Raw genomic sequence first — 57,671 nt, 5'->3', positions numbered from 1 at the left:
CTGGGTACCGCCCAGTCCGTGAAGGTGGACAAGGAAAACACCACCATCATCAACGGTGCCGGCAAGCCCCAGGACATCAAGGACCGGACGGCCCAGATCAAGGCCCAGATCGAGGACACCACCAGCGATTACGACCGCGAGAAACTCCAGGAGCGTCTGGCCAAGCTCGCAGGAGGCGTGGCGGTGATCAACGTTGGTGCAGCAACCGAGGTGGAGCTGAAAGAGAAGAAGCATCGCGTAGAAGATGCGCTCTCGGCTACCCGGGCCGCTGTGGAGGAAGGAATCGTTCCCGGTGGTGGTACCGCGCTGGTACAGATCATCGAGGTTCTGGAGAAGGCCGACCTCTCCAAGGAGGACGAGGANGCCAAGGTGGGCTTCAAGATCGTTCGCCGNGCCCTGGAAGAGCCCATGCGCCAGATCGCTGTCAACGCCGGTGTGGACGGATCGATCATCGTGGACCAGGCCAAGAAAGANAAGAAGGGCGTGGGATACGATGCCGCTACGGGCGAATGGGTGAACATGATGCAGGCCGGTATCATCGACCCCGCAAAGGTGACCCGCTCGGCTCTGCAGAACGCAGCCTCCATCGCCAGCCTGCTCCTCACCACGGAGTGCGCNGTGACGGACCTTCCCGAGAAAGAGGGCGCTGCTCCCGCTGGTGGCGGTATGGACATGGGCGGCATGGGTGGTATGGGAGGCATGGGCGGCATGATGTAAGCCGCGCTCTCCCGATACCGTACAATTACAGAGAGTNTGGGGGGCGGGGCTTTTCCTGCCCCCTTTTTTGTGGATATCATTGCGGGANCGGGNCCGGGCACACAGTTGCGGGCACGATNTTTCTCCGGGGGNNNCNCCCCGGAAGGGCGANCACAGGGGAGGTTTCATGAAGCGTGACGATTTTATCTGGACGATCGGATATCAGGATGGAACAGCCCTCGTGGACGGCCCCTCGCGGAAAAGGCACCGCAACCGTTCTGCCGGGGAACTTCTCGANGCNGGACAGTACCGGGCTGCNTTTTGCGCNGCTCTGTACGACGGGGAACTTGAAGAGTTTCTCCCCCGGTTTCAGACTGCCACGGGNATTGCCGTGGATTCCGGGGAAGCCCTGCAGCGTCTCTTCGGGGTCTTTGAACCTCCCCGGAAGGGGCAGGCCGTATCGGTGATCGGCTAGCCCGGCTCGCTCAAGCTTGACCGTACCCCCCCTCCATGATACCGTAACCGGAAATTTCTCNAACACGAAGGACGTGATTACATGAATATGCTGTATTCCCTGCCCCTCTTGGTAGGCGTTGCCGAGGGTGGAGGCGCCTCAGGCGGAGCCGCTTCCATGGCCCCGACCATGATTACCTTTGGTCTTGTCTTCGCCATNTTTTACTTTCTCATTATNCGGCCCCAGAGCAAGCGTCAGAAAAAAACCCAGGACATGCTGAAATCCCTGAAGAAGGGCGACCGGGTTCAGACGATCGGCGGAATTCGCGGCACGATNTTCTCCATGAAAGAGGAGACGGTGGTGCTGAAAGTTGACGACCATTGCAAGATCCAGTTTGCCCGCTCCGCCGTGGCCCAGGTTCTTGACAAGAGTAACGAGTCGAGNAGCAACGAAGTTGCGCTCAANGAGAAATAACACCAATCTCTCCCCTTCGGAGTTGCACGAATGAGTAAACGACTGAGACTGTCAATCATTCTGGCGCTTGTCGCTTTTGGAGCCGCCGCGTTTTACCCGACGGTGCGCTGGTACTTCTTTGTACCGGAAAGCCAGAAGCAGCTTGCCCAGAGTTCCCGGATCGAGATTCGGGATTGGGCCCAGGGTCGGGCCCGGGAGGCCCTGGAGGATCTGCGCGGTGCTGCCGCAGCAGGCGCAACGCTCCCCGGGGAATATTCTTTCCTGATTCCCCAGGCGCGGAGCGCCTTCCGGGCCATGGAGATACCCCTCCCCGATGAATGGGGAGCCGCCGAGGTTCTGCGGGCCTTCCGNGACGAGGCCGAGGCCTTCGAGGTTCTGGAGCAGAAATATCGCCAGGAGATTCTGGAGCTCAAGGACCTGAAAGACCGGATCATCCTGCTGGGGCTGGACCTCTCGGGTGGNATCAGCGTTACCCTGGAAGCGGACCAGCAAAATCTGACCGAGCGTCTGGGNCGTCAGCCGTCNCANGNCGAGATGTCCGAGGCTGTAGAGCTGGCCATGGAAATCATCCGGAACCGGATCGACCGGTTCGGCGTGACGGAGCCGCAGATTCGCGAGGCAGAAAACAACCGGATCGTGATCGAGATTCCCGGAGACGATGACCGCGAGCGGGTGAGTGCCTTTCTTCTGGGCCGGGGGAGCCTGAACTTTCATATCGTCCACGGCGATGCCACGGACCGGCTTATCCNGCTCCAGAACGAGCAGCCCGGATGGTCGCCCGATATCGACGGGGTCCCCGAGTTTGTTCCGGCGGGAACGGTGGTGCGGGAATACGTCACGCGCGACGCCTACGGTATCGATGAGCGGGTTCGCTGGATCGTGATCTACGAGGACATCGTCGAGCACGGTCTCGACGGGCAGTATATTACCGATGCCCAGGTGGCTCGGGATCCTCTCACCAACCGCCCCACGGTNAACTTCGTGCTCGATGCGCGGGGCGCCGAGGAGTTTTCNCTCCTGACCAGGGATAACGTGGGGAACTCCATGGCGATCGTCATGGACGAGAAGGTTCGCGCCTACGCCCGGATCCAGGAAGAGATTCCCACGGGTCAGGTGCGGATCACCGGTTTTGACCAGGAGCAGGCAGCGAANATCGCGCTGGTGTTGCGCACGGCGGCGCTCCCCGTCAATCTGGAGATCGTGAACCAGCAGGTGGTGGGAGCTACCCTCGGCGCGCGGGCGATCCGTGTGGGACTGCAGTCGATCGCCCTGGGATTCGCCCTGATCATCGTTTTCATGGCTATCTATTACAAGAGGGCGGGGCTCATCGCCGACGTGGCGCTGGTGCTGAACCTCTTTTTTATCCTGGCGGTGCTCTCGGCCTTTAACCTGACCCTGACCCTCACCAGNGTTGCCGGTATTATCCTCACCGTGGGTATGGCCGTGGACGCCAANGTGATCATCTTTGAGCGGATCAAGGAAGAGTACCGCCTGGGCAAGGGTGCCCGCTCGGCGGTTCGCGGCGGGTTTGACAAGGCCTTCTGGACGGTCATGGACGCCAACATCACCACCTTTATCGCTGCGCTCTTTCTCTCGCAGCTCGGTTCCGGTCCCATTCAGGGGTTTGCCATCACGCTGGCTGTGGGGATCGTCTCGTCCATGTTTACCGCTCTGGTGGTGACCCGGCTCTTTTTTGACTTTGCCACGGACACCCTGCGCCGAAGCAAACTGAGTATCGCCTGGAGGCTTTCATGACACGTGTGTTTGATTTTATGAAATCCCGGCTGATCATGCTGCTTCTCTCGGCGGTGGTGATCGTCGGGGGAATCGCCGGCACGGTGATGCAGGGCGGGTTCAACCTGGGGATCGATTTCCGGGCTGGCCTGAGCATGACCGTGGGGATCTCCGGCGACGTTTCCGAGGACGATCTCCGGGCTGCCCTGGGGGCCTTCGAGGGCGCCCAGGTTCAGCGCCTGGGGGCTGNGGCGGAGCAGCGCTTTGTCATCCGCGTTCGCGATGAGGGTTCCCACGACGACGGNCAGGAAGGTTTTGCCGAACGGACCAGCCGGGAGCTTCTGGAGACTCTTTCGACGGCCTTCGCCGGTTCCCGGATCGAGGAGCTGGAAACNGTCTATGTGGGGCCCCGCTTTTCCCGGGATCTGACCAGGCAGGCCCTCTTTCTGACGGTCTTTGCCCTGCTCCTGATTCTGGGCTATCTCTGGTTCCGCTTCCGCCTGGAGTACGCCGCATCGTCGATCGCGGCGCTGGTTCACGACGTGGCGGTGATTCTCGGTCTGATCGGGACGCTCCAGCTGGAGGTGACCACGGCTACGATCGCTGCGGTTCTCACCATCATCGGGTACTCCCTGAACGATACGATCGTNATCTTTGACCGGATTCGCGAGAACGAGGGTCTCCTGCGGGAGAAGTCGTTCCCCACGATCATCAATACCAGTATCACCCAGAGTCTGAGCAGAACGGTCATTACCTCCGTGACGACCCTTCTCGCTGTGGGGGCGATCTATGTTTTCAGCACCGGGGAAATTCAGCTCTTTGCCCTGACCCTGATCATGGGTGTTCTGGTGGGGACGTACTCGTCGATCTTCGTGGCTTCGCCGGTTCTCTGGTTCTGGCACGCCAAGGCGGGGGCCTATCGNCGCCGGAAAGACGCCGAACGCTATCACCGTGGCGCCGTGTCCCGTTCTTCCGAGGGTGAGGGATCGAANCAGAGCGGAGCCAAGGNTTCCCAGGCCGCAGCGGACCGCCAGGCCGCCGAGGCTGAAGCTGCCAAGCGGGAGATTCTTCAGAAGCGCCGCAGCCAGAAGAAAAAGGGCAGCCACTAGGCGCTCTCTTTTCTGCGCTCCCTGCGCTCCCTGCGCTTTTTTATGCCGCCCGGATCGTTGCTGGTCCGTGGCGGTTTTTTTTGTTTTCGTCTATTCTGGTCCGGGGTCGGGTGCCTTCCGGGGCCGATGCAAAATCTGCGGATAAAAGGAAAGAAACCATGAGTACAGACAAAACTTCCCTGGGCGAGCGCCTCGCCTCGGTGCGGGGAATTATTTCCGATATGGACGGAGTGATCTATCACGGGAACCGGCTGCTCCCGGGGGTCCCCGATTTTGTCCGGTGGCTCCAGGAATCGGGCAGGCAGTACCTCTTTCTCACCAACTCCAGCGAACGCAGCCCCCGGGAACTGCAGGAAAAACTGCGCCGTCTCGGTCTGGATGTGCCGGTAGAGAACTTTCTCACCAGCGCCCTGGCCACGGCGGGGTTCCTCAGGAACCAGGTGCCGGGAGGGAGCGTCTACGCCGTGGGTGAGGCCGGGCTGATCAGCGCCCTCTACGATGCGGGGTTCTCCATGAACGACGTCGACCCCGATTACGTGGTGATCGGTGAGACCCGAAGCTACAGTTTCGAAAAGATCGAGAAGGCGATCAATCTGGTGAATCGGGGCGCACGACTTATCGGAACCAACCCCGATTTGACCGGGCCCGTGGAATCGGGAATCGCCCCCGCCTGCGGTGCCCTGATCAAGCCCGTGGAACTGGCCACCGGAAAAACACCCTACTTTGTGGGAAAACCCAACCCGCTCATGATGCGCCAGGCCCTGAAACGGATCGAGTGCCGGCGTGAGGAGAGTCTCATCGTGGGAGACCGCATGGATACCGACGTGATCGCCGGGGTAGAGGCCGAGATCGAGACGGTGCTGGTTCTCTCGGGGGTCACCTCGCGGGAGGAGGTCTCGCGCTTTGCCTACCAGCCCCGGTACGTGCTCTCCGGGGTGGATGAGCTGGTTTCGGTGGCCCGCGAGGCCGGTGTGTAGGGCGTCTTCGCCCGAACCGGAGGGGGCAGGACAGGTCCGGAAAGTCCGCTTTCTTCTGGTTTGCCCGTGCAATATGTAGTATACTAGCGCTCTGTGCAATATTCTGAAATTACTACCCAGCCCGGAAAACCCTACCCCCTCGGTGCGACCCCCCTGCCGGGGCGCGTCCATTTCGGGCTTGTAAGCCGCCACGCTACGCGGGTATGGCTTCAGCTTTACAGCGACCCCCAGGCACGATTTCCCGAGCGGGAGTTTGAACTGCTCCCCGAGCTTCACCGGACGGGCGATGTCTGGCATATCGAGGTCCAGGGGATCGGGCCCGGCGCGATGTATCTCTTTCGGGTAGATGGCCCCTTTTCCCCCGAGGAGGGGCTCCGTTTTAATCCCTACCGACCCCTGCTGGACCCCTACGCAAAGGCCCTGACGGGGAACTTCACCTGGAACCTGCGCGAGGCCCTCGCCTACGATCACGAGTCGCCCCGAAAGGACCTCTCCCTTCGCACCACGGGCGACGCCGGAGCGTTCCCCAAGTGTATCGTAGTGGATGACCTCTTCGACTGGCAGGGGGACAGGCCCCTGAACTATCCGCTCCAGGATTGTATCATCTACGAGGCCCACCTGCGGGGTCTCTCGTGTCACCCCTCGGCAGAGGTGGCGCATCCCGGAACCTACCGGGGGGTGATCGAGATGATCCCCTACCTGAAGGAACTGGGTATCACCAGCCTGGAACTGCTGCCGGTTCACGAGTTCGACGAGCACGAGTTCGAGCGCTATAACCCCGAGACGGGGGAGCGACTCATCAATTACTGGGGCTACAACACCGTGGCCTTCTTCGCCCCCAAAGGTGCGTACGCTGCCGACGGGGCCCTGGGGGAACAGGTCGCCGAGTTCAAGGAGATGGTGCGGGAACTCCACAAGGCGGGGATCGAGGTCATCCTGGACGTTGTCTTTAACCACAGCGGCGAGGGGAGCGAGCTGGGGCCCACCTTCAGCTTCCGGGGAATCGACAACCCCACCTATTACATGCTGGAAGATGATCGGCGCTACTACCGGAACTTTTCCGGTACCGGCAACACCATGAACTGCAACAACCCCGTCATGCGAACCCTGATCATGGAGTGCCTGCACTACTGGGTAGTGGACATGCACGTGGACGGCTTCCGCTTCGATCTGGGAAGCATCCTGGGGCGTGACGAGCGGGGCCACCTTCTGGAAAACGCCCCCATCCTGGACAGGATCGCCAACGATCCCGTCTTGCGGGACACCAAGATCATCGCCGAGGCCTGGGACGCGGGGGGCGCCTACCAGGTGGGAGCCTTCCGGGGGCGCTGGGCCGAGTGGAACGACCGGTTCCGGGACGACCTGCGCCGCTACTGGCGGGGCGACAGGAACACCGTGGCTGCCCTGGCCACCCGCTTTGCCGGGAGCGCCGACCTCTACCACGCCGGGGGCCGGAAACCCTTCCACAGCATCAACTTCATCACCTCCCACGACGGTTTCACCCTGCGCGACCTGGTGAGTTACAACAGAAAGCACAACGAAGAGAACGGTGAAGAGAACCGCGACGGCCATAACGGGAACTTCAGCTATAACTACGGCCACGAGGGAGAGACGGAGGACCCCGAGATCCGCGCCCTGCGGCTGCGCCAGATGAAAAACCTCATGGGATCGCTGCTCCTCTCCCTGGGAACGCCCATGATTCTCTCGGGTGACGAGTTCGGCCGAACCCAGGGGGGCAACAACAACGCCTACTGCCAGAACAATGCCATCAGCTGGAACGACTATCGCCTGGGCGTGGACTACGGGGAACTCTTCCGGTTCACCCGGATGCTCATCGCCCTGCGGAAACGGCACCCCGTCTTCACCAGACCCGAGTTCTACACGGGTCTCGATAACAGCCGGAGTACCAGGAACGACATCGACTGGTTCGACAGCGGTGGAGGCCGCATGGACTGGGCCAAAAACGCCAGCTGCCTGGCCATCTATATCGACGGTACCGAGATAGAGCGCCACGCCAATCGCGAGGACGATGATTTCTACATCATGTTCAACGCATCCCGCGAGGAAGAGCCCTTTTCCGTCCCCGACCCCCCCGAGGGGTTGCGCTGGGTCCGGGTGATCGACACCAGCAAGGAACCGCCGGGAGACTTCTGTGAGCCCGGTCTGGAGGAGGGGCTGCCCCCGGAGCTGGAGATATCTCTCCAGGGGCGCTCTCTGGTGGTATTGAGAACCGCTCCGGATATTGACGAGGAGTGAGGTGAAATGGTACCCCTTTGAGCTGGAGGTACCCCACCCATGGCGGATGCGCTCACGCGTGAAGAAAAACTGTACCGGATTCGGCACACCACGGCCCACGTAATGGCCGAAGCCGTTCTCAAGATATTTCCCGAGGCCTCGATCGCGATCGGCCCTCCCGTGGAGAACGGCTTTTACTACGATTTCAAGCTACCCCGCTCCCTCAAACCGGAAGACCTGGAGGTGATCGAGGAAGAAATGAGAGGAATTCTCGGGGGCAAGCATCCTCTCACCAGAGAAGTGGTGGGCAAGGAGCGGGCCCGGGAGATATTCCGCGATCAGCCCTTCAAGCTGGAGCTCATCGAGGACCTTCCCGAGGATGTGGAAGTCTCGACCTACACGGTCGATACCTTTGTGGACCTCTGCAAGGGGCCCCACGTGGAGTCCACCGCCGAGATTCATCCCAAGGCTTTCAAGCTCCTCTCCATCGCCGGCGCCTACTGGCGGGGCGACGAGAAGCGCCCCATGCTGCAGCGCATCTACGGAACCGCCTGGGAGACCCCCAAGGAGTTGAGGGAACACCTGAACTGGCTCGCCGAGGTGGAGAAAAGGGACCACCGCAAGGTGGGGCGGGAACTCGATCTCTTCAGCACCCACGAGGAGGCCGGCTCCGGTCTGGTCTACTGGCACCCCAAGGGCGCGCGCATCCGGGGGGCGATCGAGGACTTCTGGCGGGAAGAGCACCGCAAGGGCGGGTACGACATGCTCTATACCCCCCACGTGGGAAAGAGCTGGCTCTGGGAGACCTCGGGACACCTCGATTTCTACAAGGAAAACATGTATTCCCCCATGGAGCTGGACAACGCCGAGTACTTTGCCAAGCCCATGAACTGTCCCTTTCACATCATGGTCTATCAGACGGGAAAGCGCAGCTATCGCGACCTTCCCCTCCGGTGGGGCGAGCTGGGAACGGTCTATCGCTACGAACGCAGCGGTGTGCTTCACGGGCTCCTGCGGGTTCGGGGATTCACCCAGGACGACGCCCACATTTTCTGTACCCCCGATCAGGTGGAGGAGGAGATCCTGGAGGTCCTGCAGTTCAGCATGAACATCTGGGAGGCCTTCGGGTTTCACAAAATCAAGGCCTACCTCTCGACGCGCCCCGAAAAATCCGTGGGTGATCCCGCTGACTGGGACCGGGCCACGGAGAGCCTGCGGAAAGCCCTGGAAGCGGAGGGGATGGACTACGAGCTGGACCAGGGGGGCGGTGCCTTCTACGGCCCGAAGATCGACCTCAAGGTGCAGGACGCCCTGGGTCGCGAATGGCAGATGACCACCATCCAGTTCGACTTTAACCTGCCCGAGCGGTTCAACATGACCTTTGTGGATCGCGATGGCCAGGAAAAACGCCCCTACATGGTGCACCGGGCGCTTCTGGGATCGCTGGAGCGGTTTTTTGGGGTTCTGATCGAGCACTACGGAGGAGCCTTCCCCGTCTGGCTGGCGCCCCAGCAGGCCCTGGTGGTGCCCGTTGCCCCGGCCTTTAACGAGTACGCCAGGACCGTTGCCAAAACCCTCTTTGCTGCGGGCTATCGGGTCGAGGCCGACCTCTCGGACAACCGGATGAACGCAAAAATCCGCTCGGCCCAGCAACAGAAGATTCCCTACATGCTGGTGGTGGGCGAGGCCGAGGAAGAGGCCCGGGCCGTGAGCCCCAGAACGCGTACGGGGGAACGGCCCGGGACGATGTCCCTGGAAGATTTCGAGTCCTTCCTGGCCGAAAAGGTCCGGAAGAAGGAGCTCCTGTGAGCGATCAGGAGCGGGGTTCCCTCGGAGAGCGGGGGCTTTCGGGCGATCCCCTGGAGGAGCTCAAGGCGCTGGACCGGGAGGCCCGGCTTCTTGAGCATTCCGGGGCCGTTCTGAGCTGGGATCAAGAGGTCTATATGCCTCCCGCTGCCCTGGACGAGCGGGCCGACCAGTTGGCCCTGCTCCAGAGCCTGGCCCACCAGCGCGACCGTTCGCCCCGGGTGGGGGAACTGCTGGAGCAGCTCCGGGCAGAAGAGGCCGCCCCGGAGGGGCTGGAGGGGATCTTCCTCCGCGAGAAACACCGTTCCTACCAGCGGAGCTGTCGCGTGCCGGACCGCCTTGTCCGGGATCTGGCCCGAACGGCGAGCCAGGGCCAGAACGCCTGGGTGGCGGCGCGGGCAGAAAACGACTACGAACGGTTCAGGCCCTGGCTCGAGCGCCTGATCGGGCTGAACCGGGAACTGGCGGAACACCTGGGGTACCGGGATTGTCCCTACGACGCCCTTCTGGATCAGTACGAACCCTACACCTCCACGGCAGAGGTGGCCGGGGTCTTCCGGGACCTCCGGGAGGGGCTGGTTCCCCTGGTCCGGCGGATCGCCTCCAGGCCCGTGCCCGATCAGTCCTTCCTGAGGAAATCCTTTCCCCTGGAGGGCCAGAAACAGCTGAGTCGGGAGGTGATGGTGGCCTTGGGCTACGATCTTGATCGGGGCCGCCTGGATTCCTCGGCCCATCCCTTCACCACAACCCTGGGGAGCCGGGACGTTCGCATTACCACGCGCTTCGACGAGAGAGCTCCCGAATCGGGGTTGTTTTCGACGATCCACGAGACGGGCCACGCCCTCTACGAACTGGGTGTGGCCGAGGAGCTGGCGGGAACGCTCCTGGCCGAGGGAACCTCCCTGGGAATCCACGAATCCCAGTCCCGGATGTGGGAAAACATGATCGGTCGGAGCCGGGCCTTCTGGTCGCACTGGCTCCCCCGAATGAGGGAGATCTTTCCCGATCAGCTCGAGGGGGTCTCGCTGGAGCATTTTTATCGTGGGATCAACCGGGTAGAGCCCTCGCTGATCCGGGTCGAGGCCGATGAGGTTACCTACAGTCTCCACGTGATTCTCCGGTTCGAGCTGGAACAGGCCCTGATCTCGGGGGATCTTCCGGTGAAGGACCTCCCCGATGCCTGGAACCGGGGCATGAAGGATCTCCTGGGGGTGGAGCCCCGGGACTATTCCTCGGGAGTGCTCCAGGACGTGCACTGGTCCATGGGCGCCTTCGGGTACTTCCCCACCTACGCCCTGGGAAATCTTTACGCAGCGCAGTTCTTGAGGGCCCTGGAGAAGGACCTGCCCGATCTCTGGGAGGGGGTCGCCCGGGGCGAGTACGCTCCGATCCTTGACTGGCTTCGCCGGGCGATCCATCGCCACGGCAAATGCCGGAGTGCGGGAGAGCTGGTTCGGGAAATTACCGGGGGACCACTGGATTCTGCGGTCTTTCTGGATTATCTTTGGAAGAAGTACGATGAGGATCAGGGGAGGTAACCAGATCTATCGGTATTGTTCAGACACTTGGGAGTAATCCTTTTTTTCTTGTGTCTGTCTCGGGAGGGTGCGCCGGGTGCGCCCTCGGCTGGGTATGGTCCCTGTGGAGGGGGGCGGGCAGACGGTCCCGACCCCTTTCGTACCGGCGGCGGAGGCGGCTTCTGGTCCCTCTGTCTCTGATCGTTTCTATTGTGCTCTCCGGGTTGGCGGCATTGTTTGGTGGTGACGTGCTGACGCAATGGCCGCTCTGGACCGGAGGGCTTTTTTCGGCCTTCCTTCTCACTTTTTTGTGCTTTTTTNTAATTTATGACTTTTTTGGAGGTTCGGTCAGGGGGCGTTGCCTCATCTGGCTCCCGGCTCTGGTGGTGTTCCTGGCGGGATTCTTTCTGACCGGCGGAGGGTTCTGGTTTCTGCCGGACCAGCGAGCTCTCCTGTGGCAGGCCGGGCCGGGATCGTCCGGGGGGGCTTTCCCGGAGGAGTTTCTGCTCCTGCTGTGTTCCATCGATTCCGGCGAAGCGGGGATCGAGATCTCGGGGCAACTCTTTCCGGGGACCCTTCGGGAAGAGCAGGTCCGTCTTTCGGGCCCCCGGGAGAGTCGGCTGCGGGTCCGGGCCCGGGTTCGCCAGGCGATTCCCCCGGTCTGGTGGGTTCCAGCGCTCCCCGTGCCCGGGACGGCCCGGGTGGTTCTGGAAGAGCGGGGTGGTGGAGAGGCCTTCGCTCTGGCCGAGGGGCCCTCGCCTGCCCACCCGCTGCTGGAGTATCTCACGGAGCGGGGGCTCTTTCAGGAGAAGGCCCTGGAGGTGGTTCTTCCCCGGCGCGAGGACTGGTATCTTCAACCCGGACGGTACGCCCTGGTGCTCGAGAGGGCCGGGGGTAATGTGCAGGGCGGATCGCTCCGATACACAAGGCAATGATGATCTCCCTTTACGCCCGGAACAAGGACGGCGCCGCCCGGTACGTCACCATCACAGATCGCCAGGGGAACCTCTTTGGGTACAAGACGCTCACCGTCACGACGGGGAGTGACTTCCTGGTTACCCGGGAGCGTCACTTCACCTACGCCACCGAGGCCGAGATGCAGCGCGCGCTCCGGGGGATGATCGACCGGCGCCTGCGGAAGGGGTACAGCGTTCTCTACAGCTTCTTTGCCCCCGGCCGGTACGGAGAGCTCCCGGAGCTCCTGGCGGCCCGCCAATCTTGACAGAGATGCCTTGACCCGCCAGTATAGGTGGCGTGAACGCTGCAAACGCTCTGACTTCTCTCCGGCTCGTGTTGAGCCCTGTTTTTTTTGTTTTCGCCTTTCTTCCGCTCTGGGGTGACGGGCGATTTGCGCTTCTGAGCACGGTGGTGCTCTGGGTCCTTTTTGCCATCATTGAACTATCGGATATGCTCGACGGTGCGGTGGCCCGGGGGCTGGGAATCGTCTCGGACCTGGGGAAGCTGCTGGATCCCTTTGCCGATGTGGTGAGTCGCCTCACCTACTTTCTCGTCTTTGTGGTGCTGGAGATCATGCCCGCCTGGATGTTCCTGCTCATCATGTACCGCGAGGTGGGGATCATCTTTGTGCGAATGATGATGATGCGCGATGGTGTCGCCCTAGCTGCGCGGAAGGGCGGCAAGACCAAGGCTGTCATGTACGCTGTCAGCGCCGGGCTGGGGCTTTTCCTGCTCATGAACATTCGCCTGGGAACCTTTCCCGCCCTGGAGGGGGTCCTTCCCTGGGTGGTGCTGGGGTCCTTCGCTGTGTCGGTCTTTCTTTCCTGGGCAAGTTTCCTGGATTACCTGATCATTCTCTACCGCCACTACAAGAGCCGCGCCTGAGTGGCCGGCCCCGGGGCCTGCCCGGTACGGGCAGGGCTGCCAGGGGCCTGGCTGATCCAGGGGTACATCGCCCTGCACCGGCCTGCCCGGGCGGGGTGGGCCGACAGGCTTTGGTTCCCTCCTTTTTCTGATTCCCCTTTCGTGCTTCCTCCAGAGTTCAGTATTGTGCTTTTTCTCTTTTCCGATCGTACCATCGCTGTGTGAGCTGTGAGCTGTGAGCTGTGAGCTGTGAGCTGTGAGCTGTGAGCTGTGAGCTGTGAGCTGTGAGCCTGCCGGGGCGGGGCCAGCCGCGAAGGGGAGAAAGTTTTTCCTTTTTTTCTCTCTGGCCCTTTACAGGAACGGGTATTTTCACTATTATACCCACATAAATGTAGTAAGTAAGTTCATTACCCACCAAAAGGGGGTTAAAATTGTTCTTACAGTCCGATTCGTTAGGGAGGAAGGCCATGAGTACAGAAATGACGGCGCAAGACGTGCTCGATTTGGTAAAGAAGGAAGAGGTCCAGATCATCGATTTCAGGTTTATGGACTTCCCGGGGATGCAGCAGCACTTCTCCGTTCCCGTGGATGCTCTTGATATGGACACCTTCACCGAGGGGCTCGGGTTCGACGGGTCCAGCATCCGGGGCTGGCAGGCGATTAACGAGTCGGACATGATCGTGGTTCCCCAGCCGCAGACGGCTTTTATCGATCCCTTCATGGAGATCAAGACCCTGGTGATGACCTGCAACATCGGTGATCCCATCACCGGCGAGGATTACACCCGGGACCCGCGCAACATCGCCCGGAAGGCCGAGAACTACCTCAAGAGCACCGGCATCGGCGATACCGCCTTCATTGGAGCCGAGGCGGAGTTCTTCGTCCTCGACGATATTCGCTACGATCAGACCGAGAACAGCGGTTATTACTTCATCGATTCTTCCGAGGGGCGCTGGAACTCCGGTCGCGACGAGGGGCCGAACCTGGGGTACAAACCCCGCTACAAGGAGGGGTACTTTCCCGTACCGCCCTCGGATGCGCTTCAGGATCTGCGGAGCGAGATGGTTCTTCACATGCAGAACGTGGGGCTCTCTGTGGAGGCTCATCACCACGAGGTGGCCACCGGGGGGCAGTGCGAGATCGATCTTCGCTTTGCACCGCTCCTGGACATGGCCGACGATATGACCAAGTACAAGTATATTGTGAAGAACACCGCCCGGAAGCACGGGAAAACGGTGACCTTCATGCCCAAACCTCTCTTTATGGATAACGGGAGCGGCATGCACACCCACCTTTCCATCTGGAAGGGCGGAAAGAATACCTTCTTTGGTGACGGCTACGCGGGGCTCTCGCAGAACGCGCTCTACGCGATCGGGGGTATCCTGAAGCACGCCCCGGCGCTTCTGGCCTTTACCAACCCCACCACGAACAGCTACAAGCGGCTCGTGCCCGGCTACGAGGCACCGGTGAACCTGGCCTACAGCAGGCGGAACAGAAGCGCCGCCGTGCGGATTCCCATGTACTCCACCAGCGAGAAATCAAAGCGCTTCGAGTTCCGCTGTCCCGATCCCTCGTGCAACCCCTATCTTTCCTTCAGTGCCCTCCTGATGGCAGCGATCGACGGGATACAGAACAAGATCGATCCCGGTGAGCCCCTGGACCGGAACATCTACGATCTGAGCCCCCAGGAAGCTTCCCTGGTGATGACCACGCCGGGAACGCTCCGGGAGGCGCTGGAGGCGCTGCGGGCCGACCACGAGTTCCTCCTGCGGGGTGATGTCTTCACCGAGGATGTGATCCAGACCTGGATCGACTACAAGCTCGAGAACGAGGTGATGGCCCTGGATCTGCGGCCCCACCCCTACGAGTTCGCCCTCTACTACGATATCTGATCCGGTGACCCCGTCACGGATCAGGGCAAACCGTGGCCAGACAGGACCGGGCGCCCAGAGCGCGCGGTGTCTGGGGCAGGGTGATGTTTCTGGCAGATCGAAGTTTGGAAAGAAAAACCCCCGGCACGAGGCCGGGGGTTTTTGCTGCCCGAAGGGCGGGTTCTCAGATAGCGGCTCAGGAAGAGGCGCCGAACCAGTTCAGGGGCTCCGTGGCGTAGTTCTGGTAGACGTGCTTGATCTCGGTGTATTCCTCGAGACCGGCAGCCCCAAGCTCGCGGCCGATGCCGGACTGCTTGTACCCGCCCCAGGGAGCCTGGGCAAAATAGATGTTGAAATCGTTGATCCAGACCGTTCCCATCCGCATGGCGCTCGCCACCCGGTGAGCCCGGTTCTGGTCCTTGCTCCAGACAGCTCCGGAGAGTCCGTAGGTGGTGTCGTTGGCCAGGCGGATCGCCTCTTCCTCGGTGTGAAACCGTTCCACCGTCAGGACCGGTCCGAAAACCTCTTCCTGAACGATGCGCATGGAGGTGTCGCAGTCCACGAAAATGGTGGGATTAACGAAAAACCCCTTCTGGAGTGCCGGGTCCTTGGGGCGGTCGCCGCCGAGCACGAGTTTTGCGCCCTCGTCCTGGCCGATCTGGATGTAGCGCTCCACCTTGGCCCGGTGTTTTTCCGAGATCAAGGGGCCCATCTCTGTTTTGGGGTCGAAGGCTTCGCCCAGGCGGATCTTCTGTGCCCGCTCTACCACGCCTGCCACCAGCTTGTCGTGGAGCGCATCCTCNACGATNAGGCGTGCTCCGGCGGAACAGACCTGACCCGCGTGAAAGAAGATGCCGTTCAGGACGTAGTCGATGGCCAGCTCGAGATCGGTATCGGCAAAGATCACGTTGGGGTTCTTGCCTCCCAGCTCAAAGGCGATCTTTTTCATGTTGCCTGTGGCGGCCTGCATGATCTTGCGACCCGTCTCGATGCCGCCGGTGAAGCTGATCAGGTCCACNTCGACGTTCTCGGCGAGTTCGTTTCCCGCCGTGGGGCCGGCACCGAGGACCAGGTTGACCACTCCGGCGGGAAAGCCCGCTTCCTCGGCGAGTTGGGTCACCTTGATGGTGGTAAGGGGCGTATCCTCGCTGGGCTTCATGACGATGGTGTTTCCCGCCACCAGAGCGGGGGCCATCTTCCACGATGCCTGCAGGAGGGGATAGTTCCAGGGTGATATCTGGCCACAGACTCCCACGGGCTCGCGGACGATGGTGCTCGTGGTGTTGGGAATGGGCGAGGCGATCACCTCTCCGGCGTCCTTGTCGGCAAGGCCCGCGTAGTAGCGGAAGATACCGGCGATGTCCTGCATATCGCCACGGCTCTCTTCCATGGTCTTGGCTGTGTCCCAGCTCTCCAGGGCTGCCAGCTCCTCGGCGTCCCGCTCGATCAGATCGGCGAGCTTGCCCACCAGGGCTCCGCGCTCGCTGGCCGGGGTCCGCGCCCAGTCGCCCGCGTCAAAGGCTTTCCGTGCTGCCGCCACCGCCCGGCGGGCGTCCCCGGCGTCGCCCTCGGTGACCCGGGCAATTCTTCGCTGATCGTAGGGATAGATGATGTCCCGGGTCTTTCCCGAGGCTGCTTCGCACCAGGTTCCGTCGATATACATTTTCCCCAGGGTATCGGGGTTCAAATACTGTTCCATAGGTCTCTCCTTCTGTATGGTTCGGGTTTTCGTGATACTGCTGCGTGTGGACGGNCGTTATGCCGGGAGGGCCCCCGTGATGAGGGCCCTCTCCACGGGGTGATTACCAGACCGATCCCGCCGAAACGGTGATGTCCTGTCCGGTGATTCCCACNGCCTCATCCTTGCAGAGGAAGGCTGCCAGGGCGCCGATCTCCACGGGCTGGATCATGCGCTTCTGGGGGTTCTCCGCTTTCTGCTCCTGGATAAAGAGGTCGCCCTTGGTGTTCATCTGCTTTTCCGCAATATCGCTGAGCCACTCGGTGCCAAAGGTGGTCTCCACCCAGCCGGGGCTGATGCTGTTGGCCGTGACCAGCGCCTCGGCTCCTTCCTGGGCTACCGCTCTGGTGAAACCCGTTACGGCAGACTTGCTGGCGCAGTAGGCGGGGGACATGGGGGCTCCCACGCTCGCTGCGGTGGAGGCGATGTTGATTATCCGTCCCCAGCGGCGCTCAATCATCCCGGGAAGCACCTCGCGGGTTGCCCGGAACACGCCGTTGGCGTTGACGTCCATCACCTTGAGCCACAGGTTCTCGTCGTGGTTTACCACACCGTGCTCTGCCGTTATTCCTGCTGCGTTGGCCAGAATATCAACGGGACCCAGTTCTTTCGTCACGGCCTCGTGGAAGTTTTTCACGCTGGCGGTGTCGCATACGTCCAGGCCCAGGGCCACACACTTGACGCCACAGGACTCGATGTCTTTTTTTGTCTGCTCCAGTTCGCTCTTTCCGGGCCGGTTTACCAGCTCTCCCTCGGCGTTTCTGGCGCTGTCCTCGCTCAGGAGGGATCCGATCCCAACATGGGCGCCCGCCTTCGCAAAAGCAAGAGCCATGGCCCGTCCCATACCCGATGCACCGCCGGTGACCATCGCTACTCGTCCCTCAAGATACCGTTCGCTCATACTGTTCCTCTCCGTTTCGTAAAAAAATCATCCCGCATCACTGCGGTAATCCATAGTACAATAAAGTTTAGTCACATGACCTAAAATACGGTACCCGAAAATAAAAAACGTGGCAAGTCCCCGAATGATGCTCTAATTGGTAGTATAACAACAAGTTAGCACCACGCTTTGTTTGTCTAATTTCTACAATTATAAAGCTCCCGACCATTATAATTAGATATTTAATCTAAGCACGCCTTGATGTGCAGCGAATTACTGGTTAATGTTTAGACTTGAAATCATTACCAAGGAGGAAATACACGGAATGATTAATGGAAAAGAGCGTAAGATTTTTTTACAGGTGCTCAGCCTGATTGTGCTGTCCGTTCCCGTTGTTTTTGCAGGGGGCCAGAAAGAGGCGGCGCAACAGGCCGATGCCGAGGGAGCTCACCAGCAGGTGGTGGTGCGCTTTGCCGAAGTGGGCTGGATGGATATCGAGGCCACAACCGCAGCGGCCCGACTGGTGCTGGAGGCGATCGGTTACGAGACGACCTCGAACACCGTTTCCGTTCCCGTGGCCTACGAGGGGATGGCCGAAGGTGATGTGGATATCTTCCTGGGGAACTGGATGCCCTCCATGGGGACGATCGCCAACGCCTACTTCGAGAGGGGTGTCGTGGAAAAGGTGCGGCCGAATCTGGAGGGAGCCAAGTATACCCTGGCCGTACCCCGGTACCTGGCGGAAGAGGGGCTCACCGACTTCTCCCACATTGCAGAGTTTGCCGACGACCTTGATTACACGATTCACGGGATCGAAGCGGGGAACGACGGAAACCAGATTATCTGGGATATGATCCACAGCGGGGACTTCGGTCTGGATGACTTTGTCGTGGCCGAGTCGAGCGAGGCGGGGATGCTCTCGGAAGCCCGGGCCCGGGCCCGGCGCGAGGAGCCGATCGTGTTTCTTGGATGGGCTCCGCATCCCATGAACTCCTACATTGACATGGTCTATCTCACCGGCGGCGACGACCATTTCGGTCCCGATTTCGGGGCTGCCACGGTCTATACCAACGCCCGGGCCGGTTTTCTGGCGGACTATCCCAACCTGGAACGGTTCTTCAACAATCTCTACTACACCGTGGAGATGGAGAACGATATCATGGCAAAAATCGATGAGGGCATCGATGCCCGCGAGGCGGCCCGGTCCTGGCTGCGGGAGAATCCCGCTATCCTGGAAGAGTGGCTCCAGGGCGTGGAAACCCTTTCGGGTGAGGACGCCCTGGCTGTGGTTCGTGAAGCCCTGGCGGGGTGATCTCAGAGAAGGCCGCGTAAGGCCGGGAGGGCTGCGCGCATGGACTCTTCGCCGGCGGTGAAGAGTTCCCGGGCGCAGGAAAGCTCGTGGTATCCTATGTGCGCTATATCGGGCTGCAGGAGGATATCGCTGCTTTCCCGTCCCAGGCGGCTGGTGTTCCAGATCAGCACGGCAAAGGTCTGGAAGGTCACATCGATCAGGTTTTTGGGGAGGCGTCCGTCGGAGGACTCCCTGTTCAGGTCGATGGCCAGCACCGCCTCGGCCCCCATCTCCCGAACAACCCGGGCGGGGAGGTTGTCCACCACACCCCCGTCGACCAGAACCTGCTCGCCCTCACAGAGGGGTTCAAAGATTCCCGGCACGGAAGAGCTGGCCCGTACGGCCCGTGCCACGGAGCCACTCTGAAGGAGGACGGGGCTCGCGTTGACGATGTCGACGGCCACGGCCGTGAGGGGGATCAGGAGCTCCTGGAAGGTGATGTCCCCCAGGCGATCCAGAAGGATCGCTTCCATCCGCTCAGTTTTTACCAGCCCCATCCCCGAGAAGGAGGGTCGCAGGAGTTCTCCCCAGGTGATTTCCTGGCTGAGCTCCCACATCTCCTCCCAGGACATGCCTGCACAGTAGAAGGCCCCGATGATGCTGCCGATGCTGGTCCCTGCCACAGCGGTAATGGGGATGTCTTCCTCCTGGAGAACCTTTATGGCCCCGATATGAGCGATTCCCCGGGCTGCGCCGCCTCCCAGGGCGAGGCCCAGGGGCTTTGTCCGGGGTGCGATCAGGGACTCTCCCAGGGTGCGGAGGAACTTCATGCCGCCCTCCGGAAGAATACCAGGTTTTTCCGGGGCACCTCGATCTCCCAGTGGTGACGGTGGGCCAGGGACCGGAAGGTCTTCTCCCGATAGAAGACAACGTGGGTTGGGTCGAGCCGGTAATACCAGCGGGCGAAGCGGCTGTCGTCGTCCTGAAACTCTGTCATGATTCCCAGAATCCCCCCCGGCAAGAGGAGCGAGGCCAGACGGGAGAACTCCCGCGCCGGGGCATGAAAGTGTTCGGCCGTCTCGCAGCAGGTGATAAAGTGGTAGCGCTCCTGCAGGGGGGCCTGAGAGGGGGCGTAGAAGGGATCGTAACAGGCCACGCTGTGGCCTGCGGCGGAGATAATTTCCGCCAGAACCGGCGCGGGTCCCGACCCGTAGTCCAGGCCGCGGGCCGGGGCGGGGAGGGTCCCTGCCCGGGCGCTCCGGTCCAGCCTCTCCAGAAGGGGATCTGCCAGACGGTGCAGGAAAGCCCGATACCGGGGATCGTCGCCGTCGTTATTGTGGCGGTCATAGCGCTGAAGTTCTTCCCGGGGTGAGGGGTGCTGCGCCGGGTCCAGGAAGGTGGCGGTGCAGCCCGGGCATCGCCAGTAGTTCCTGGGGGGGAGCTCCATGAAGGGCGAGACCCGGGAGTGATCGCAGACGGGGCATCGTTCCATGGGGCCAGTATAGCGAAAGCAGCCCCTTGTGTGGACTGGTATCACCTCGCTCCGGCACCGATCGGGCCGGAACGAGGGGGCGGTTAGAGTCCCCGCCGTTCAAAGAATCGGAAGAGGAAGAAGGACCCCGCTGCCAGGGCTGCTATTACCAGCCAGTGGTTCACCCCCAGCAACTGGGGCAGCGAAATCGCTCCGAAGGATCCCAGGGGCTGGATGTGGGTCTGGATGAAGGGGTAGAGAAGGGCAAAGATGATCCCCCCCAGCAACATGCCCAGGATCGGCCAGATCACGTGAAATCGGCCCTCGCCGATCGCGCCGATGCTGGTTCCGGGGCAGTACCCGATGATCGCCCAGCCGACACCGAAGAGGAGTCCGCCCAGAATCTGGGAGCCCAGGCTGAGCGCGCGGGGGGCGAAGGAGATGATTCCTGCGTCCTGAAGGGCGTGAATCCCCACGGAGGCCACCACGATGGTGGTGAGCATGAACTTTACCACCGTCATATCTTTCAGGAGCATGGCCCCTACCTGCCGTTCAAAGCGCAAAGCCTGAGCCTGCTGGAGAAAAATTCCGAAAAATATGCCTGTTACAAGACCGTAGACGAGAATCATGAGAGACCTCCCTGTGTGTTGTCGGAGCGCCCGGAGCGCGCTGACGAGTTGTTGCCGGAGACTGGTGCTGCAGGGGATGCATAGAGGAACCGGGCTGTTGTAATCCCTCCGATAAAGAACATGGCCATCGCCAGAAGGCTGCTGACCCCGAGCTGACTCACGCCGCTCACACCGTGACCACTGGGACACCCCCCGGCCATGCGTGCGCCGATCATGGCCAGCGATCCCCCGGCCAGCGAATAGAGGAGCCGCGTTTTCTGGCTGGAGCCGAAGCTGGAGACCCAGAGCTCGGGGAGGTGTTCCCGGTGAAAGGTGCCGCTGGCCCGGGCAGAGATGAAGGCGCCCAGGCCGATGCCGATGACAAAGAGCAGCTGCCAGTTGGGAAAGGCCGCCCCCGTGAGTGCTCCGTCCCGAACCTGGGCAAAGGCGAGGGAGCTGAGATCTATCCCCAGGGAGGTGAGGATGAACGTGGAGAGGCGGGGAAAGGTGGTGGACGTGCCGAAGAACTGTCCGGCCAGAGCCACGCTGGCCGTCAGAAGCAACCCCGAGAGGGCGCCAAAAAGGTACGGCCTGGAGCGTTCGGGAATGTGCATGGGAACCTCCTGCAATCTAATATATGATAATCTATATATAAACACTCAGGAATTGGTTGTCAAGTCTTTTTCTCCCGCCGGTGGATATCGGACCCCGGTGAGCGGTATCCTTGCGGTAGCGGGGGGCTGTTTCGGCAGATCCCGCCGAAAAGATGTTTGTCTTCAGGAGTGGCCTATGTCCGGTGAGAAATCTGTGTCCGGTGAGAAAGGCGACACCATCGAGGTGGCCGGTGAATATCGTTTTCGTCACGAGGCGGAGCAGGCTCGGGACATTCTGCGATCCCGGGAGATCGAGAGCATCGTCTGGTCCGATGACGGCGGAGGAATCTACCCCCCTGTGGGGTTTATCGAGCGGTACCTGGTGAAGGTTTTCTCCCGCCAGAGGGACGAGGCCCGGGAGATTTTGCAGGCCTTCGGCCTGGAGGGGGTCCCGGGCGGGGAGGACGACCGGTTCAGGCGGTGATGTTGATGTGCTGCCCCGACAGGGGGTCGGTAATGGCCTGCGACGGGGCTGCTCCCGCCGTCTGGATGAGGCCCTGGAGGTTTTCCCCGGCCTGCTCCACGGTGTCGATGCTCTTTGCCAGGACCGCCGTTGATACCTCGGTCTGCTGCTTGCTCTGTTCCATGGCTGTGTAGAGGGTGGTAATCGAATCAATCATGTCCGTCTCCTTGTACTGCGCGGCCTTTTGTACCGCGCGACGGGCTGCTGTACCTCGTAACGGGCTGCGACACCGCGCAAGCCGTCACACAAAGGGCCCCATCCTGTGCCTCTTGAGGTCCTCTTTCAGAGTATCGTCACGGCGGGCGATAAAATCAACCCGTGCGAGGGGGCCGTCCGAGGGGGCCGTCCGGAAAAACCCGTTGTGACGGGCCGGGATATCTGCTAGAGTGATGCTATCATAGACGAGTATTATCCCGCTTTCACATTTCGATGGGGCCTGTGTATATGGTGACCGCTTCTCCCTGCCGCAGACGATGGGGCTCCGCTCCTCTCTTTCCTCTGCTCCTCCTTCTTGCCTTGGGTTTGTCGGGTTGTTCTACCATCGGTCGCCCCCGGGAGCTCCCCCCCGATTTCCGGATGCTTCCGGCCGAGGCGGGCCGGCTCCAGGAGTTTGCTGCGGCAGGGGCTGCAACGCTCGAACCGGAGGAGTCGGGGCTCCTGTTGCTGCCGGGGAACCGCGATGCCCTGGACTGGCGGCTGGCCATGGTGGACAACGCCCGGGAGTCGATCGACGCCCAGTATTTTCTGTGGGACGATGACTACACGGGGCGGCTGATGCTGAAGCGTCTGCTCTGGGCGGCGGACCGGGGTGTTCAGGTTCGAATTCTGGTGGACGACATTTTTCTGACCCATTCCGACCGGTCCATCGCGGCGCTCACGAATCATCCCAACATGGATATCCGCATCTTTAACCCCAACCCCTCCCGTCGGACCAGGGCCGGTTCGGTCTTCCGCTTCATGCTGGAGTTCCGGAGGCTGAACCGGCGAATGCATAACAAGCTCTTCATCGCCGATGGTCTCGTGGCGATCACGGGGGGGCGGAACATCGGTGATAACTATTTTGGCGTTTCCCCGGATTATAACTTCCGGGATCTCGATGTGCTGGTGGTGGGGCCCGTGGTGGACGATATGGCCCAGTCCTTTGACGACTACTGGAACAGCCCCTACGCCTTTCCGGGGCAGAAACTGCACCGTCGGGGGACTGAGGAGTACCTCGAGCGGGTGAGGGAGCGCCTGGAAGACGATATCGCCCGGGACCCGCGCAGGATGGTCTTTCCGGCGGAGGTTTCCAGCTGGGATCATCTCCTGTATTACGCGCCCCGGGATCTGGTTCCCGGCCGGGTGAGGTTTGTTGCAGATCATCCCGTGGAGCGGCAGAACCGCGAGGTGGTGCGGTCCCTGACGGATCTCCTGAACGGAAACGAGGGGAGTGTCCAGGAGATCCTGATCATTACGCCCTACTTCATCCCCGACCAGGGGGTGCTGGAGATCTTTCACCAGCTCGAGCAGGACCAGGTGGACGTGCGGCTCCTGGTACCGTCGCTGGCCTCGATCAACCACACCGCTGTTCACAGCCACTACCGTCCGCACCGGGAGACCCTTCTGGAAAAGGGGGTGGAACTCTTCGAGTATCACCACCTTCCCGAGGGAACGGGGCGGCTCTACGCCGATACCGCCCCCTTCCGGGCCGATTTTATCAGCATGCACCTGAAGGCCGTGGTGAGCGGGCAGCGGAAGACCTACGTGGGGTCCCTGAACTTCGACCCCCGGGCGATGCGGATCAATACCGAGAACGGGCTGATCATCGATTCCCGGCGCTTTAACGAGGAGCTGCGGGCCATCGTGGAGCCGATGTGCGGGGAAGACCAGGCCTGGACGGTCCATCTCAACCCCGAGGGAAGGGGGCTGATCTGGACCTCCTTCGAGGGAGAGCGGCGCTCTCCCCCCGCCCGGGGCCCGGTTCAGCGGACAGGGGAGTTCCTGGCGCGCTTTCTGCCGATCGCCAACCAGTTGTAATCCCCGGCCTTTTCCGGTACAAGTAGGGTATTCGTTACACGTTGTATGGGTGACACATGGCTGGCGCGTTGACCGAACATACAGTTGAATCTGCACACGGTTCCTTTACGGGGGAGCGGTGCGGCTTCGGCGGTTTTGGTACACCCGCCTGAACGTAGGGACTTCGGAGGCTCTCCGGGGTCCCTTTTTTCTTTCTGCACCGCACGTGCACCGCAAGAGAGGGAACATGCAATTTACCAGGAATGTATTTGATCTCCAGGGCCGTTCGGACCAGGAGATAGAGGCTTTTCTCGAAGGCTCTTCGATCGGACTGACCCTGCAGGAGGCGAAGCAACTCCAGTTTTCGATCCTCAAACGCCCCCCTTCGGTGGCGGAGTTTGTGCTGTTCGGAATCGAGGGGTCGGAGCATTGCTCGTACAAGAGCAGCCGGGAACATCTGTCCCAGTTTATCACCCAGGGGCCCGAGGTCGTCCTGGGTGCGAAGGAGGACGCCGGTGTGATCCGGGTGGCCCGGGACCGGCAGGGGCGGGGCTACTGCGTGGTGATGAGCCACGAGTCGCATAACCATCCCAGCCAGATCGTTCCCTACGAGGGGGCGGCCACGGGTGTGGGGGGGAACGTCCGGGACATCTGCTGCATGGGCGGCGAGGTGGTGGCTCTGGCCGACGATCTGCGCTTTGGTGCGATCGAGAGTCCCCGTACCAGATGGATCTACGACGGGGTGGTCTCGGGGATCGCCGGGTACGGAAACCCCATCGGGGTGCCTTCCCTGGCGGGGGGGCTGCAGTTTGACCGGGGATATCAGGATAACTGCCTCGTCACGGTGGTCTCTCTGGGAATCCTCCGGGAAGATCACCTCCTCCATTCCTACGCTCCCCCGGGAGCAGATGGGTACGACCTGATCCTGGTGGGGAAACCCACCGATTCGAGTGGTTTCGGCGGGGCCAGTTTTGCCAGTTTCGATCTCGACGCGGAGCAGCACGAACAGAACAAGGGCGCCGTGCAGGAACCCAACGCCTTTCTGGGGCGGCACCTGCTTCAGGCTGCGGGAGCGCTCTCGGAGAAGCTCGCCGAGCGTGGTGCTCACCACCGGGTGGGCTTCAAGGACCTGGGGGCCGGGGGGATCGCCTGCGCGAGCGTGGAGATAGCCGATACCGGCGGCTACGGCGCCGAGGTCATGATCGACCAGGTTCACCGGGACGCGCCGGGGCTTCCTGCCCACGTGGTGCTCTGTTCCGAGACCCAGGAGCGGTACATGTACGCCTCACCTCCCGATCTGACTCCCCTCATTCTGGAACACTACAACCAGGATTTTGCCCTGCCCCAGGTTTCGCGGGGGGCCGAGGCCCGGGTGATCGGAAAGATCACCGATTCTCCCCGGTTTCGGGTGATCGCCGGGGGAGAGGTGATCGTCGATGCTCCGGCCTGCGAGGTTACCCGGGGGTTTCTCTATAATCGGCCCTTTGTGGATCCCCCCCTGGAGGAGTCACCTTTTCCTCCGGGGACCCTTCCTGCGTTCCCGGGGGGGCAGACCGGCGGGCTCGAGGAGACTCTCCTGGCCCTGCTGGGCCACGAAAACATCGCCTCCCGGAAGTGCCTCTACGACCGGTACGACAAGCAGGTGCAGGGCCGGGTCATGGTCGAGGCGGGGCTCTCCGACTCGGGCATTCTCGCACCCTTCAACAGCGGCGAGTACCCCGAGGAGATTCGCCAGGTGGGGCTCACCCTCACGACGGACCAGAATCCCCGGATGAACCGGCGGGACCCCCATCTGGGGGCGGTTCTGGCGGTGGTGGAGTCCTACACCAACACCGTGGCATCGGGAGCCCGCCCGGTGGCGATTTCGGACTGCCTCTGTTACGGCAATCCCGAGAAACCCCAGCAGATGGGGCTCTTCGTGGCGGGGTGCCGGGGGGTGGCCGAGGCCTGCCGGGAGCTCTCGATCCCCGTGATCGCCGGGAACGTTTCGCTCTACAACGAGTCCCTTTCGGGGTCCATCCCTCCCAGTCCGATGATCGCCTGTCTGGGACAGCTCGAGGACTATCACGATGCCCTGACCCAGAACTTCCTCCGGGCCGATTCGCCGATCTACCTTCTGCTGGAGCGGGAGGGGCGCTGGGGAGGGAGTGTTTTCGAGGAGCTTCTGGCCGAGGGGGATGCCCTTCCGGGTGAGTTCTCCCGGGGGAACCTGGCGGGGCCGCTTCCGCGTGTTGACTATGGAAAGATCCGCGCTGCCGGGGAGCTGATTCTGGAGGCGTCCCGGGCGGCCCTGGTCAGGGCTTGCCACGATATCTCCGAGGGGGGGCTGGGGGTTGCCCTCTGCGAGATGACCTTCGGGCGTTCTCTGGGGTGCGAGGTCTCCCTCCCCGTACCGGGGGATCCCGGGGCCTTCCTCTTTGAGGAATCGCCCGGGTTTGTTCTCGAGATCGATCCCGCCGGGGAAGAGGCCTTTTGTGCCCTGGCGCGGAAAAGGGGGGTAGAACCGGTGCTCCTGGGACGGACCATCGGGGAACCCCGGATAATTGTTGAAGGAGTATGGGATATGACGATTGAACGTGCCCGCACCCGCTGGGAGCAGGGGCTTATGGAGAAATTACTGTGAGTTTGTCCTACAAGGATTCCGGTGTTGATATCGAGGCGGGAAACCGCACGGTCGATCTTATTCGTGACGCTGCGGCGTCGACCTTTACCCCGGCGGTTCTGACCGGGGTGGGAAGCTTCGGCGCGTTCTACGATCTCTCGGAGATTGTGCCCTCCTTCCGAAATCCCGTGCTGGTCCAGTCTGTGGACGGCGTGGGGACCAAGACCGTCGTGGCGCGCCAGGCCGATGACTTCAGCCGGATAGGGGCCGACCTGGTGAGCGCCTGTTGTAACGACATCGCCGTTCACGGGGCCAGGCCTCTGACCTTTCTGGACTACGTGGCCAACGATGTGCTCGATCCCGAGCGGGTCGCCCAGATCGTCTGCGGTATCGCCGAGGCCTGCCGCTCCGTGGGGGCCTCCCTGATCGGGGGGGAGACGGCCGAGATGCCCGGGGTTTACCTGCCGGGCGAGCACGATCTTGTGGGCGTGGTGACGGGTATCGTGGAGCGGGACCGGATTATCAACGGTGCGACGATTGCTCCCGGTGATGTTATCCTGGGGGTCGCTTCGAGCGGCCTTCATACGAACGGCTTTTCCCTGGCGCGAAAGATTATCGAGGTGGCGGGGCTCTCTCTGGAGGCCCCCCTGGAGCAGCTTCTGCCGGGTGCGGGGAGTTCTGCTTCGCTTCAGGAGGCGCTCCTGGAGGCGCACGTCAATTACACGCCGGGTATTCTGGCTCTTCTCGATGGGGGAATCCCTCTGCGGGGGATGGCGCATATCACGGGAGGCGGGCTTGTGGAGAATATTCCCCGCGTGCTGCCCCCCGGGTGCGATGCGCTTCTGGACGGGACGGCCTGGGAGGTTCCCCCGGTCTTCTCCGTTCTGGCGCACCACGGAGGGGTCGCTCCCGGGGAGCTCCACCGGGTCTTTAACATGGGTGTGGGGCTGGCGGTTATCCTGCCGGCTTCTGCCCGGGACGAGGCCCTGGCGCTCATGAAGGACGTCTTTCCCGTCGAATCCCGGGAGATCGGAAGGGTCGCCCGGGGCGCCGGACGGGTGAATATCTCGGGAATTGCCTGAAGGGGGCTTTCATGACGATAGGGATTATCCAGTTTCCCGGGACAAACTGCGAGCGCGAATCTCGCCTGGCCCTGGAGCGGGCCGGGCTTGAGGGGCGGTTCTTCCGATGGAACCAGGACCCCGCGCTGTTGCGGGACCTCGACGGGTACCTTCTGGCTGGCGGCTTCTCCTACGAGGACCGGAGCCGATCGGGTATTATCGCTGCCCTGGATCCTCTCATGGAGGTTATCCGCCAGGAGAGTGATCGGGGAAAACCGGTCCTGGGGATCTGCAACGGGGCGCAGATTCTGGTGGAGGCCGGGCTGGTTCCGGGGGGGGGCGCTCCGGGGGATCCTCCCCTGGTGGCGCTCACCACCAACCGGCGTGTTGCCCGGGGCCGCGTGGTGGGGACGGGCTTTTACAACGCCTGGGTGACCCTCAGGGCCGAAACGGACGAGACCGCCTTCACCGGGGCGATCCCCCGGGGAACCTGCCTGAACGTTCCCGCAGCCCACGCCGAGGGCCGCTTTGTCATGTCTCCCCAGGTATACCGGGAACTGGACGAGGGGGGAATGATCGCCTTCCGCTATACCGATGAAGCGGGCCAGGTCCAGGAGGAGTTCCCCGTGAATCCCAACGGTTCCGAGGGAAATATCGCGGCCATCACCAACCGGCGGGGTAACGTCATGGCGATCATGCCCCATCCCGAGCGGACTCCCCTGGGAGACGGGATTTTTCACTCCCTCCGGGAGTATCTCGAGAAGGGAAGCGGGAAGGGAGGCGGGAAGGGAAGCGGGAGCGAAACGCCCCCCGCCGTGACGGGCCCTTCCCGCGATGAGCTGCCCCGCTTCGAGCCCTGCCAGGGGGCTCATGAGCTGGTGGTGCGGCTGATCATCACCGATAACGCCGCTGTGAGCGTGGAGACGGCCCTGGCCCATCGGGGAGTGGCCGCAGGTATCACCCGCAGGGTTCACTGGGAGCTCTCGCTGGATCCCGGGCTCCCGCAGAGCCGTGTTCAGGAGGTTCTGGAGGCGATCCGGGCCAGCGGCGAGCTCTACAACAGCAACAAGGAGGAACTCGTCCCGCCGCCGGCGGGGAAGGGGGCGGTCTCTCTTCTGGTGCGGGAGCGGGACGATATCCACGGGCGCCGGGTGCTGGAGGCTCTGCAGAACTGGTTCGGCCTCCAGGAGATTCGTTCCCTCCGGAGGGGAATTCTCTGGACCATCGACGATGAACAGTGGCTGGAGCAGATTCTGGCGAGTCATATTCTGCTGAATCCCGTGAGTCAGGTGGGACTTCTCTATGATCAGGGATAGCCTGGGCCATCTCCCGGGGGTGCAGCGGGAAGAGGAATACCGCCAGCGAATCGCCGGGGCCCTCGGACGGTGCCTCACCGAGACGGATCTGCCCCTGCCGGAGAAGCAACGCGGAAAGGTGCGGGACCGCTACCGGGCCGGGGACTCCCTGATTCTGGTTTCCACGGACCGCCAGAGCGCCTTCGACCGGCTTCTTGCCTCGGTGCCCTTCAAGGGACAGGTTTTGAACCAGACCAGCGCCTGGTGGTTCGCAGAGACCCGGCAGATCCTGGAGAACCACCTCGAGGCGGTTCCCCACCCCAACGTGAGCGTTGTCAGGCCCTGCACTCCCTTCCCGATAGAGTTTGTGGTGCGGGGGTACATCACGGGGACCACCGAGACATCCCTCTGGACCCGCTACAAGGCGGGCGAGCGTCGCTACTGCGGGACAGAGTTCCCCGAGGGGCTGGAGAAGGATCAGGAATTGCCCCGTCTGGTGGTGACGCCCACCACCAAGGGGGATCGGGACCGGCCCGTCTCTCCCGAGGAGATCCTCCGTGAGGGGCTGATGTCGCGCCGTGACTGGGAGCGGTGCCGGGATTACGCCCTCGACCTTTTTGCCTTCGGTCAGCAGAAGGCCCGCGAGAACGGTCTCATTCTGGTGGATACCAAGTACGAGATGGGGCGCGACGGGGAGGGGGAGATCCGGTTGATCGACGAGATACATACCCCCGATTCGAGCCGGTACTGGATTGCCGGGACCTATGGGCAGCGCCGGGAGGCGGGCGAGTCGCCCGATCATATCGACAAGGAGTTTCTGCGGGCCTGGTTTGCCGACCGGTGCGATCCCTACGGGGATCCGGTTCTTCCCGAGGCTCCACGGGAGCTGATCGAGGAGCTGTCCTACCGCTACATTCTTCTCTTCGAGGCGATTACGGGCGAGGCCTTCGCCTTCCCGGAACTCTCCGGGGGGGGGCGTTCCCTGGCCGGGGAGCTTCGGGCCGGGGGGTATTCCTTCCCGGAGCAGGGGGCGCTGTCGGAGCAGGAGACTCTCCCGGGGCACGGGGAAATCCGATGATCCTCGCAGAGGGGCGGTCCGGGAGCGCGGCCCCGGGAGCGGTCGCAGCGTGTCAGATAGCAGGGAGGAACAAACCATGTGCGGGATCGTTGGAATCTACGCCCACAACCCGGTAGCGCCGGATCTTTACGACAGCATGATCCAGTTGCAGCATCGCGGACAGGATGCTGCGGGGATTATTACCTGCAACGAGAGATTTCATGTGAAAAAGGGAATGGGCCTGGTTCAGGATATCTTTGAACAGCGTCATATGGAGCGCCTGAAGGGTACCATCGGTATTGGACATACCCGCTACCCCACCAGCGGGGCTCACAGCAACGATGAGGTGCAGCCCCTCTGGACGAGCGTGCCCAACGGGATCGCCTTCGCCCATAACGGAAACGTGGTGAACTACCAGGAGATGCGCCAGGAGGTTCAGGAGAACCGGAAACGCTACCTGAACTCTCACAGCGATTCGGAGATGCTCCTGCAGCTCTTTGCCGACGAGCTGCACCGGCGGATCGGGGCGGGGCCCGCCTCGGCGCTCCCGGACCGGGCCTTCTTCGAGGCGCTCTTTTCTTCCACGGCGGAGCTCTTCTACCGCATCGCCGGAGCGGTCTCGGCGGTGATGCTGATCAAGGACCGGGGGCTCCTGGCGATGAGGGACCCCCACGGTCTGCGGCCCCTGGTCTACGGGCAGCGCGATCTTCCCGACGGCGGGGTGGACCACATCTTCGCCTCGGAGGATACCATGTTTTATATGCTGGGCTACCGCCGGGTGCGGGATGTCCTGCCGGGCGAGATCATCTACATTGCCAGCGATCGCCAGATCTATACCAGGCGTCTGGCGCCCCGGGCCTTTACCCCCTGTATCTTCGAGTACGTCTATTTTGCCCGCCCCGATGCGATGCTGAATAACGTCAACGTCTACCGTTCCCGCCTTCGCATGGGGGAGAACCTCGGCAAGGCCTGGAAGGAGACCTTCCCCGGGGTGCGCCCCGATGTGATCATTCCGGCTCCTGCCACGGCCAATACGGTGGCCCTCTCCATGGCCCGGGAGCTGGGGGTGAACTACTCCGAGGGGCTCTACAAGAACCCCTTCATCGGGAGGACCTTCATCATGCCCAACCAGGAGCGGCGCCGCCAGTCCGTGCGGTACAAGCTCTCTCCCCAGGAGCTGGAGTTGCGAAACAAGGATGTCCTGATCGTGGACGACAGCATTGTGCGGGGAACCACGAGCAAGGAAATCGTCCAGATGGTGCGGGAGTTCGGGGCTCGCCGGGTCTACTTTGCCTCGGCCTGTCCTCCCGTGACGCACCCCTGCTACTACGGCGTTGATATTCCCACCAGGGAGGAGCTGATCGCCTCCACGCTGGGGGAGGAGGAGATCCGGGACTATCTGGGAGCAGACCTGCTCCTGTATCAACCCCTGGATTACCTGGTAGAGGCGGTGACACGCAAGGGCGATCACCACATCGATACACCCTGCACGGCCTGCCTGGGGGGTGTCTACATTCACAGGCAGGACCAGGAGGAGATGAAACGATGCGTATCCTGATTATCGGTTCCGGGGCCCGGGAGCACGCCCTGGCACAGGCCTTTGCCCGTTCGCCCCGGGCGCCGGAGCTCTCTTGCCTGGGGAGTCACCTGAACCCGGGGGTTCGCGATCTCTGTTCGGGCCAGTATCGTACGGGGGATATCACCGATCCCGATCTGGCCCGGGAGATGGCCCGGGAGATTCAGGCGGATCTGGCCTGCATCGGTCCCGAGGCGCCCCTGGAGACGGCTGTTGCCGACGCGCTCTGGGATGCCGGTGTGCCCGTGGTGGGGCCGCGCCAGGCCGTGGCGAGGATCGAGACGAGCAAGGCCTTCTGCCGGGAGCTGTTGCAGAAGATCTGCCCCGAGGCGGTGCCCGCCTTCTACCTGGTTTCCTCCCTGGAAGAGGCCGAGCGGGCGCTGGACGAGCTGGGCGATCACTACGTGGTGAAAGAAGACGGTCTGCGGGGGGGCAAGGGGGTGAAGGTCTCGGGCGAGCACCTGCACTCCCGCGACGAGGCCCTGGCCTTCTGCCGGGAGGTTCTGGAGACGGCCCCGCAGCTGGTGATCGAGGAAAAACTTGTGGGGGAGGAGTTCTCCCTTCTCTCCTTCGCCGACGGCGAGCACTGCCTGCACATGCCCCCGGCTCAGGATCACAAGCGGGCCTACCGGGATGACCAGGGGCCCAACACGGGGGGCATGGGAAGCTATACCGATTCCGGGGGCTCCCTGCCCTTTCTTGGTCGCCAGGATATCACGGCCGCCCACAGACTGAACGAGCGGGTGGTGCGGGGGCTCAGGGAGATCACGGGTGTCCCCTACCAGGGGATCCTCTACGGAGGGTTCATGGCCACCGCCAGGGGCGTTTCCATCGTGGAGTATAACGCCCGTTTTGGAGACCCCGAGGCGCTGAACGTCCTTCCCCTTCTCGAGGGGGATCTGGCAGAGATCTGTTGTGCCCTGGTGGAGGGGCGCCTGAAGGAGGTCTCGGCCTCGTTCAGGCCCGAGGCTACGGTCTGCAAGTATCTGGTGCCACCGGGGTATCCCCAGGGGGGAGAGCGGGGGCTTGTGGTGGATGTTCCGCCCCCGGCGGCGGGAACGGAGTGCTTTTTGGGGTCTCTCTCGCTCCGGGAGGGACAACTCGTGACGGAGGGGTCCCGAACCCTGGCCGTGACCGGCTCCGGAGCGACCCTGGAAGAGGCCGAAGCCCGGGCCGAGTCGTGGATCGCCTCGGTTGGGGGAGGGCTCTTTCACCGAAGCGATATCGGGACTCCGGAGCTGATCCGGAAGCGGATCGGGCATATGGAGGCGATCCGGGGACGAACGGTGCGCGTGGGTGTGCTGGGATCTACCCGGGGCACCTCTCTTGAGGGGCTTTTTGACGCGGTGGAGGGGTTTTCCGTCCCCGCCTCGGTGGAGGTGGTTCTCTCGGACCGGGCCGATGCGGTGATTCTGGAGCGTGCCCGGGAGCGGGGAATCCCTGCTCGTGCTATCTCCCCGCGGACACCCCGGGGGGGGCGAAAAGACCGGACCCTCTTTGACCGGGAACTCACCCGGGAGTTCGGGTTTTTCGGGGTGGACGTGATACTGTGTGTGGGGTACATGAGGATCCTCTCGGAGGAATTCTGCCGTACCTGGTACGGAAAGGCTCTGAACATCCACCCGTCGCTGCTCCCCGATTTTGCCGGTTCCATGGACGGCGCGGTCCATGAGGCGGTGCTCGCCGCAGGGCGGCAGGAGACGGGGTGCACCGTGCATCTGGTGACAGCCGAGGTAGACGCCGGTCCGGTGTTGCTGCAAAAGCGCTGTCCCGTCTTGCCCGGTGATACCCCGGAAACGCTGAAAAGCCGGGTCCAGGCTCTGGAATCGCAGGCGCTGGTGGAGGCGGTGTGCCGTGTCCGCGACGAACTCGTGAAAGGAAAGACAGGATGATCAAAGACAAATTACTGGTAGGGGTATTTCTGGTGGCTCTGGTCCTGGGGATCGCTCCCCGGGTTGTTTCGGCGGAGGGGTTCGATTTCCTGCCGGGGCCCGTTCAGGAGGCCCTGGAGGAAGTTGAAGAGGCTCGCTCCCGCTGGGAAGCGCGCCGGGGCGAGGTGACGGCCCAGCTCGATATCCAGCCCTGGGAAGAGGTGCAGGAGTTTATGGCCAGGGTTGACCGTGCCGTGGCCCGGGGCGCGGGGCGGGAATACCGGTTTCTCCAGTTTCAGCTGGAAGAGTTGGGCCGCCAGGTCTTCCATGTACCCCGGGAATCGGTGGAGCTGGCGCGCCGGGATACCCGGGAGCTGGAGATTATCAGTGATCTCGGGTTTCTTCCCGAGAAGGATACCTTCCGGGTACGGATACCCGACGAGCATTCCACGGCGGTTTCGAGGGGGCTCTCCCGGGGGTCCCTGGAGGTGAAGTTGGGGTTCTCGCTGCGGGGCGGCCTGGACGAGCAGTATACCCTGGTGGTGCACCAGGTGCAGCTCAGCGATTCCGCCGATTCCCTGCCCGTTCTGGCGGTGATCCCCCTTTCCCGGAGTTACCGCTTCAGCCGGTACGAGGCTCTTGTCGTGGCTCCTCTGGGGCTGCAGACGAACTTTTCGGACGGTCGGCTCCCGGCGGAGCTCGAGACCAGGGGAGATGGAGTCCCGAGTGACCGTCCCTGGGTCATTACGTCGGGCCGGGCCGCATCGGGGGGCTATTCTCTCAGGTCGGGAGAGATCGGCTCCAACGGGGTCAGTCAGGTCTGGTATCGAACAGCTATTCCTCCGGGAGCGTCGGAGGTTCGTATTTCCTTCGCTGTCATGACCTCCTCCGAGGATTACTACGACCGGCTGATCTTTTCGGTGAACGAGACCCGGCACGGCGAGTGGTCCGGTGAGACCGGGTGGACCGACTTTTCCCACTCGATCCCCCTGGGTTCGGGTGCTCCCGAAGAGATGATCTTTCTCTGGAGCTACGAGAAGGACGGGAGCGTGGACCGGGGCGAGGATGCTGCCTGGATCGACGAGATTTCCATATCTTTCGAGTGATCTGGTCTTTCGAGCGATCGGGCAATCGGGGCTTCCGGGCCATCGGAGTGGCGGGGGGAGTCATCGGAACAAGCCATTGGAAACGGAGGAACTATTATGGCCACCATTGAGAAAGCGGCCGATTATATTCGATCCAGGATTCCCCGGGAGCCCCGGGTCGGTCTGATTCTGGGAAGCGGTCTGGGTGTTCTGGGTGATGATATCAGCGGTGCCGTGGCGATTCCCTACGCGGAGATTCCGGGATTTCCCCTGAGCACCGTCGAGGGCCACGCCGGGCGGCTGGTGGTGGGAACGCTGGGGGAGGGGCCTCGGGCGAAGACGGTGGTGATCATGCAGGGCCGCTTTCACTACTACGAGGGGTACCCCATGGAAGAGGTGGTCTTCCCCGTGCGGGTCATGAAGCGCCTGGGAGTGGAGACCCTGGTGGTAACCAATGCTGCCGGGGGGGTGGAGAAGAGCTTCTCTCCGGGGGAGTTGATGCTGATCACGGACCACATCAAGTTTTTTACCGATAGTCCCCTGCGAGGGCCCAACGACGATTCCTTCGGTCCCCGGTTTAACGATATGAGCACCGCCTACACGCCCCGCCTGCAGAAGCTGGCTCGGGAGGTGGCGCGTGACCAGGGAATTACCCTGCGCGAGGGGGTGTACGCCTTCATGGCCGGGCCCAGTTTCGAGACACCGGCAGAGATAACCATGCTGCGGACGCTGGGTGCTTCGGCCGTGGGAATGTCGACGGTGCCCGAGGTGATAACCGCTGCCCACGCGGGGCTCGAGGTGCTGGGGATCAGCGCCATCAGCAATATGGCTGCGGGCATACTCGACCAGCCCCTGAACCACGAGGAAGTAATGGAGACGGGCCTGCGCGTGCGGGACCGTTTTATCGCCCTGATCCAGTCGCTTGTGGAGGCCCTCTGATGAGTACCAGACGATCCATGCCCGCCGACATTCTGCGAAATCCCGCCAGTGCGCCCGAGGGGCACCGGAAGATCCAGTGGGTCCGCCGGAATATGCCCGTTCTCCGGAGTCTGGAAGAGCGGTTTTCCCGGGAGCAGCCCTTTGCAGGGATGCGGGCTGCGGTGAGTGTTCACCTCGAGGCGAAGACGGCCTATCTCGCCCTGGTCATGGCCGCTGGGGGGGCCCAGGTTTCGGTTACGGGGAGCAATCCCCTCTCTACCAAGGACGACGTGGTGGCGGCGCTTCAGGAGCTGGGGCTTCACGTCTACGCCTGGCACGGCGCGACGCCCGGGGAGTTCGAGGAGCACCAGCTCACGGCTCTGAGGATCGCCCCCCACGTGGTGATCGACGACGGGGGGGATCTGGTTCACCATCTTCATCAGGGGGCCAGCGAGTTTTCCGGCGATACCCTGGGGGGCTGCGAGGAGACCACCGCCGGGGTCTTGCGCAACCAGGCCCGGTTTGAGGCGGGGCAGCTGCGGTTTCCCGTGATCGCCGTGAACAACGCCCGGATGAAACACCTCTTTGACAATCGCTACGGCACGGGCCACAGTACGGTGGACGCCCTGATGCGGACCACCAACCGGGTGCTCACGGGGGCGACGGTGGTGGTGGCCGGCTACGGCTGGTGCGGCCGGGGGATCGCGTCCTGCGCTGCCGGTCTGGGGGCTCGGGTGATCGTCTGCGAAGTGGACGAGGTGAAGGCTCTGGAGGCGGTGATGGACGGCTATCGGGTGATGCCTCTGGGTCCCCTCGAGGAGGGGGCTCCCTGCGCGGCCCGGGAGGGGGATTTCTTTGTGACCGCCACGGGGGTGTGCGATGTGATTACTCCCCGGGAGGTGGCCTGCATGAAGGATGGTGCCGTTCTAGCCAACGCAGGACATTTTTACGACGAGATCGATCTTGAGGGGCTCGCTGCCATGGCGGGGGAGGTCCAGGAGGTGAGGGAAAACCTCACGGGCTACCGTCTGGGGGACGGGCGCTGGATCAATCTGATCGCCCAGGGCAAGATTGTGAACATCGCCGCCGCCGATGGGCACCCTGCAGAGATTATGGATACCAGTTTTGCTGTCCAGGCCCTGAGCGCCGAGTACGTGGCGCTCTCTGCCAGGAGGGGCGCGCCGCTTCCCGCCCAGGTGATCCCCGTGCCGGATGAGATTGATCAGGGTGTTGCCCGGGTTTTGCTGGCTGCCCGGGGAATCCGCCACGACGCCCTCACGGCGAGGCAGCGGGCCTATCTGGACGATTTTAACAAGTGAGCGGGGATCCCGCCGGGGGCTTCGACCCCGGCTCGTCCCCCTTCGACCCCCGGCCGGGCATTACAAAAATGTAATGTTTCCGCAAGGGTGGGGTAACCTTCTCTTACTATGTACAAGTCACGATGATACGCTTCGAAACGGTTGAAAAGGATTACGGCGATGTGAAGGCCCTGCGCGGGGTCTCCTTCGAGGTTCCCCCGGGGGGGATTGTGGGGTTGCTGGGGCCCAACGGGGCGGGCAAGACCACGGCCCTGCGCATCATGACGGGTTTTCTGGAACCCTCGGCGGGCAGGGTTTTTCTGGAGGGTGAGCCCTTCACTCCCGATTCCGTGGAGGCCCGGCGCAGGATCGGCTACCTGCCCGAGTCGGCTCCGCTCTACGGGGACATGTTCGCCTGGGATTATCTGGCCTACGAGGCGCGCCTCCACGGGCTCGATCCCGCGGAGCGGGTTCCCCGGGTTATTCGCCAGGTGGGGCTTGCAAGTCACGCCCACAAGCCGATCCGGGAACTCTCCAAGGGGTACCGGCAACGGGTGGGACTGGCCCACGCGCTGGTGCACGATCCCGAGATTCTCGTTCTGGACGAGCCCACCAGTGGCCTCGATCCGAACCAGATTCTGGAGGTCCGTGCCCTGATCAGGCGAATTGCCGAGACCAAGACGGTTATTCTTTCTACCCACATCATGCAGGAGGTGGCGGCTCTCTGCAGCCGGGTGGTGGTGATTCACCAGGGTCAGGTGCGGTTCCAGGGGCTCCTGGAGGATTTTTCTCTGGGTGGCGGCCTTACCGGGGGCGTGCCTGTCCGGATCGTTCTGGCCGGGATCGAGCCCGGGGTGCTGAAGAAACGGCTCGAGGCCATTCCCGGGGTGGAGCGGGTTGAACTGTGCGAGCCGGGCCGGGACGGGGCCGGGGTCTATCCCGATCCGGCCGTTCTGGTTGCCCGGGTCTTTCCCCGGCCGGGAGAGGAGCTCCGCCCCGAGCTGGCCCGGGAGGCTCTCTCCTGCGAGCTCTACGAGCTGGTGCAGGAGCGGTCTTCCCTGGAGGACGTGTTCCACGCGCTCACCGCGGAGGAGGGGGCCCGGGAAGATCAGGGCCGGGAGGTTCACCATGGATAATCGGGTGCGTGCGCTTCTGCGGCGCGAGCTGGCGGGGTATTTTCAGTCTCCCGTGGCCTACGTGGTGGGTGTGGTTTTTCTGGGTGCTTCGGCGGCGCTCTTTTTCTCGACTTTTTTCCTGGTGCAGCGTCTGGAGATGCGCCAGTTTTTCTCGCTCCTGCCGCTTCTGCTGGCGCTGCTCATGCCGGCTCTGGCCATGCGGCTCATCGCTGAGGAGCGGCGGCGCGGGACCTGGGAGGTTCTGGCGACCCTCCCCGTGGGGACGGCGCGTATCGTGGCGGCCAAGTTCGGTGCGCTCTGGCTTACCGGCGCGGCCCTGCTGGTGCCGACGCTCTTTTTTGCGCTCTCGCTGCGGCTTCTGGGGCCCCTCGATCCGGGGCCCGTTGCGGGGGGGTATCTGGGGGCGCTCTTGCTGGCCGGTGCCTACGGGGCTGTGGGGCTCTGGGCCTCGGCGGTCGCCCGAACCGAGACGGTTGCCCTGGTGACGGGAACGGTGGTGACTCTGGTGCTCTCCCTGGTGGAGTTCTTTCTGGTTCTTCTTCCGGGAGGGCTTGTGCCGGTGGTGCAGTATCTGGCCACGACCCATCACTTTTCGGGGTTCACCCGGGGTGTGATCGATTCGCGGTCGCTGGTCTACTTTTTCAGTCTCACCCTCTTCTTTCTGGTTCTGGCGCATCACCGGCTGGTGCAGGAGCGGTGACCATGAAATCGACGAACAGGAACGAAACAGCACAAAACGCGGCGGACAAAAGTAAAAGAGGAAGGAACGGGACCAGCAGGAAGGGACCGAGCAGAAATGCCACAACCCTGGGGGGAAGCAGAAAACGCACGACCACGATTAATCTGGTATTGATCGTGGCGATTCTGGTGGCCCTCAATCTGGTGAGTTCCCGGGCCTTCCTGCGGATAGATCTTACCTCGGGCGGTGCCTACAGCCTTTCTGCGCTCTCGCGGGAGACCCTGGCCCGGGCCGAGGATCCCCTGCGGGTGCGGGTGTTCTATACCGACGGGGTGCCCCCGCCCTATAGCGGGGTGCGTCAGTACCTTCTGGATCTGCTGCGGGAGTATCAGACTCTGGGCGGGCGGGCGTTCAGCTACGACGTGGTGGATCTCTCGTCCTCCGAGGGCCGGGCCGCTGCCCGGGAGTACGGTCTGGAACAGGTGGAGATTCAGGAGGTCCGTTCCGACGAGTTTCAGTCGCGGGCTGTATTCCTGGGGGCCGTGGTCCTCTACGGCAGCTCCGTGGAGACCGTAGACGGGATCACCGGGACGGACGGGCTGGAATACCGGCTTACCTCGGCCATGGAACGGGCCATTTCCAGGGTCGACGCCCTGGCGGGAATGACCGAGCCCGTGGAGATGCGGGCTGTCCTCTCGGCCGATCTGGAACGCTACCGCATTCAGGGGTTCGAGGAGCTCCCGGATCTGCTGGAGGAGATCTTTCACCGGATGAACGATGATTCCTACGGTCGCCTGACCTATGAACTGTCCCGGCCCCGGCACGACGAGGGGCGTCTGGAGGTTCAGTTTGTTCAGGGTGACCGTCTTCAGACGGTGCCGCTTCACGTCTACTCGGGGCTCTTCGGGGGATACGCCCTGGACGATCCCGGGGATATCGAGGAGTCCCTCCGCTGGGGGCTTCGGTCCTTCGTGGCGGCCAACCCCCGGGTGGGCTATTCCCGGGGTTCGGGCGAGCGGGATCTTCAGGATTACCGTCAGGGAGCGGGGGCGCTGGCGCTTCTGCTGGAGGACCGCTACGAACTGGTTCCCCTGGATCTCTCGGAGGAGGAGATTCCCCCCGATCTGGATACGTTAATTGTGAATGGTCCCCGCCGGGAGTATTCCCGCCAGGCCCTGTACCGGCTGGATCAGTTCGTCATGCGCGGCGGACGGCTTCTGGTTTTCCTGGACCGATACCATCAGGAGATGCCCTCGCAGCAGGAGATGCTCCTTGGGGCCGAGCCCCGGTGGGAGCAGATCGAGACGGGGCTGGAAGAGGTTCTTGCCCATTACGGACTCGATCTGACTCCCGGGTTCGTTCTGGATGAGGAGAGCTTTGTCTCCTCGGCCCGGGGAGGACGCCAGAAGATCTATCAGGCTCCGGTGCTGCGGGGGGGATCGCTCAACAGGGACTCCGTTATTACCCGGGCGCTGGAGGATCTGATCGTCCTGAACGCCCAGGAGATCGGGGTCCCTCGGGCAGAAGATGCGCTGCCGGGGCGGCGGGTTACGAGGCTTCTGCAATCCTCTCCCCGGAGCTGGACGGTGGATGATCCCTCCCTGGTGGGGCCCTGGCTTCAGGGGGTCCCGCCGGGGGAGACGCCGGACCGGCGCGTTCTGGCGGCGCTTCTGGAAGGGGAGATTCCTTCCTTTTTTTCCGCGCCTCCCGATCCTCCCGATCCTCCCGCTCCTCTCGAGGAGGGGACCCTGGCCGGTGGCGATTCCTTTCCCGAGCGGTTTCGGTCGGAATCGCTTCCCGAGGCGGCGGTTCTGCTGGTGGGGTCTTCCGAACTCGCCTCGGCGCAGCTTCTGGATCCCCGGAACCGTACGCCCAACGGAACCTTCCTGCTGAACGCCCTGGATTATCTCAAGGATCAGCCGGGCCGTGCCGAGTTGCGCAGCAAGGGCCTCACCGTGCCCCGGTTGCAGGTGGTCTCACCCCTTCTGCCCGGGATGATCCGCTGGTTTAATGTTCTGGTCGTCCCTGCCCTGGTGGTCGTGCTGGGGCTGGTCGTTCGCGGGCGTCGTCGGGCCCGGAGCAGGGCCGTGCAGGCGCTCTTTTCCCGCGAGGAGGTCTCGTCATGAAGCCCGATACCGGATTTTCCGCGACCGCCAGAAGGGCCGTCGATGCCCTGGGTAAGAGGTTTCCAGGGGTTCCCCGGTCCACGGGGATCTACGGAGCGATTCTTCTGGTGTTGCTGGCGGTGCTGGCCGTGCAGCAGCTGGAACGGGAGGCGCCCAATACGATGGAGGCGCCCGATCTCTTCTCGGGGATCTCCCGGATCACTCTGGAGGCCCGGGGACGGACCCTCACCCTGGAGTATGATCGGCAGGGGGATCGCTGGCTGGTGGGGCCCCAGGGGTTCCGGGGAGATGCCCCGGTGGTGGAGGAGCTGATCCAGGCGGTGGCCGATCTCTCGCGTCTCGAGGTTGTTTCGACCCGAGGGCGCTTCGAGGCCTACGGGCTCACCGGTGATACCCGGCGACGCGTGACCTTCGAGGACGACCGGGGCGGGGAGTTCACCCTCGATCTGGGCGATTCGGCCCGGGCCGGAGCGGCGGTGTACGGGCGCCTGAACACAGGCAGGGAGGTGGTGCGGCTGCCCCGGGCTCTCCATAACCGGGTGAGCGCCGATCCCGATGACTTTCGTGATCTCCTGGTGGCACGTCTTCCCCGGGAGGAGCTGGAGGCGGTCCGGATCGAGGCTCCCGGCGTAGAGCCTGTGACGATGAGGCCCGATCGGGATGTTTCGGAGGAGTTCTCCGGGGACGATCCTGGCTGGAGGGCTTCCCGGGAGGTCGCTCCCGGCCGGATTCGGGACTTTTTTCAGGAGGTGGGTGCTGTGCGTGCTTCGTCCTTCCTGACCACAGAGGAGGCGCAGGAGCTGGCGGGGGAGGAGGCCTTTGCGGGGGTGTTCTTCACCTCCGCTGATGGCGGGGAGACGCTCCTGGAGTTTTTCCCTCCCCGGGGTGATTCCTCGGGAGGGCGGCTGGTCCCGGCCCGGATCACCGGCGAGGAGTATCCCTTCTTTCTGCCCGAGTGGCGGGTTCGCCGGATCCTGCTGGGGCTGGAAGAGTACCTGCGTCCCTTTACGGAGAGCCCCGGTATGGAGAGCCCTGTCGGGGAGGATCTCCAGGGGGATTTGCCCGGTGTCGATGGCTTCGACCCTGCCGGGTAATCCTCCTCAGGAGACCTGCCGGAGAATCCGGTCGCCCAGGGACTGGCTGCATCGGCGGGCTTCCCTCAGGACCTCGGCTTCACCCGGGACCTGGCGGTCTTCCATGAGTACCCGGCCGTTGCAGATCACCGTGTCCACCACGGAGCCGCTGGCGCTGTAGACCAGGTTGCTCTCCAGGTTGTGGAGGGGGACCATTCGGGGATGGTCCAGATCGATCAGGGCGATGTCGGCGGGTGCGCCTTCGGTGAGGGCGCCGCCCACACCCCAGGGCTCGAAGACGTTACTCCGTGCTCCCGTGGCGATGGCCAGGATTTCTCCAGCGGGAAGGCGCGTGGCGTCCTGGAAGTGGTGCTTCTGGAGGAGCGCCGCCAGTTTCATTTCGTCGAACATGTCCAGGTTGTTGTTGCTGGCTGTGCCGTCCGTGGCGAGCATCAGGGGTGTTCCCCGTCGGGCGTAGTCCTGCCAGGGGAAGCACCCCGAGGCCAGTTTCATGTTGCTCGCGGGATTGTGAACTGCCGTGACGCCCCATCGGGTGGCGCTCTCGAGCTCCGATGAGTCCAGCCAGACCATGTGGGCTGCCACGACCCGGTGTTCCATCGCCTCCAGGACCCCCAGGTTCTGCAGATGGATCAGGGGTCGTGCTCCCCGGAGCGAGAGACAGTCTTCTACCTCGCGGCGGGTTTCGTTCATGTGAATGTGGTAGAGGAGCTGGTGCTCCGTGGCCTGGCGGGCACACCACTGGAGAAGCTCGTTGCTGCAGGTGTAGACACTGTGAGGGGCTATTACGGGGAAGACCAGCTCGGATTCTGCCGGGGGGGGCTCCTTGCGACCGGGCCAGATCGTCTCCAGGTTCTGCAGGAGCCGTTCCCGGACCTGCTCCTGCCTGCGGGGGTCGTCAAAGTCGAAGAGGGCCAGCCCCAGCCCCGCCCGCAGTCCCGCGTCGTGGAAGGCCCGGGCCGCCTGGGCAGGGTGAAAGTACATGTCGTTGGCAAAGGTGGTGCCGCTTTTGATCATCTCCAGCGCCGCCAGGCGCGTCCCCCAGTAGATGTCTTCCGGTGTCATATGAGCTTCGGCGGGCCAGATTCGCTCCTGGAGCCAGGTCTGAAGGGGCATGTCGTCGCCGTAGCCGCGCAGCAGGGTCATGGCGGCGTGGGTGTGGCCGTTCTTGAACCCCGGGATCGCTCCCTTGCCCCGGCAGTCCAGACTGCGGGGGGGACGGGACCCTGCGGGGGGCGGGGTTGGTGGCGAGGAGCCCTGGGGAAGGATCGCGGTGATTGATCCCCGGGATATCCAGAGGTCCTGATTTGTGAGCCTTCCCCGGGGCGTTACAAGAACGTCCAGGTTGCGCAGTACCAGATCGGCGGAGTGGTCCATGAAAAAAGTGTACCACATCGACCGGGTCCGGTGCATTAGGCTAGAATGGCGTCATGGAGAGCTCCCCTTTTCTTTCTCTGGTTATTCCCTCCCTGAACGGGAGCGCTCGTCTGGCGCGGCTCCTGCCCCGGCTGCGGTCTGTCCTGGCCCGGGAAGGCGGTGGCGAGGTGATTATTGTTGACGATGGAAGCGATGCTGTTCACCGGGCGGCCCTGGCTGCCCTGGCCGGGGCCGCCCTGACCGAGGCCACCCTGGCCGGGGAGGTCTCCCTGACCGGGGTGGGCGGGGTGAACGAGCCCGGGCAGGCGGCCGCCGGGGTGACGGGGGAGCCCGGGCCTCGGGTGCGGCTGGTTATGATGCCCCGGCGGACAGGACAGATCGGGGCCACCCTGGCGGGGGTCGCGGCGGCGCGGGGGGAGCTGGTGGTTACTCTGGACGACGATGGGGCCCATCCCCCCGAGGTGATTCCGCGTCTGCGCCGCCGTCTGGAGGAGGTGCCGGGGTGTGCTCTGGTGTATGGCGTTCCGCGCCGGAAGGCCCGGGGTATCCGGGGGCTGGGGACGCGGCTGAACTCTCTTCTGTTTCACCTTTTTCTGGGGTTGCCCTGGAGCATCCCCGTGGGGAGTTTCCGCATGATCCGGCGGGAACTGCTCGTGAAAGCCCTGAACCGGCCCGTGGCGTTTCCCTACCTCTCGGCGATGCTCCTGCAGTTCCGGCCCGTTACGGCGGCGGTGCGCTACGGCGATGCCCGGGGCTCCCGCGAGATCGACGGGTCTGCGAGCAGCTATACCCTGAGGCGACTCCTGAGGGTGTACGGGTCGCTCTTTCTCTATTGGGGCCCCCTGCGCTCCCTGGGGCGGGTCCTGCGCCCTCCCCGGCGCAGCCTGCCCCGGCTCATGGTTCTGGGGGGAGGAAGCAGTCAGCTGGGTATCCTGGCGCGGGCACGCCGGGAGGGGTTCTCCGTGGTTCTGGCCGATCAGGCCGAAAACCCGCCCGGCCGTGGCCTGGCAGATTACTTCGTCCGGGCCTCTACCTTCGATCCCCGGGCGGTCTCCCGGGCTGCGCGGGCGTTGCGGGTTTCTGCGATCGTGGCGGCCGGCTCGGATCAGCCCGTGTATACTGCGGCTCTGGCATCCCGGGAGCTGGGGCTGCCCTGTGCGCTCTCCCCCGGGACGGCCCTGATGGTGACAAACAAGTTCCACATGAAAGAGCGCTTCCGCAATGCCGGAATCCCCACCGTGCCCTGGGCGGTTCTGGGCGAGGATCCGGCGCGGTGGGATCAGGAGGGGCTGGCCCGGCTGGCTCCCCCCTGGGTGGTCAAGCCCCTGGATAGCCAGGGCCAGCGGGGGATAGCGATCGTCCATGATCGCCGGGAACTTCTGGAGCATCGCCCCCGGGCCCTCGCCTTTTCCCGGGAGAAGGCTATCCTGGTAGAGGAATACTATCCTTCCCGGGAGGTAACTCTCAGTGGCTGGGTCCCCCGCGAGGGTGATCCCCCCGAGATATGGGCCATAACGGACCGCATCACCTTTCCTCCCGATCCAGCAGGAGGGCAGGGGCTGGGCGTCTGTCTGGCCCACCGCTATCCTTCCTGTTTTGCCCGGGACCGGGAGAAAGAGATCGGGGTGATCACAGGGAAGATTACCCGCGCCTTCGGCCTCGGGGGGGTGCCCCTCTACTTTCAGTTCCTCCTGGGGGATGACGGGGTGCGGGTGAACGAGATCGCCTGTCGTCTGGGCGGTGCCTACGAGGATATTTCCCTGCCCCCCGTGACGGGCGTGGACGTTCTGGGACGGCAACTGGGGTGGTTCCAGACCGCTCTCGGCCTGCCCCGCCAGGAGGAACCGGTCCTCCCGCAGGGGGCGTTCTGCGCGGTGCCCCTGATCTTTGCGCGTCCCGGCCGGGTAGTTCGCTATCGCGGTGAGGAGGAGCTGCTGAAACTTCCCGGCGTGGAGGCCTGCCGGTTTCTTTTACCAGCGGGAACGGTAATCGCTCCCCGGAGCAACTCCACCCAGCGGATCGCCTTCGCCGTCCTCCGGGGCAGCTCCCGCCGGGAGGTGAATCTTCTGGTGGACCGTCTTTTTGAGACCCTGCGCGCAGAGAACGCCCGGGGAGAGAATCTTCTTATCGATACCCGGGGTGATATTCAGGTGCACTCCGGGGTATGATGCGGCCATGGTGATGAAAANAATTGCAGCTTTGCTGGTTCTGTTTGCCGGGTGCGCCCCCCGGGGGGATTCTTCCGGCGAGGCGACCGGCCCCGGGGCGGTACGGATCGCCGAACAGCACGGACTGGCCTATCTCCCGCTGGTGATCATGCAGGTCGAGGGCCTTCTGGAGGAGGAACTCCGTCGTGATTTCGATCCCGATCCGGCCCCGGCCGTGGAGTGGCGACGCACGGGCAACGCCTCGGCCATTCGCGAGGCCATGCTGGCGGGGCACCTGGACATCGGCTTCATGGGAATCCCCCCCTACCTGATCGGGGTCGATCGGGGCACGGGGTGGCGGGTCTTCACGGGCCTCTCCGAGGCTCCCCTGGGGCTGGTCACGGTCAGGGAGGGGCTCCGTTCCCTGGACGATCTGCAACCCCGGGATCGAATTGCCCTGCCCCAGCCGGGAAGCATTCAGCATATCCTGCTGGCCATGGCTTCGGAGGAGCGCTACGGCGACCCCCGCCGGTTTGACGACCGGCTGGTGAGCATGGGCCACCCCGAGGGACTCACGGCGCTCCTGGCGGGGCGCGATGTGGCCGCCCAGTTCACGGCACCGCCCTTTCTCTTCTCTGCCCTGGAGGATCCCCGGGGAAGGCTGCTGCTGAGCGGCGAGGATGCCTTCGGAGGGGCCTTCACCTTCATTATCGGGGCCGCTGCTCCCGATTGGGGGAAGACCCCCCGCGAGGCCAGGATCGAGGAGGCCTTTCTGCGGGCCCTGGACCGGGCTATCGGTCTGGCCCGGAAGGTTCAGGCCGGAGAAGAACAGGAGCTCTTCAGATCGCTCTGCCAGGTCTACGGTGTCGAGGCAGAGGTTCTCCGTGCACAGATGGATCATCCCGGCCAGGTCTATTCCCGGGAGGTGCGGGGTTTCGACCGGTTTATCGGGGCCATGGCCCGCTATGGCTACCTCGAGGATGAGCGGGTGCGGGATTTTCTCACCGAGGCGGCCCCCCTGGTATTTCAGGCCACCCCATGACCTCCGATCCCTCTCCCTGGCGTCCCCGGATCATCGCCTGGGCGGTGGTCCTGGCTGCTCTGCCCCTCTGGGAGGTTCTGCGCCGCCTGGGAGGGGTCTCCCCGCTTCTGATGCCTCCCCTGCGGGAGATCGCCGTGGCGCTGCTGGAGGCGCTGCGGGGCGGGGCCCTGGCTGAACAGGTCCTGACGTCTCTGGGATTTATCCTGGCCGGGGCGGCGATCGCCCTCGTTCTGGCCCTGACGGCGGTGCTGCTCTCGGCTTCCCTGCGGAGCGTGGCCGTGATCATGCGCATTCTGGGAGCGCTTCTGCACCCCCTGCCGGGGATCGTTCTGCTGCCGGTGATCGTTCTGTGGGCTGGGATTGGTCCCGCTGCGGTGCTGGTAGTGATCGTACATAGCGTGTTCTGGCCCGTCCTGACCAACCTTCAGGCTGGTTACAGCGCGATTCCCCTGACCTGGCGTCTGGTAGCGCGAAACTACCGCCTGGGGGGGCTGGGCTATCTGGTGCGGATCGCCCTCCCTGCCACGGCTCCCTACCTGCTGGCGGGGCTCCGCATCGCCTGGGCCAGAGCCTGGCGCGCCCTGATCAGCGCCGAGATGCTCTTCGGCTCCGTCTCGGGATCGGGCGGGTTGGGGTGGTTTATTCACTCCCGGCGGGTCTTTATGGACACGGCTGGCCTCTTTGCAGGAATCGTCACGGTTATGGCCGTGGGAAGTCTGGTAGAAACCGTGGTCTTCCGGGTGGCAGAGGACCGGACGATCCGTCGCTGGGGGATGACCCTATGAAGAACCGTGGAAATGGCGCGGGCAGGAGCGCCGAAGATACTTCCCGGGGGGGCTCGGCGCCCCTCCTGCATCTGGAGGGGATCACCCTGGCCTACGACGGAGCTCCCGTTTTGCAGGACTCTTCGCTCACGCTCCAGGAGGGGGAGCTGGTCTGCCTGCTGGGTCCTTCGGGGTGCGGAAAGACAACCTTGCTGAAAGTGGCCGGATCCTTTCTCGCGCCCCAGTCTGGCCGGGTCTTCCTCCAGGGGCGGCCCGTGACGGCCCCCGACCCCCAGCGCATTATGGTCTTTCAGGATCAGGACCAGCTCTTCCCCTGGAAGCGGGTAGAGGATAACGTGCTCTTCGGGATAACCCGCGGGCGCCCCACCCCCGACCAGAAAGAAGCCGCCCGGGCAATTCTGGCCGAGGTGGGACTCGGCGAGTCCCTGCGCCGTTATCCGCATCAGCTCTCGGGGGGCATGCGTCAGCGGGCAGCCCTGGCCCGGGCCTTTGCGGGACGGCCCCGGCTCTTTCTGATGGACGAGCCCTTTGCCTCGGTGGATGCGCCCCAGCGACGGGAGCTGCAACACCTCCTGCAGCGGCTTCTTCGGGACCACCGGGGAACGGCGCTCTTTGTCACCCACGACGTAGAGGAGGCCCTCACCCTGGGGAGCCGCGTTCTCGTCATGAACCGCCGGGGGGAGATCCTCCCCGAAGANCCCGCCCCGGATCGGGAGCGGCTGAACCGGGCTCTTCAGGGGGACCAGGTTCGCTCCTGACCGGGACCTCCCCGGGCCGCTCCTGACCCCCAGGGGAAAAATCGAGCTGATAGATCTCAACCAGGGGCTCCACCCGCCTCGCCAGGGGGATCATGCGCGCCCCGTACCAGGGAGCCAGGAAGGAATCCCGTAACCGNCCCCGCCTTTNCAGCAGATCCTCCAGCTCCCGATAGAACCGGTGGGGATTCCCGTAGACCTGGTTCCAGAGGGGCCGTTCCCGGTAGATCAGACGCAACTCCTCCCGGGGAACCACCAGCCACTGGACCCCCTCTTCCCGGAGAAATCGTTCCAGGGAAGCCTCCCCGGAGGGGAGAAGATCCAGATCCCTCCAGACCCGGAGCTGCCCCGGCTCAAAGGCAAAGGCGCTGTTGAGGGGCGCCAGAACGGGCGTGCCCGGGGGAACGGCGGCGGTGATCCGCGCCAGATACCGGCCGTAGGAAGCGCGCTCTTCCGGCAACGCTCCGCGTGAAACGCCGGGTGAGGCTTCGGGTGAGATTTCTGATGAGGCTTCGGGTGCGGTCCCGGGCGAAGGATCCGGTGAAATCCTGGGGGGGTACATCCCCAGAAGCTCCCCCGTCAGGAGGGTGCCCGTTATTCCTGCCATGGCCAGAGCGATCCCGGTAAGAACGATGGTTACCCTGCGCCGGGACCAGCGCCGTACCATGGCTTGGGCCAGGGCCCCCAGGGTGCAATAGAGGCCCGGAACCAGAAACACCGTCGAGGGGGGACTGTACTTGCCGATCATCACCAACGCTGCAGCGGTACAGAGGCTGGACCACGCGCAGGTCCCCAGGAGGCGGCGGGTTGTTTCGGGGACCCCCGGCCAGCACGAGAGAGCCAGTGCCAGGGGCGTAACCACGGCGAGCGTCACCAGCTGGACCAGAGCGGGCGGCAAGTAATAGGTTCCGGCTATCCCGAGACTCATCTTGACGATGAAGTTCAGCGCCTCGCCGAACCTCACCAGGGGGTGCGCGGTGACCCCCACGGAACGACCGAAGGCGAGATAATTGCTGAAAAAGGCGGGATCCCAGCGAAGACTCAGAGCCAGGGCGATCGCTCCCGCCAGGGCCAGCATCCCCAGGTAGACCGCCAGATCGCGAAATCTCCTGCCGGGCCTGCTCCGGTAGAGGACCCAGGGGAGGACCCCAGAAGCGGCAATAAAAGAGTTAGGGTGAACAAACACCGCCAGCCCCAGGATGACCCCCGCCGCCGGAGCCGATCCCGCAGCGATCCCCCCGGCGAGTGCCGCCAGAATGAGCGCCTCCTGCCGGGCCAGGTGGCTCGCCGCGAAGACCAGGGGGTCCAGGGCAAAAGCCAGGGTGATGGCTGCCGCCACCGGGAAGGGGAGCCCCTGACGCCGAAGAATCACCCCCAGAAGAGCCACGGCCGTCACCCCTCCCGCCAGGGAGGGCAGTCTGGCAGCGCCAATGGTCCACCAGGTCGCTACCAGGGGCCCCTGAAGAAGATGGTAGAGCGTCTTGATCGCGTGGGGAGTGCGGGGCGTCAGGCGAAAAAACTCTTCCGTGGCGGCCGGATTTTTCTCGAGCCAGATGGTGCGGCTCAGCGAAGCGAGCCAGGCCTCGTCGGAGTGAACAAAGGGAAACCACTCCAGACTCCAGAGGTGGAGGGCAAGCCAGGCCAGCCCGACGAGAGCGGAGAAACCCACCGCGGGAGAGCGGAACACCGCCGGAAGGGGAGCCCCGGCGGGGAAAAAAAAGCCCCCCGTCCGGNAGGGCNGGAAGCCCGCGGACAGGGAGCGTGCCAGACCGGAAGGGGTCCGGTCAGTTTGCGGCGACAACGGGAAACCCGTTGTTTGCCCAGCCCCGGGGAGCGGTGCGGGGTGTGCCCATNCCGTAGATGAGCGATACCGCGTCGTACCCCAGGAGCCGGAGCAGTCCCACGGCCTGGTTCGACTGCTGGCCGCTGTAACAGTAGACCACCAGCGTCTTGTCAGCCGGAAGCATNGGGATCATCTCCGCCATGGAGGGGTTATAGGGAACGTTGATCGCCGTCTCGATGTGGCCCGCAGCGTAGTCGTCGGGCCGGCGGATCGAGACAAACNGGACCGACGNGTCCTGTGCGTCGAGGACAGCCTTGGCGTTCTCTTCGGAGATGAAGAAGTTGGCGAAGGGCGTTCCCGCCTGCTGGGCCATCTTCTGGTAGTGGTTCTGGATCATCTCCATCACCTGGGCCGGTACGTCGTGACGCGTTGTCCCCAGGGGAGTCCCCTCGCTCTCCAGGATATCCTCGTAGCCCTCAACCCGGGATATGCCCAGATTCCACCCGGAGTTCACCGAGACAGCCTGAATACCGGCCAGGCGCATCATCACGATCGCCTGCCCCGCCGTCTGTCCGCTGTAGCAGTGAACGTAGACCGTCCGGTCCTGGGGCAGGTAGGGGATCGACTCCCACATGGCGCTGGTTCCCCAGGGAACGTTCACCGCGCCCCGGGCGTGGCTCTTGGCGTAATCGTCGGCGCGGCGGATATCCACAATGTACATATCCTCGCCCGAACGGACCTTCTCCACAAAGTCATCCATGGAGACGATGTAGTTCCGGTTTTCCGGCAGGGCTGCCAGATAGCCCGCTACAAAATCCTGGACGGAGACCGCCGCCGGTGCTTCTGCTGCGGGGGTCGCCGAGGCTGTTTCCTCTGCTTTTCCGCAACTTGTCAGCAGGAGCGCTCCCGCCAGGAGCATCAATACCACCAGGTTCCTTTTCATACGCTCTTCCTCCTTTTTTTTGCCGGCCCTTTCGTGCTAGCTTTCGTGGGCCGACCCCTGTCGGGGCCGGCTCGTTCGAGTCAGTCTTCGAGTCGGGGTCAGGACTGATCCGGCGCCCTGAGGCGTGCAGTTTCCGGATCAGGCCGGTATATCGGATTCATGGGGTTGGCCGTCCACTCCACCCAGGCCCCATCGAAGAGCCGCAACGAGCGGTACCCTGCGTTATAGAGCGCCAGGAAGGTGGGGGTCCCCCGGATCGAGGTATGGCAGTAGAGGATCACCTCCTTTGTGTAGTCGATCCCCTGCTTCAGGTAATTGATCCTGATATGATTCACGGGCCTGAAGGTGCCATCGCGAAAATTGTTCTCCCGATAGTCGATATGCAGGGCCCCCGGAATATGCCCCTCCAGGAACTCCTCGTCCGAGCGGGTATCGATGAGCACCACCGAGGGATCGGGATCATCCAGATGAGCGCGGATCTCCCGGGCGCTCACCATCATGGACTCGTCAGCAGGCTGGGCCCTGAAGGTGGCGGGAGTGACCGTCGGAGCCTGGGTCGTGAGGGTATAGCCCTCCCGTTTCAGCGCTTCCAGCCCCCCGCTCACCACCTTTACATCGTGGTGCCCGTAGACCTTCAGGGTCCACCAGAGGCGGGCCGCATCCATGTTATTGTTGTCGTCGTAGACCACCACCAGGGAATCATTGCTGATCCCCCGGGACCCCAGGGCATTCTCGATCTGCTCCGGAGGAGCCAGGAGCGCGGGGAAGGGGCTCATTACCACGATATCGGCCCGGGAGATGTTCACCGCCCCCGGGAGATGGCCCTGCCGGTAGTCGGGTGCGCTCCGGGCATCCACCAGCACTGCCCCGGGCTGCTCCAGGAGCGATGCCACGGCCGAGGCCTCCACAATCTCTGTTCCCGTCTCGCCCACGGGCCTGGGAGCGCAACCGGCAAGCACGAACATTCCCAGAATCACCACCCCCATGGCCAGAACCGGGGCCACCATACGGGCAGCCCCCCTCGTCAGAACGGTCTGTGTGCTCTTCATAGCGCCACCTCAACGGGCGTCGCCACCAGCTTGTTCAGGGCCTCGGCCACGCTCTTCTTGTCGCAGCGCGTGGAGGTCTCCACCACCTCGCCCCCTTTGGTGTAGAACACCGTCATCGGTTCCACATCACAGCCCAGGCGTTCGCAGAGGCTCTTGCCCTTGTACTGGTCGATCACATTGAGCTTTACCTGGCCCTGGAAGGCGTTCTCGATCTCCTGCATCATGGGCAGCAGTTCCCGGCTGGGGGCATCGATGGCGCTGTAGACGTAGATGATCCCCACCTTCTCCTTCTGCATCAGCTGGTTCTCGAACATCTCCGTCTCGGCGATGTATTTCTCGGCGCCTACACCGGCTATGGCCCCGTCACCCACGGCGGTAGCCACCTGCTTGAGCTCCTTCTCCCGCACGTCACCGCAGGCAAAAACCCCGGGAATACCCGTCTCCATATGCTCGTTGGTGATGATGTAGTTCCGCTGGGACATGGGGAGTTTGTCCACAAAAATCTCCGTGTTGGGCTCGTAGCCGATAAACTCGAAACAGTTATCGACATCCACGGGAATGATATCGCCGGTCTTGAGGTTCTTCAGATTCACCCGGCTCAAGTGGCCCTCGCCCTCGAAACTCTCCACCACGGTGTTCCAGATAAAGGTCATCTTGGGGTTCGCCAGGGCCGCATCGCGGGCGATCTCGTTGCAGTCCATCTTGCCCTCGTCGTGGATCACGCTGACGATCACCTCTTTGGCAAATTTGGAGAGAAAGGTCCCCTCTTCAATAGCTGCGTCGCCCGAGCCGATCACCATGACGGTCTTGCCCGTATTGGCGGCGGCATCGCAGGTGGCGCAGAAGGAGATACCCTTATCAAAGAGATATTTTTCCTCGTCCTTTGCCTTGGTTACCCGGGGACGTCCCCCCGAGGCGACGATGACCGTCTTGGCCTCGTAGATGGTGCGGAAGGTCTCCACCTCTTTTGTCTCGCCCTCGAGATTCACCGTCTTTACGTCGGTGAGCTTGAAGGTTACCCCGAACTTCTTGGCCTGCTTGTGAAAGAGTTCCATCAGGCCCAGGCCGGTGGTCCCCTCGGGAAAGCCCGGGTAGTTTTCTATCTCGTTTGTATAGGTGGCCAAGCCCCCGATAAGCGATTTTTCTATGAGCAGCGTGGAGAGGTGCGCCCTGCCGCAGTAAATTGCGGCCGTGAGGCCGGCGGGGCCGCCGCCGATCACCACCACATCGTATTGTTCACGTTTCTTTTCGCGCATGATCTGTTCCTTGGGAAACTGTTCCCCGGGATTACATGAAGAACTTCACCAGCATCTTGCTGCCGATGACCGCTCCCAGAAAGAGGAATGCTCCAAAGACCCACCCCGAGAGGGAGAGCATGGAAATCCCCGAGAAGAGAGCCCCGATGTTGCAACCGAAAGCGATCCGTGCGCCGTAGCCCATCAGGAGGCCTCCCAGGGTGGCTGCCACGACCTGCTTCTTTGTCTTGATCTGCTTGACCTTGAACCCCGAGGCGATGAGCACCGAGAAGAGGGCTCCCGCAATAATTCCGAGGTTTCGGATGGTGGCAGGATCCCGGAGGAATCCCCGTTCCAGCACCGCCTGGGCGCCGTCGGAAGAGAAGTAGTACCACTTTCCGACNGAACCGCCCAGGGCTTCGTAGATCCAGGCGCCCCAGTTTGCGAAGGCTGCGGATACACCCCAGGGATTACCGGCAACAGCCAGGGAAACAATCTGGAATACCGAGAGCAGAATCGCGCCGGTGATATAGGGCCACGCATCCTTGAGCCACAGTTTGTAGTAGTCGTTGGCGGCGATAGTATCCGACAGTTTCTTCAACATAGAACGCTCCGTCCTTACTTCACTTTCTCGATAACCACGTCCCATTCACCATCGTCGACCTCTTCGATCTCGACGTTGTGTCCCGCCTCGCGGGCCCACTCGGGAACGTTCTTCATGGCGCAGGAGTGATCGATCTGAACGATCAGGACATCACCGACATCGAGTTTTTCCAGAGCCTTCTGGGTTTTCACCAGCGGAACAGGACAGGCCTCGCCCAAACAATCCAGTGTTTCTTCTTTCATGACAATCTCCTTCAGGAATCCCTGTTAAATTTTAGTGCGTTCCCGCACGTTAGTTCTCAGTGCGTTCCCGCACGTTGCTTCGCCTTGGCAAACTTGTCTGCTGCGATCCACAAGAGCGCGATGATCAGCAGCTGCACTGCAATTGCTCCGAACCAGCCGAACACATCGGGCAGGAAAACCCGAGGCGAGGTGGCGATAAAGTTGAGTTCCCACCAGCCGAAAGAGGCGGCGCCCAGGAGGGACCCCACAACAAAGAAGACCAGCGCCAGAATCTGCATGAGAAAGCCCTCACCCACGCGCATGAGCGTTCCCGAGGCGCACCCCCCGGCGATAACCATGCCGATACCGAACATGGTGGCCCCCACGGCGGTGGAGACGCTGATGGGTGCGACAAAACCCTGGCCCGGCAGCGGCTGTCCCGCAAGATGCGCTCCGTAGAGGATCGCCCAGAAACCCACGCTGGTAACAGCGAAGGCTGTCAGGACCGCCTTGGTCAGACTGGTCCCCCCCGTGAGATAGGGATCCCGCAGGGAAGCGGTGAAACAGAACCGCGCCTTCTGGAGGATGAACCCGAAGGCGATCCCCGTGAACCAGAAAAAGGCCAGCAACCCCGACTCCCTCATGATCACCAGGCCAATGGCGATGATGGCGACCCCCGCGAGCAGTCCCAGAGGAATCTGGCTCTTCTTTTTCTTTCTTGACCGGGAACCTCCGCTCCGGCGGATACCCGGCGAGGACGATGGTGTCCCGACAGGCTCAGTTGCTTCGCCCATAACAATGCTCCTTCGCACANATGTGTATATCAAACCGTCAGTATTCGTTGTCCCGTATATCAATACGGGCTATATCGGCAACGAAATAAGTATAAAGGTATCTATATAGATCGTCAACGGTTCTTTTTGACCCTCCTGCGAAATTTAATATATGCCTTTCTCATATATNTTGTTATAATTATTCTGCTAAAGTTACAGCTCCACAGTTTTTTCCAGGGAGGTTTTTTGTGAAAAGCGACGATGTATTCAATCCCCAGATCTACCAGGACGATCAGGTCGACGAAGCGGCTCTGCAGGAGGCCTTCTTCCGGGAACTGCCTGGCCTGGACCCCGAGGCAACCCGGGGGATCTTCGCCCGAATCCAGGACCATTTCTCCGGAGCCGAGATGGCCGAAGTCTGCGGGAGGGTCCTGGAGACGATCAACGCCGAGTGTGGCGCCGACGATTTTCACCGCTGGGATTACGATCATCTTGAGTTTATTATAGAGCTTGCCCGGGATTTTGACCTCATTATTCCCCGAAATCTGCTGAACGGCCTGCCGGAACAACTGATCCTTCTGGTGGAGGCCAAGCGGCTGGGTGATCCCGGCTGCGATGATCCGGAGCGGTAAATCCCCGGCGGGGCGGGGCCTGGTTCGGGGCCCTGTCCTGCCTGAAGCGGCCAGCTTTTTTCTGTTCCTGCCGACGTTCCGGGGTTGACCTCGGGGCGCTCCCTGCGTACCTTCTGCGCCATGAACACAGTACCCGAGAGATCCCTTCCCTTCGACGTATCCTTTCTNGAGGAGGTGGCGGCCTCCTGTCCCACCCCGTTCCACATCTACGACGAGGCGGCGATCCGCGACCACGCGCGCCGGTTTCAGGGGGCCTTTTCCTGGGTTCCCGGGGGGTTCTGCAACTACTACGCCGTAAAAGCCCTGCCCAACCCGGCAATTCTGGCGATTCTCCGGGACGAGGGAATGGGCTTCGACTGCAGCAGCGGTACGGAGCTTACACTCATGGAACGGTTGGGCATCCGGGGCGAGGACATCATCTTTACCTCCAACAATACCCCCGCCGAGGAGTTCCGGCAGGCCCGGGATCTGGGGGCGATTATCAACCTCGACGATCTGAGCCACGTGGACTTCCTTGCCCGCGAGGCGGGCATGCCCGAGCTGATCTGTCTTCGCTACAACCCGGGTTCCCTGAAAGAGGGGAACGCCATCATCGGGACCCCCCGGGAGGCAAAATACGGCTTCACCAGGGAGCAGCTTTTTGAGGGGTACCGCAGGGCGCGCGATCTGGGTGCGCGCCGGTTCGGCCTTCATACGATGGTGGCCTCCAACGAGCTGAACCCCGACTACTTTGTCGAGACCGCCCGCATTCTCTTTGAGCTGGTNGTGGAGCTGAAGGCCGNTCTGGGGATCGATATCGAGTTTGTNAACCTGGGGGGCGGGATCGGTATCCCCTACCGGCCGGAGCAGAAGGCTGTGGACTACCAGATTCTCTCCCGGGGTATCGAGANGGCCTATCAGGAGATNATCGTATCAGCCGGTCTTGATCCGGTTCGGGTAGTTACAGAGAACGGNCGCGTCGTGACAGGGCCCTACGGNTGGCTGGTCACGCGGGTGCGTCACAAGAAGGAGACCTACAAGCGCTATCTCGGCGTGGATGCCACCATGGCCGATCTGATGCGGCCGGGAATGTACGGAGCGTACCATCATATTACTGTTCCGGGAAAAGCCCTCCCGGAGAAATCCCNTCTGGAAGGAACACCGGAACAAGGACNGGAACANGGACNGGAGAAAACAGGNAACGCTCCCGTGAATGTCTGGGATGTCACGGGCAGTCTCTGCGAGAACAACGACAAGTTTGCCCTGGACCGGGAGCTTCCCGAGGTAGAGGTGGGTGACCTCCTGGTGATTCACGATACCGGTGCCCACGGTCACGCCATGGGGTTCAACTACAACGGCAAGCCCCGGTGCGCCGAGGTGCTGCTTCGGAGCGACCGCTCTGTCCGGTTAATCCGGCGGGCCGAGACGGTGGACGATGTGTTGCAGACGATTCTGTGGGATGCCGTTCCCTGAGGGGCCCTTCCAGCCAGAGCGCCTCAGGAGCAACCCGGCGGTAAGGGGACGGCTGTAACGGCCAGGGGAGAGCAGCGCAGACGAGAGACCAAAGGACGGTTCAACAGGCAGGAACTCTGGATGAACACTGGACGCGGGAATACGCGGGAATATAGACAAGGGCAGAGTTCTAGCAGTGCGAACGCAGGAGCGCTCCCTGAAAGGCGCTGCAGACCTTCTGCTCTACCTCCTCCTGGCAGAGGCAGGCCAGGAGTTCCTGGCGAAACAGCTCGTTCCGGGCGAGCGTTGCCAGGCACGAGAGAATGCGCAGATAGTCGATCTGCCGGTCCGGGTGGCTTGCAACAATGAAGAGCAGGTGTACCGGCAAGCCGTCGAAGGCCTGAAAGTCTATTCCCTCCCGGGAGACTCCCAGGGCGATCTCGCTGGTTGCAACCTGACTGGTTCTGCCGTGGGCGATGGCGATTCCGTGACCGAATCCCGTTGACTGTTCCTGTTCCCGTTTGATAACGGCCCGGGTAAAGGCCTCCAGGTCGAGCCCCGGGATCGCCCGGAACGTGCTGGTCTGGTGGATCGTCTCGCGGATTGCATCAAACTTGTTTGTTTGGGTCAGGTCCCAGAGAACGCTGCCCGGTGGAAAAAAGCCGGTGTGCATGACAACTACATCCCCCAGTATACATACCGGGTGGCTCAAATTGTGTCAAGGGTTCTTCAAGCGCAACCGCCACCCCTTCTATATGAATATCGGAACAGGGCGGGATGAAGTAAAGTAGTTACGATGGATCCTTCCTGCTCCCGGGCAGGAAATCCCCGGGAGCTCCCTCCTGGCCGCCCCCCGGAGGCAGCAGTCTCCGGAAAGGCCTGTCCCCGGGAGCATGGCAGCTCCGGGGCAGCTTACAGGTGATGTGTCTTCAGGTGAGGCAGTTGAGCCGGCAGGCGCAGCGCGCGCTCTCCGCCGGAGCTTCGGCATCGCGCACGTGGATCTCGGCGATCGGTTCCCGGGGAGNGCCCCCGGTGATGACGGNGTAGTCCTGGCCCGCCCTGGTNTCGGCGGTGAAGCTCAGGGCCCGGAGTGTCTCGGGCGAGGAGAAAAGGTCGGGCGCTCCATCGAGGAACCACTGGGCGTAGCGGGTATTGTTCACGTGGGCGTTCCGGTCGGTGTCGCTGGGACGGACGCGGTGCCATTGGGCCGCCTCCAGCAGGGGCCGGGCCTCGTCGGGGGAGATCGTCGGCATCCGTCCCAGGGGCATCTCCACCTGCCAGGTCCCGGTAAGTTTTTCGGGAGGGA

48 protein-coding genes (2 of these 48 cut by a window edge) are annotated in these 57,671 nt (G+C 63.0%); 32 read left to right on the top strand and 16 right to left on the bottom strand.

Annotated features, from left to right (window positions below; translation table 11 throughout):
- From B071_RS0103645 to glnA, 11 genes are all read left to right on the top strand, one after another.
- Positions 1 to 717: part of a TCP-1/cpn60 chaperonin family protein coding region (locus B071_RS0103645; RefSeq protein ID WP_018525748.1), annotated on the top strand (this coding region is incomplete at its 5' end). 3 nt of the annotated region lie to the left of the window's left edge; the window shows 717 of its 720 annotated nt.
- A gap of 535 nt (positions 718 to 1,252) precedes the next feature.
- Positions 1,253 to 1,624: a preprotein translocase subunit YajC gene (yajC, locus tag B071_RS0103635; protein ID WP_018525746.1), complete on the top strand. Its 372-nt coding sequence runs from the start codon at positions 1,253 to 1,255 to the stop codon at positions 1,622 to 1,624.
- Between the two features lie 30 nt (positions 1,625 to 1,654).
- Positions 1,655 to 3,379, top strand: a complete 1,725-nt coding sequence (gene secD, locus B071_RS0103630; RefSeq protein ID WP_026244945.1) for a protein translocase subunit SecD — start codon at positions 1,655 to 1,657, stop codon at positions 3,377 to 3,379.
- Positions 3,376 to 4,467: a protein translocase subunit SecF gene (gene secF / locus B071_RS0103625; protein ID WP_018525744.1), complete on the top strand. Its 1,092-nt coding sequence runs from the start codon at positions 3,376 to 3,378 to the stop codon at positions 4,465 to 4,467. The genes secD and secF overlap by 4 nt, the downstream gene beginning before the upstream one ends.
- A gap of 158 nt (positions 4,468 to 4,625) precedes the next feature.
- Positions 4,626 to 5,444 carry an HAD-IIA family hydrolase gene (locus B071_RS0103620; RefSeq protein WP_018525743.1) on the top strand — a complete coding sequence of 273 codons (819 nt, stop codon included), beginning with the start codon at positions 4,626 to 4,628 and terminating at the stop codon, positions 5,442 to 5,444.
- 93 nt (positions 5,445 to 5,537) lie between these two features.
- Complete coding sequence (gene glgX, locus B071_RS0103615; protein ID WP_018525742.1) at positions 5,538 to 7,700, top strand: glycogen debranching protein GlgX; 2,163 nt, start codon at positions 5,538 to 5,540, stop codon at positions 7,698 to 7,700.
- A 39-nt stretch (positions 7,701 to 7,739) separates the two neighbouring features.
- Positions 7,740 to 9,488, top strand: a complete 1,749-nt coding sequence (gene thrS, locus B071_RS0103610) for a threonine--tRNA ligase (RefSeq protein ID WP_018525741.1) — start codon at positions 7,740 to 7,742, stop codon at positions 9,486 to 9,488.
- Positions 9,485 to 11,023 (top strand): carboxypeptidase M32, encoded by a 1,539-nt coding sequence (locus B071_RS0103605; protein WP_018525740.1) that lies wholly within the window; start codon positions 9,485 to 9,487, stop codon positions 11,021 to 11,023. Before thrS ends, B071_RS0103605 begins: the two co-directional genes overlap by 4 nt.
- A 910-nt stretch (positions 11,024 to 11,933) precedes the next feature.
- The gene (locus B071_RS0103595; RefSeq protein ID WP_040587218.1) at positions 11,934 to 12,224 is read left to right on the top strand and encodes a hypothetical protein; all 291 of its coding nucleotides are present in this window, start codon (positions 11,934 to 11,936) and stop codon (positions 12,222 to 12,224) included.
- 32 nt (positions 12,225 to 12,256) lie between these two features.
- Positions 12,257 to 12,844 (top strand): CDP-alcohol phosphatidyltransferase family protein, encoded by a 588-nt coding sequence (locus tag B071_RS0103590; protein WP_018525737.1) that lies wholly within the window; start codon positions 12,257 to 12,259, stop codon positions 12,842 to 12,844.
- Positions 12,845 to 13,290: 446 nt separating this feature from the next.
- Positions 13,291 to 14,715 carry a type I glutamate--ammonia ligase gene (gene glnA, locus B071_RS0103580; protein ID WP_040587216.1) on the top strand — a complete coding sequence of 475 codons (1,425 nt, stop codon included), beginning with the start codon at positions 13,291 to 13,293 and terminating at the stop codon, positions 14,713 to 14,715.
- A 175-nt stretch (positions 14,716 to 14,890) separates the two neighbouring features.
- On the opposite strand, the gene betB is transcribed toward glnA, so the two are convergent.
- Both betB and B071_RS0103570 read right to left on the bottom strand, forming a co-directional pair.
- Positions 14,891 to 16,357, bottom strand: coding sequence for a betaine-aldehyde dehydrogenase (gene betB, locus B071_RS0103575; RefSeq protein WP_438829551.1), 1,467 nt, complete (start codon positions 16,355 to 16,357; stop codon positions 14,891 to 14,893).
- A 139-nt stretch (positions 16,358 to 16,496) separates the two neighbouring features.
- The gene (locus tag B071_RS0103570) at positions 16,497 to 17,300 is read right to left on the bottom strand and encodes an SDR family NAD(P)-dependent oxidoreductase (protein ID WP_438829550.1); all 804 of its coding nucleotides are present in this window, start codon (positions 17,298 to 17,300) and stop codon (positions 16,497 to 16,499) included.
- Positions 17,301 to 17,637: 337 nt separating this feature from the next.
- Here B071_RS0103570 and choX point away from each other — a divergent pair, with 337 nt between their 5' ends.
- Positions 17,638 to 18,624 carry a choline ABC transporter substrate-binding protein gene (choX, locus tag B071_RS0103565; protein WP_018525732.1) on the top strand — a complete coding sequence of 329 codons (987 nt, stop codon included), beginning with the start codon at positions 17,638 to 17,640 and terminating at the stop codon, positions 18,622 to 18,624.
- Positions 18,625 to 18,626: 2 nt separating this feature from the next.
- On the opposite strand, the gene B071_RS15755 is transcribed toward choX, so the two are convergent.
- The 4 genes from B071_RS15755 to B071_RS0103540 form a co-directional block, all read right to left on the bottom strand.
- On the bottom strand, positions 18,627 to 19,433 hold the full coding sequence (locus B071_RS15755) for a patatin-like phospholipase family protein (RefSeq protein WP_018525731.1): 807 nt from the start codon (positions 19,431 to 19,433) through the stop codon (positions 18,627 to 18,629).
- Positions 19,430 to 20,095: a class I SAM-dependent methyltransferase gene (locus B071_RS0103555; RefSeq protein WP_018525730.1), complete on the bottom strand. Its 666-nt coding sequence runs from the start codon at positions 20,093 to 20,095 to the stop codon at positions 19,430 to 19,432. Before B071_RS0103555 ends, B071_RS15755 begins: the two co-directional genes overlap by 4 nt.
- A gap of 83 nt (positions 20,096 to 20,178) precedes the next feature.
- Positions 20,179 to 20,703, bottom strand: a complete 525-nt coding sequence (locus tag B071_RS15750; RefSeq protein ID WP_018525729.1) for a YeeE/YedE thiosulfate transporter family protein — start codon at positions 20,701 to 20,703, stop codon at positions 20,179 to 20,181.
- Positions 20,700 to 21,296 carry a YeeE/YedE thiosulfate transporter family protein gene (locus B071_RS0103540; protein ID WP_018525728.1) on the bottom strand — a complete coding sequence of 199 codons (597 nt, stop codon included), beginning with the start codon at positions 21,294 to 21,296 and terminating at the stop codon, positions 20,700 to 20,702. Before B071_RS0103540 ends, B071_RS15750 begins: the two co-directional genes overlap by 4 nt.
- Positions 21,297 to 21,471: 175 nt before the next feature.
- Here B071_RS0103540 and B071_RS0103535 point away from each other — a divergent pair, with 175 nt between their 5' ends.
- Complete coding sequence (locus B071_RS0103535; RefSeq protein ID WP_018525727.1) at positions 21,472 to 21,759, top strand: hypothetical protein; 288 nt, start codon at positions 21,472 to 21,474, stop codon at positions 21,757 to 21,759.
- On the opposite strand, the gene B071_RS0103530 is transcribed toward B071_RS0103535, so the two are convergent.
- The gene (locus B071_RS0103530; RefSeq protein WP_018525726.1) at positions 21,749 to 21,955 is read right to left on the bottom strand and encodes a YjfB family protein; all 207 of its coding nucleotides are present in this window, start codon (positions 21,953 to 21,955) and stop codon (positions 21,749 to 21,751) included. The genes B071_RS0103535 and B071_RS0103530 overlap by 11 nt on opposite strands.
- Before the next feature lie 287 nt (positions 21,956 to 22,242).
- Between B071_RS0103530 and B071_RS15745 the strand changes: the two genes are divergently transcribed.
- From B071_RS15745 to B071_RS0103460, 14 genes are all read left to right on the top strand, one after another.
- Positions 22,243 to 23,814, top strand: coding sequence for a phospholipase D family protein (locus tag B071_RS15745; protein ID WP_245534044.1), 1,572 nt, complete (start codon positions 22,243 to 22,245; stop codon positions 23,812 to 23,814).
- 226 nt (positions 23,815 to 24,040) lie between these two features.
- Positions 24,041 to 26,416 carry a phosphoribosylformylglycinamidine synthase subunit PurL gene (gene purL / locus B071_RS0103520; protein ID WP_026244941.1) on the top strand — a complete coding sequence of 792 codons (2,376 nt, stop codon included), beginning with the start codon at positions 24,041 to 24,043 and terminating at the stop codon, positions 26,414 to 26,416.
- Entirely contained in the window at positions 26,413 to 27,477 is a 1,065-nt protein-coding gene (gene purM, locus B071_RS0103515; RefSeq protein ID WP_018525723.1) for a phosphoribosylformylglycinamidine cyclo-ligase, read from the top strand. Before purL ends, purM begins: the two co-directional genes overlap by 4 nt.
- Positions 27,478 to 27,488: 11 nt before the next feature.
- On the top strand, positions 27,489 to 28,772 hold the full coding sequence (gene purQ, locus B071_RS0103510; RefSeq protein ID WP_018525722.1) for a phosphoribosylformylglycinamidine synthase I: 1,284 nt from the start codon (positions 27,489 to 27,491) through the stop codon (positions 28,770 to 28,772).
- The gene (locus B071_RS0103505; RefSeq protein ID WP_018525721.1) at positions 28,759 to 29,829 is read left to right on the top strand and encodes a phosphoribosylaminoimidazolesuccinocarboxamide synthase; all 1,071 of its coding nucleotides are present in this window, start codon (positions 28,759 to 28,761) and stop codon (positions 29,827 to 29,829) included. Before purQ ends, B071_RS0103505 begins: the two co-directional genes overlap by 14 nt.
- A gap of 76 nt (positions 29,830 to 29,905) precedes the next feature.
- Entirely contained in the window at positions 29,906 to 31,366 is a 1,461-nt protein-coding gene (gene purF, locus B071_RS0103500; RefSeq protein WP_018525720.1) for an amidophosphoribosyltransferase, read from the top strand.
- Positions 31,354 to 33,276 carry a phosphoribosylamine--glycine ligase gene (gene purD / locus B071_RS15740; RefSeq protein ID WP_018525719.1) on the top strand — a complete coding sequence of 641 codons (1,923 nt, stop codon included), beginning with the start codon at positions 31,354 to 31,356 and terminating at the stop codon, positions 33,274 to 33,276. The genes purF and purD overlap by 13 nt, the downstream gene beginning before the upstream one ends.
- Complete coding sequence (locus tag B071_RS0103490) at positions 33,273 to 34,361, top strand: hypothetical protein (protein WP_018525718.1); 1,089 nt, start codon at positions 33,273 to 33,275, stop codon at positions 34,359 to 34,361. Before purD ends, B071_RS0103490 begins: the two co-directional genes overlap by 4 nt.
- Positions 34,362 to 34,457: 96 nt before the next feature.
- Positions 34,458 to 35,279, top strand: a complete 822-nt coding sequence (locus B071_RS0103485; protein ID WP_018525717.1) for a purine-nucleoside phosphorylase — start codon at positions 34,458 to 34,460, stop codon at positions 35,277 to 35,279.
- Entirely contained in the window at positions 35,279 to 36,577 is a 1,299-nt protein-coding gene (locus B071_RS0103480; protein ID WP_215730272.1) for an adenosylhomocysteinase, read from the top strand. The genes B071_RS0103485 and B071_RS0103480 overlap by 1 nt, the downstream gene beginning before the upstream one ends.
- Before the next feature lie 122 nt (positions 36,578 to 36,699).
- A complete protein-coding gene (locus B071_RS15730; protein WP_018525715.1) occupies positions 36,700 to 37,692 on the top strand; it encodes an ABC transporter ATP-binding protein in 993 nt (330 codons plus the stop codon).
- Positions 37,685 to 38,392, top strand: a complete 708-nt coding sequence (locus B071_RS0103470) for an ABC transporter permease (protein WP_018525714.1) — start codon at positions 37,685 to 37,687, stop codon at positions 38,390 to 38,392. The genes B071_RS15730 and B071_RS0103470 overlap by 8 nt, the downstream gene beginning before the upstream one ends.
- A gap of 2 nt (positions 38,393 to 38,394) precedes the next feature.
- Positions 38,395 to 40,497, top strand: a complete 2,103-nt coding sequence (locus B071_RS0103465) for a GldG family protein (protein ID WP_018525713.1) — start codon at positions 38,395 to 38,397, stop codon at positions 40,495 to 40,497.
- On the top strand, positions 40,494 to 41,591 hold the full coding sequence (locus B071_RS0103460; protein WP_018525712.1) for a DUF4340 domain-containing protein: 1,098 nt from the start codon (positions 40,494 to 40,496) through the stop codon (positions 41,589 to 41,591). Before B071_RS0103465 ends, B071_RS0103460 begins: the two co-directional genes overlap by 4 nt.
- Positions 41,592 to 41,597: 6 nt before the next feature.
- Here the strand turns inward: B071_RS0103460 and B071_RS0103455 are convergent, their stop codons facing one another.
- Entirely contained in the window at positions 41,598 to 42,983 is a 1,386-nt protein-coding gene (locus tag B071_RS0103455) for an amidohydrolase (RefSeq protein ID WP_157703007.1), read from the bottom strand.
- 35 nt (positions 42,984 to 43,018) lie between these two features.
- On the opposite strand from B071_RS0103455, the gene B071_RS0103450 reads away from it, so the two are divergent.
- From B071_RS0103450 to B071_RS18915, 3 genes are all read left to right on the top strand, one after another.
- Positions 43,019 to 45,133: a glycosyltransferase gene (locus B071_RS0103450; protein WP_018525710.1), complete on the top strand. Its 2,115-nt coding sequence runs from the start codon at positions 43,019 to 43,021 to the stop codon at positions 45,131 to 45,133.
- A gap of 1,017 nt (positions 45,134 to 46,150) precedes the next feature.
- Positions 46,151 to 46,939, top strand: a complete 789-nt coding sequence (locus B071_RS0103440; protein ID WP_018525708.1) for an ABC transporter permease — start codon at positions 46,151 to 46,153, stop codon at positions 46,937 to 46,939.
- Positions 46,936 to 47,697: an ABC transporter ATP-binding protein gene (locus B071_RS18915; protein ID WP_083914430.1), complete on the top strand. Its 762-nt coding sequence runs from the start codon at positions 46,936 to 46,938 to the stop codon at positions 47,695 to 47,697. Before B071_RS0103440 ends, B071_RS18915 begins: the two co-directional genes overlap by 4 nt.
- A 1,781-nt stretch (positions 47,698 to 49,478) precedes the next feature.
- Here the strand turns inward: B071_RS18915 and B071_RS0103430 are convergent.
- From B071_RS0103430 to B071_RS0103405, 6 genes are all read right to left on the bottom strand, one after another.
- Positions 49,479 to 50,237 carry a rhodanese-like domain-containing protein gene (locus B071_RS0103430; RefSeq protein WP_438829549.1) on the bottom strand — a complete coding sequence of 253 codons (759 nt, stop codon included), beginning with the start codon at positions 50,235 to 50,237 and terminating at the stop codon, positions 49,479 to 49,481.
- Between the two features lie 281 nt (positions 50,238 to 50,518).
- Positions 50,519 to 51,469, bottom strand: a complete 951-nt coding sequence (locus B071_RS15720) for a sulfurtransferase (RefSeq protein ID WP_018525705.1) — start codon at positions 51,467 to 51,469, stop codon at positions 50,519 to 50,521.
- Positions 51,466 to 52,725, bottom strand: a complete 1,260-nt coding sequence (locus B071_RS0103420) for an NAD(P)/FAD-dependent oxidoreductase (RefSeq protein WP_018525704.1) — start codon at positions 52,723 to 52,725, stop codon at positions 51,466 to 51,468. The genes B071_RS15720 and B071_RS0103420 overlap by 4 nt, the downstream gene beginning before the upstream one ends.
- A 31-nt stretch (positions 52,726 to 52,756) precedes the next feature.
- Entirely contained in the window at positions 52,757 to 53,308 is a 552-nt protein-coding gene (locus B071_RS0103415; protein ID WP_018525703.1) for a YeeE/YedE thiosulfate transporter family protein, read from the bottom strand.
- 14 nt (positions 53,309 to 53,322) lie between these two features.
- The gene (locus B071_RS0103410) at positions 53,323 to 53,550 is read right to left on the bottom strand and encodes a sulfurtransferase TusA family protein (protein WP_018525702.1); all 228 of its coding nucleotides are present in this window, start codon (positions 53,548 to 53,550) and stop codon (positions 53,323 to 53,325) included.
- Between the two features lie 56 nt (positions 53,551 to 53,606).
- The gene (locus B071_RS0103405) at positions 53,607 to 54,323 is read right to left on the bottom strand and encodes a YeeE/YedE thiosulfate transporter family protein (protein ID WP_018525701.1); all 717 of its coding nucleotides are present in this window, start codon (positions 54,321 to 54,323) and stop codon (positions 53,607 to 53,609) included.
- Between the two features lie 227 nt (positions 54,324 to 54,550).
- Between B071_RS0103405 and B071_RS0103400 the strand changes: the two genes are divergently transcribed.
- Positions 54,551 to 54,934, top strand: a complete 384-nt coding sequence (locus tag B071_RS0103400) for a hypothetical protein (RefSeq protein ID WP_018525700.1) — start codon at positions 54,551 to 54,553, stop codon at positions 54,932 to 54,934.
- A gap of 120 nt (positions 54,935 to 55,054) precedes the next feature.
- Positions 55,055 to 56,386, top strand: a complete 1,332-nt coding sequence (locus B071_RS0103395; protein ID WP_026244935.1) for a diaminopimelate decarboxylase — start codon at positions 55,055 to 55,057, stop codon at positions 56,384 to 56,386.
- A 169-nt stretch (positions 56,387 to 56,555) separates the two neighbouring features.
- Here B071_RS0103395 and B071_RS15715 read toward each other — a convergent pair whose 3' ends face one another.
- Positions 56,556 to 57,038 carry a PTS sugar transporter subunit IIA gene (locus B071_RS15715; RefSeq protein ID WP_018525698.1) on the bottom strand — a complete coding sequence of 161 codons (483 nt, stop codon included), beginning with the start codon at positions 57,036 to 57,038 and terminating at the stop codon, positions 56,556 to 56,558.
- Positions 57,039 to 57,294: 256 nt separating this feature from the next.
- Positions 57,295 to 57,671 carry the 3' portion of an acyl-ACP thioesterase domain-containing protein gene (locus B071_RS18185; protein ID WP_438829548.1) on the bottom strand. It continues 352 nt past the right edge of the window, so the window shows 377 of its 729 coding nt (coding positions 353-729); its start codon lies beyond the right edge, outside the window; its stop codon occupies positions 57,295 to 57,297.

This window comes from Alkalispirochaeta alkalica DSM 8900 (assembly GCF_000373545.1).
Taxonomy (GTDB): Bacteria; Spirochaetota; Spirochaetia; order DSM-27196; family Alkalispirochaetaceae; genus Alkalispirochaeta; species Alkalispirochaeta alkalica.
The sequence above is the reverse complement of the archived record's forward strand: the minus strand, read 5'-3'. Positions and strand labels throughout refer to the sequence as shown.

Excerpts from the sequence above, each read along its gene's own strand:
- B071_RS0103620 (WP_018525743.1), top strand. The coding sequence starts at position 4,626 with ATGAGTACAGACAAAACTTCCCTGGGCGAGCGCCTCGCCTCGGTGCGG.
- thrS (WP_018525741.1), top strand. The coding sequence starts at position 7,740 with ATGGCGGATGCGCTCACGCGTGAAGAAAAACTGTACCGGATTCGGCAC.
- B071_RS0103595 (WP_040587218.1), top strand. The coding sequence starts at position 11,934 with ATGATGATCTCCCTTTACGCCCGGAACAAGGACGGCGCCGCCCGGTAC.
- glnA (WP_040587216.1), top strand. The coding sequence starts at position 13,291 with ATGAGTACAGAAATGACGGCGCAAGACGTGCTCGATTTGGTAAAGAAG.
- choX (WP_018525732.1), top strand. The coding sequence starts at position 17,638 with ATGATTAATGGAAAAGAGCGTAAGATTTTTTTACAGGTGCTCAGCCTG.
- B071_RS15755 (WP_018525731.1), bottom strand. The coding sequence starts at position 19,433 with ATGAAGTTCCTCCGCACCCTGGGAGAGTCCCTGATCGCACCCCGGACA.
- B071_RS0103555 (WP_018525730.1), bottom strand. The coding sequence starts at position 20,095 with ATGGAACGATGCCCCGTCTGCGATCACTCCCGGGTCTCGCCCTTCATG.
- B071_RS15750 (WP_018525729.1), bottom strand. The coding sequence starts at position 20,703 with ATGATTCTCGTCTACGGTCTTGTAACAGGCATATTTTTCGGAATTTTT.
- B071_RS0103540 (WP_018525728.1), bottom strand. The coding sequence starts at position 21,296 with ATGCACATTCCCGAACGCTCCAGGCCGTACCTTTTTGGCGCCCTCTCG.
- B071_RS0103535 (WP_018525727.1), top strand. The coding sequence starts at position 21,472 with ATGTCCGGTGAGAAATCTGTGTCCGGTGAGAAAGGCGACACCATCGAG.
- B071_RS0103530 (WP_018525726.1), bottom strand. The coding sequence starts at position 21,955 with ATGATTGATTCGATTACCACCCTCTACACAGCCATGGAACAGAGCAAG.
- B071_RS15745 (WP_245534044.1), top strand. The coding sequence starts at position 22,243 with ATGGTGACCGCTTCTCCCTGCCGCAGACGATGGGGCTCCGCTCCTCTC.
- purL (WP_026244941.1), top strand. The coding sequence starts at position 24,041 with ATGCAATTTACCAGGAATGTATTTGATCTCCAGGGCCGTTCGGACCAG.
- purQ (WP_018525722.1), top strand. The coding sequence starts at position 27,489 with ATGACGATAGGGATTATCCAGTTTCCCGGGACAAACTGCGAGCGCGAA.
- B071_RS0103505 (WP_018525721.1), top strand. The coding sequence starts at position 28,759 with ATGATCAGGGATAGCCTGGGCCATCTCCCGGGGGTGCAGCGGGAAGAG.
- purF (WP_018525720.1), top strand. The coding sequence starts at position 29,906 with ATGTGCGGGATCGTTGGAATCTACGCCCACAACCCGGTAGCGCCGGAT.
- purD (WP_018525719.1), top strand. The coding sequence starts at position 31,354 with ATGCGTATCCTGATTATCGGTTCCGGGGCCCGGGAGCACGCCCTGGCA.
- B071_RS0103490 (WP_018525718.1), top strand. The coding sequence starts at position 33,273 with ATGATCAAAGACAAATTACTGGTAGGGGTATTTCTGGTGGCTCTGGTC.
- B071_RS0103485 (WP_018525717.1), top strand. The coding sequence starts at position 34,458 with ATGGCCACCATTGAGAAAGCGGCCGATTATATTCGATCCAGGATTCCC.
- B071_RS0103480 (WP_215730272.1), top strand. The coding sequence starts at position 35,279 with ATGAGTACCAGACGATCCATGCCCGCCGACATTCTGCGAAATCCCGCC.
- B071_RS15730 (WP_018525715.1), top strand. The coding sequence starts at position 36,700 with ATGATACGCTTCGAAACGGTTGAAAAGGATTACGGCGATGTGAAGGCC.
- B071_RS0103470 (WP_018525714.1), top strand. The coding sequence starts at position 37,685 with ATGGATAATCGGGTGCGTGCGCTTCTGCGGCGCGAGCTGGCGGGGTAT.
- B071_RS0103465 (WP_018525713.1), top strand. The coding sequence starts at position 38,395 with ATGAAATCGACGAACAGGAACGAAACAGCACAAAACGCGGCGGACAAA.
- B071_RS0103460 (WP_018525712.1), top strand. The coding sequence starts at position 40,494 with ATGAAGCCCGATACCGGATTTTCCGCGACCGCCAGAAGGGCCGTCGAT.
- B071_RS0103455 (WP_157703007.1), bottom strand. The coding sequence starts at position 42,983 with ATGTGGTACACTTTTTTCATGGACCACTCCGCCGATCTGGTACTGCGC.
- B071_RS0103450 (WP_018525710.1), top strand. The coding sequence starts at position 43,019 with ATGGAGAGCTCCCCTTTTCTTTCTCTGGTTATTCCCTCCCTGAACGGG.
- B071_RS0103440 (WP_018525708.1), top strand. The coding sequence starts at position 46,151 with ATGACCTCCGATCCCTCTCCCTGGCGTCCCCGGATCATCGCCTGGGCG.
- B071_RS15720 (WP_018525705.1), bottom strand. The coding sequence starts at position 51,469 with ATGAAGAGCACACAGACCGTTCTGACGAGGGGGGCTGCCCGTATGGTG.
- B071_RS0103420 (WP_018525704.1), bottom strand. The coding sequence starts at position 52,725 with ATGCGCGAAAAGAAACGTGAACAATACGATGTGGTGGTGATCGGCGGC.
- B071_RS0103410 (WP_018525702.1), bottom strand. The coding sequence starts at position 53,550 with ATGAAAGAAGAAACACTGGATTGTTTGGGCGAGGCCTGTCCTGTTCCG.
- B071_RS0103405 (WP_018525701.1), bottom strand. The coding sequence starts at position 54,323 with ATGGGCGAAGCAACTGAGCCTGTCGGGACACCATCGTCCTCGCCGGGT.
- B071_RS15715 (WP_018525698.1), bottom strand. The coding sequence starts at position 57,038 with ATGCACACCGGCTTTTTTCCACCGGGCAGCGTTCTCTGGGACCTGACC.